This window comes from Mesorhizobium sp. M0276 (assembly GCF_040321755.1).
In the GTDB taxonomy this organism is placed as follows: domain Bacteria; phylum Pseudomonadota; class Alphaproteobacteria; order Rhizobiales; family Rhizobiaceae; genus Mesorhizobium.
This window is the reverse complement of the sequence record NZ_JAMYSC010000052.1, coordinates 1-42,140: the sequence shown is the minus strand read 5'-3', so window position 1 is coordinate 42,140 and position 42,140 is coordinate 1. Positions and strand designations below refer to the sequence as shown.

Below are 42,140 nucleotides of genomic sequence, written 5' to 3'. Positions count from 1 at the left end.
GACCTATGCCCGATTATCAGCAGCCGTCGCCTGAGCGGCCCCGATCCACCCTCCCGCCAACAGCCAAGGAACCAGCGCCGAACCACACCAACCCGCTCCAAGCGGCCGACATCCCTTGCCCGCAGCTCAAGCGCCTGCAAAATCGCTGCCGCCAGCCTCGCGCCGAAAGACTGTGTGAGATATCCGGGCTAACCCGAAACCACAGGCAGAACGCTGGCTGCTACGGAATGTTCCATAACCCGGCTCGCTCAATGCCACGAACGCAAGCGAAGCGCCGCAGCGCCGATCATGCAAGACCGGGGATCGCTCTGGTCTTGCCGCTCATGTGGGCGCCCAGTGTCAGCGCTTGCGGGAAACTGCGGACAGCCGCACCCATCAATGCTGCGCCGCCGGGACAGAGGGCCGTTCGGGCAATGGCTGCAGCTGCGTAGACCCGTGTCGAAAACAGTTTCCTCCAGGCCGCTTGATAGCGTCTGCCTGCAGCTTCGCGGCCCGCCTGGCCGCTTGACGCGCCGGCGAGTTCGGCGGCCAGCAGCCAGCTGGACTGAAGTGCCATCGAGATGCCTTCGGCGATGATCGGATGAGACTCGCCTGCGGCATTGCCGACGCGAAAGATATCCTTTTCATAGCAGGCGCGGATGCCAGGCCGGATCGGGCCGGCTGCAAGCCACGGACCGTCGAGGCACGCCCGGTCAAGAGCATCGCTCACACCTCGGCAAGAAGCCATGAGATGGCGAAAGACCGCCTCAGCCGCCGACGGATGGCCGTCCTGCCGGGGCCTATCAGGTTCGGAGACATGGTTCATGCGCAGCCGCGCGAGCATGTCACGCCTTATGCAGCAAGAGATCGACATGCGGCCATGATCGGCAAGGACCATGCCGCCATAGCCGCCGGGAAATATCAGCAGAGGCATCAGATCAGACGCGAGCGACGCCCCGGTGAAATGCGCCTTGAAGCCGAGCAGGTCCGACGCGTGGCTGGCCTTGTCGAGCTGGCTTGGCAGCGGTCCCGGTTCCCAGGAACCATGCGCGGCGACGACCACCTGGGCCCGCAAGATTGTCGTTCCGTCCCCGGAATTCCGGTCCTTTGCCTGAATTCGCACGGCTTGCATCTCGCCATCCTGATCAATGGCGACGGGGCGAAAAGGCTGAAAGATTTCAGCGCCCGCCGATCGCGCCGCTTGCAACAGCAGATCGTCCAGCATGTCCCGGCCGAGCGCCCGGCCGAAGGCGCCTTTTGCAGGATGCCCATATTTTGCACCCGGCATCGGCGCCTCGATGTAAGTCGCGCCGGAAAAGAAGCCGACGCGGCGGATTTCGGGGCCGGCATTGGCGCGCCAGGCATCGCCGACCTCCAGTCGGTCGAGAAGCGCCAGATTGCTTGCCGAGATGTATTCGCCACACACCTTGCGGCGCGGGAACATTTTCTTTTCCACGATCGCGACGGACCACCCGCGCCGGGCGAGCAGCAAAGCCAGCGAAGTGCCTGCCGGGCCGGCCCCGATGACAATCGCATCGTGGGTGGATGGTCGCCTCATGATCATCTCGATCGTGCACTGGCGCCGGCGAAGACGTGCGAGAACGGACCGGCACGCCGCTCCTCGAGTGGCCTGCCGCCGGCCGCAAGCCAGAGGTCGGAAAGCTCCTTACCACGAAAGCCGGCACGCACGCTCTGAGCCGCGTCATGTCGCGTGACGTCGTTGGCGCCGATCGCCGGGAGAAGGCGGGTCGCGGCCAGAGGGAACCTTGCCCTCAGCGGTTCCGTCGCCAGGAGCAGCGGGGCTTTCCACGCCAGCAGTAAAAACAGACGCACGAGCTCGACGTCATCGAAATGATGCAGGAAGAGATTGACGGTGATCGCGTCGAACCATTCGCCCCCGTTCCCTTCGGCCCAGTCGAAGACGTCGGCGGTGACGACTTCAGCGCTCCATCCCAACCTGTTGAATTCGGCGAGGAGTCCGGGACCAGCGAGACTGACGCGGTCGAGCAGCGTCAGCTCTACCTCGGGCCAGTGCCGTGCCATTCGCTGCGCGAGCTTGAGCATGAAGGTGCCGTCGCCGGCGCCGATCTCCAATATGCGGCGCGGTGGTCGTGGCACGAATTTCCTGAGCAAAGACGCCATGATCGGCGCTTGAAACATCAACGCATTGATCCAACGGAGGTCGCGGCGCGAGGCCAGCGCCCGCGGGTCGCCGGCCGCAAGTCCGTCGAGGATTTCCGGGACGAGGCTGCGGTGACTGAGCGCGTTCATGACACGGTTCGAAAAAGCATGGTTTCGGCCGTCAGTCCGGGCCCGAACGACATTCCGCAGCCGAGCAGTCCGGATGGAGCCTTCAGCATTTCTTCCATCACGAACATCACCGTCGCCGACGACATGTTGCCATATCGGCGCAGCACCTCGCGCGACGGCGTCAGCGCGGCGGGCTCGAGTTTCAGCGCCCTCTCGACGGCATCGAGAACCGAACGTCCGCCCGGGTGCACGGCCCAGAGGTCGATCGCGTCCGGTGGCCGGCCGCCGAGAAAGGCATCATGATTGCTCCGCAACACCTCTTGGATCGCCGTCGGAACTTGGCCGGAAAGAACCATGTCAAAGCCATGGTCGCGAATATCCCATCTCATCAGGTCGCGCCGCTCATCCGCTACCATGCAATGAAAGCTGTCGAGTTCAAGGCCGGGCGGCTCGCCGGTGACAAGAGTTGCCGCGCAGCCATCGCCCCAGAGGCAGAAGGACAACAGCTTTTCCAGTTCTGGGCTTTCCCTGAGATGCAAGGTACAGAGCTCGATGTTGACCAGCAGGACCCTGGCCCGCGGATCTGACCTGACGATGTGGCGCGCAAGCTTGAGGCCGTTGATCGCCGCGTAACAGCCCATGAACCCGATTATCGTGCGTTCGATGCCATCCGGGAGGCCGCAGCGTTTGACCAGATCCAAGTCGATGCCGGGCGCGGAGAATCCGGTGCAGGTGGTGACGATGAGTTGGGTGATACGCGACGCGTCGTCGCCAAGGTGCAGCCCGTCGACGGCTTTTTGCGCCAGCACAGGAGCGGCTTCGCCAAACATCGCCATTCTCATGGCAGTTCCCGGGAACGCGCCGCGAACGAAGGTTCCGCCAAGGTCGGCGGATGGCCCTTCCGGGTCGAGAGCAGGTGCAAAGCAGGAATAGCGGCTCTCGATGCCGGCAAGGCCGGCCATCCGTTCGAAAATTCTCCGGTGACGGACGGCGATCATGGAGGCCGCGAACCGCAGATAGAACCTGTGAACCTCATATTCGGGAACCGCTGTCGCAATTCGGTTGATATAGGCGTTAGCGGGCATTTCCGTCTCCCAGGGCGCCGCACGCTGCATGGCGCGGATGCCCGAGTGATCTTTGCTGAATGGCGCCAGTTAGGGCGCATGGTTTGAGCGTTGTTCCATGAACGCTTCATAGAGCCGATTTCATCCCGGGCGGCCGCACTGCCACGGGACATCATATTGGTCTCGCAATCGGAAACGCGCGCTTCCATGTCGGTGTCGCGGCTGGCGACCGCTACTGCGGCCGCGTATCGCCAGCGTCCGCCATCTCGTCCTTGAAGTTAACTTTCGTGCCCGTCTGCACCATGGCGGCGAGGTCTTCGGCATCCCAGTTGGTCAGCCGGATACAGCCATGCGAGAAGGTCGTGCCGATCTTGCCGGGTTCGGGCGTGCCGTGAATGCCGTAGCTTTCGATTGAGAGATCGATCCAGACCGATCCCACCGGATTGTTGGGCCCCGCAGCGATGGTAAAGGGCCGCTTGCTCCTCACTCCCTTGAAGGCGAAGTCCGGATCGTAGTGATAGGTGGGGTGATGCACCACGCGTTTGACTTCCGCCGCGCCGCTCGGCGCCGGCTTTTCGTCGCTGCCGATCGAGGCGGGATAGACTGCGAGCCGTTTGCCGGACGGATCGAGCACACGCACCAAGCGGGCGCCCTTGTCGACCTCGATAGCGGCAACGGCGTCAGGACGATCGCCCCGGCCAACATCCGGTACCGCCAACGTCGCGCCTGCTCTCTTGAAGCCGACACCCGGATTGAGCCCTCTGAGCAATTGTTCGCTGATATGGAAGCGCTCCGCCAGCTTCTCCACCGCGTTGCGATAGCCGAGCCGCCGCAAGTGGGCCATCTTCTCCATGCGAGCCGGAATGCGCTTGGTGAAGGGCCCGTGTATGTCCTTGGACGTTACCTCATAGGTTACCAGGACGGGACCGGCGGAATTCGCCACGAGCTTGTCCCAGGTCTCCTGAGTGAGCTTGCCGTCGGCCCGGAATCCGTTCGCCGTCTGAAAGGCGCTAATGGCCTTGGCGAAATTCTCTGATAGCCGGCCGTCGATCAGGCCCGGCGAGAAACGGGCGCGATCCAGGAGAATCTGCGCCTTCAGAACTGTCGGATCGATGCCCGTCGGCTCGCCGGCGGCGAACTGGGCCTGATTGACAGCGGATGGGTCCAGCTTGGCCGCCTCCGTCCCGCCGCATGTGAGGACGAGCGCCGCCGCAGCGACAAGAAGGAGCCTGATCATCGATGTCACTCCTGGACTGCAACAGAAACTCTGCTTCTATGACGCGGCACGCCCCATCTGGTTCCCTTTGCGGACAGACGCATGACGGCAGGGCTTGCTGCCAAAGGATCTCGTGGGAAAGCACGGCAAGGCTAGTCTCAAGGTGAGCAGAAACCAGCATGTTCGCCTTAAGTTGCGGACCCAACCTGCATTACCGCATGGCTATGGCGCGCGATGACACTTTCCTCGTCAGTCGCAAGCACACGCACTTCCACCTTGCTGTCCGGACGACTGACGATCTCGTCGTGGGCGTCATTGGCCGGCTCGTCGAGCGCCACGCCGAGCCAGGTCAATCTTTCGGATATCGCCTTGCGGATGGACGATGACCGTTCGCCGATGCCGGCGGTGAACACGAGGCATTCGAGACCACCCATCGTGCCTGCGAGCGCTGCTGCTTCCCTCGCGGCGCGAAAGGCGAAGAGCTCGATCGCCTCGCGGGCACGAGGGTCGCTGCTTGCCTCCAACGTGCGCATGTCGCCCGAAACGCCGGACACGCCGAGCAGTCCGGATTTCTCATAAAGCATTGTCTGCAGCTCGTCCGCTGCCATGCCCCTCTCCAGCAGGAAGTACAACAGCACGCCGGGATCGATGGCGCCGCAACGCGTACCCATGACGAGACCATCCAGTGCCGAAAAGCCCATCGTCGTATCGACGCTTTTGCCGTCGTGCAGAGCGCAAAGGCTTGCCCCATTGCCGAGATGAGCAACGATTGTCCGTTTTGCCGCGAGCGCGGGCGATATCTCGCTCAGCCGCCTAGCAATATATTCGTAGGAGAGGCCATGAAATCCGTAGCGTCGCAGTCCCTCCCCTTCATATTTTTGCGGCAGGGCAAAGCGCTGCACGAGCGGATCGATCGTCTGGTGGAACGCGGTATCGAAACATCCGACCTGTGGCAGATCCGGCTGCAATACGGCTATCGCGCGAACTGGCGCGAGACTGCGAGGCTGATGCAAAGGCGCGAGTGCGGTCAGCCTGTCCAGGGCCTCAATGGTAGCGGGCGTCAGACGGACTGGTTTGCTGAACTCGTTACCGCCATGCACGATGCGATGACCGACACAGATCAGTTTTCTTCCACCAAGTTCGCCCTGCACCAGGGTCAGTAGTTCGCCAATCCCCGCGCCATGAGGATCGTCCGCGTTAAACTCCCTATCACACTGCACTGTCCCATCGGCCGCCTTTGCGGTGAGTCTGGGCGTGTCGCCCAGATCCAGAGTGCCGCGCGAAACGAGCTGCTGGCCGTCCGACGAGCCAAGATCGTATAGCGCGAACTTGACGCTGGACGAACCGGCATTCAGCGCCAGGATCGACTGACTCATCGACTGGCCTTTGCCCCGTTCGCAGCCGGCCAGCTCCATTTCTGGATCTCGGGCATGTCTTCGCCGTGCTCGCGGACATAGGCCTTGTGCTTGGCCAGTCGATCGTGAAGTTCGCCGGCGAGCCTTTCCGCTCTTTCGGCCAAGCCCGGCACGCGTGCGATCGCGGCAAGTGCAAGGTGGTAGCGGTCGAGTTCGTTGAGCACCACCATGTCGAATGGCGTTGTCGTCGTGCCCTCCTCGCGAAAGCCGTGCACATGCATGTTGTCATGATTGGCACGACGGTAGGTCAGGCGATGGATGAGATAGGGATAACCGTGATAAGCAAAAATCACCGGCCTTGTCTTCGTGAACAGCGCATCGAAAGCCCGGTCGGTGAGGCCGTGCGGATGCTCGGTGTTCGACTGCAACGTCATCAGGTCGACAACGTTGACGACGCGGATTCTCAGATCGGGGATTGCAGAGCGAAGAATGTCCGTCGCGGCCAGCGTCTCCAGCGTCGGCACATCGCCGGCACAGGCGAGGACCACATCCGGTTCCTCGCCTTCTGAAATCGTGCCGGCCCATTCCCAGATGCCCGCGCCGGCCTTGCAGTGCGCTTCAGCGTCTTCGATAGACAGCCACTGCGGCGTCGGCTGCTTGCCGGCGGTGATGACGTTGATGCGGTTGTAGGTTCTCAGGCAATGGTCGGTGATCCACAGCAGCGTGTTGGCATCCGGCGGGAAATAGAGCCTGACCGTGTCGGCCTTCTTGTTGGCGACAAGGTCGGCGAAGCCCGGATCCTGATGACTGAAGCCGTTGTGATCCTGGCGCCAGACATGAGAGGTCAGCAGGTAATTGAGCGAGGCGATCGGCTTGCGCCAGGCAAGCTCGCCAGAGGTCTTCAACCATTTCGCATGCTGGTTGACCATGGAGTCGACGATGTGAATGAACGCCTCGTAGCACGAGAACAAACCGTGGCGGCCTGTAAGCAGATAACCTTCCAGCCAGCCCTGGCAGAGATGCTCGCTGAGCACTTCCATCACCCGGCCGTCGCGGGAAAGATGGACGTCGTAGGGTTCGATGCGCTCCATCCAGATCCGATCCGTGACCTCGAATACATCGTCAAGACGATTGGAAGACGTCTCGTCCGGTCCCATCAGCCGAAAATTTCGCGCTTTGGCGTTAAGGCGAAAGACTTCACGAAGATAGCCCCCACAAATCCGTGTCGCCTCGGCAATGACGCCTCCGGGCCGAGGCACTTCGAGCGCCAGGCTCTTCCAGTCCGGCAGCGCCAGGTCGCGCTTCAACAACCCGCCATTCGCGTACGGAGTTGCGCCCATGCGCTTTGTTCCTGTCGGGGCAAGGGCCGCGAGTTCCGGCAGCAGATGTCCATCTTTATCGAACAGCTTTTCCGGTTCGTAGCTTCGCATCCAGGTTTCGAGGATCTTGCGGTGCTCGTCATTGCCGCGGGCGTTCGATACCGGCACTTGATGCGAACGCCAGAAACCCTCGACTTTTTCGCCATCGACCTCTTTCGGTCCAGTCCAGCCCTTGGGGCTGCGCAGGACGATCATCGGCCACTGGGGACGTTCGCCACGCCGTCCCGGACCTCGTGCCTGTTCCTGAATGGAATGGATCCGATCGAGCACACTGTCGAGCGTCCTGGCCATCGCTTGGTGCATGGCGACCGGCTCGTGGCCTTCGACAAAGAACGGTTCGTAGCCGTAGCCGGTGAACTGGTTGCGCAACTCCTGGTCATCCATGCGGCCGAGGATCGTCGGGTTGGCGATCTTGTAGCCATTGAGATGAAGGATTGGCAGCACCGCGCCGTCCAAGGCTGGGTTCAGGAATTTGTTGGAATGCCATGCCGCCGCGAGCGGACCGGTTTCGGCCTCGCCGTCGCCAACGACGCAGGCAACCACCAGATCCGGATTGTCGAAGGCCGCGCCGAAAGCATGGACCAGGGCATATCCGAGTTCGCCGCCCTCATGAATGGAGCCGGGCGTTTCGGGCGCCACATGGCTTGGCACCCCGCCTGGAAAGGAAAATTGCCGGAATAGTTTTCTCAGGCCGTCTTCGCCCTGGCCGATATCGGGGTAGATCTCGCTATAGGTGCCCTCGAGCCAGGTATTGGCAACCATTGCCGGACCGCCATGTCCTGGACCGCAGATAAACAGCACATCAAGATCACGCTCACGGATAATTCGGTTGAGATGCACGTAGAGGAAATTGAGGCCCGGCGTTGTACCCCAATGGCCGAGCAGCCGCGGCTTGACATGCTCGGCTTTCAAGGGTTGGCGCAGCAGCGGATTGTCGAGCAGATAAATCTGGCCAACCGAGATGTAATTCGCGGCGCTCCAGTAGCGGTTCATGAGATCGATCCGTTCGAGGCTGATCGCCTGCGTCATCGCGGCAGCCTTGTCGTTCATCGCCCAGTCTCCAGCATCGGTTTTTCAGCATCGGTTCGCTGGAGATAACTGGAGCGACTTCGCGCCTGAGCAAGCCCAAATTGGCGATGGCGTTCGAAGCAATGTCCAGGCGACGCTTGGGAAGCAAGAAACCGTCGGCGTCTCCAGCCGGGTCAGTGGACTTGTCCTGCAACACACCTGCAACAAAGAAGGAACTTTGAGGCCCTCCAACGGTTAGAGGCATGAGCCGGGAGAGCCAGGCAGAGGAAGTGGCCCACCCGCTAATGTCGAAGGATATCCTTGAACAATTGCGGACAAGCGGCCGCCAAGGGAGCTGAAAATGCTCGATCTTCCCAGTGCTCGCGACCGGATGGTCAATGTGCATATCGCCCGGCGTGGCATCCGCAATCGCGAGATCCTGCAGGCCATGCGGGAAGTTCCGCGCGAGGCTTTCGTTGATCCCGGCTTCGAAGAATTCGCTTATGAAGACGGACCACTGCCCATCGCTGACGGGCAGACCATTTCGCAACCCTACATCGTCGCGCTCATGACCGAACTGGCGGACGTCAAGGCTGGCGACCATGTACTGGAGATTGGCACCGGCTCGGGCTATGCGGCGGCCGTGATGAGCCGGATCGTCGAACAGGTCTACACGATCGAGCGCCATCCCGGATTGGCTGAAACCGCGAGGCGTCGGTTTGAGAGACTTGGCTACGAGAACATCGAGGTCAGGACCGGCGACGGCACCAAGGGCTGGCCGGAAGCAGCGCCCTACGACGCCATCGTGGTGACGGCCAGCGGACCCGGCGCGCCGCTCGCCCTGCAGGAACAACTCGATGTCGGCGGCAGGCTTGTCATTCCGGTAGGTGACGATCTGGATTCGCAACGCCTGCTCAAGGTCACCCGAACGGGCGCTGCAAGCTACAGCGAGGAGGATTTTGGCGGCGTGCGGTTCGTCCCTCTCATCGGCGAGCAAGGCTGGCCCGAAGGTGGCGAGATCGCCGAGATCCGTCGTCCGCTCCGACATCCGCATCCCGCCAGTCTGCCCGATATGATCGCAATGGCCGCCGAACCACTTCCGGATTTCGACGACCCCGCCTTCGGCGAAGTGTTCGATCGGTTCGCCGACCGGCGCGTCGTTCTGCTTGGCGAAGCAAGCCATGGCACGTCGGAGTTTTACAAGGCGCGCGCGGCGATCACCCGCCGGCTCGTCGACAAGCACGGTTTCACGATCGTTGCGGTCGAAGCCGATTGGCCCGATGCCGCGGCCATCGACCGCTATGTTCGTCATCGCGAGCCACGAGCCGGTGTCAGCGCGCCATTCCAGCGGTTCCCGACCTGGATGTGGCGCAACACCGACGTCGCGGCCTTCACCGGCTGGATGCGCGACCACAACGAGAAGCTCGAGCCATCCAGGCAAGCGGGATTCTACGGTCTCGACATCTACAACATGAGCGGGTCCATAGCTGCGGTTCTCGAATATCTCGACCGGGTTGATCCGCAGGCAGCAAAGATCGCGCGCGAGCGCTATGGCTGCCTGACCCCATGGCAAAATGAACCGTCCACCTACGGCCGTGCGGCGCTGACCTCGGGCTACCGGGCATGCGAGCAGGCGGTTCTCGAGCAATGTCGAGACCTGCTCGCCAGGCAACTGGACTATGCCCGACGGGACGGCAGCGACTTTCTCGATGCCGCTCAGAACGCCCGGTTGATTGCCTCCGCCGAACGATATTACCGGATCATGTACTATGGCGGCGCGGAATCCTGGAACCTGCGCGATACGCATATGTTCGAAACGCTGGAACACCTGCTGGACGCCAACGGACCGAATTCCAAGGCGGTTGTTTGGGCGCACAATTCGCATATCGGCGATGCTCGCTATACCGAAATGGGCGTTGTCCGGGACGAACTGAATATCGGCCAGCTTTGCCGGCAACGGTTCGGCGACAGGGCAGCCCTGATCGGTCTGGGCACGCATTCCGGCACCGTGGCCGCCGCTTCCGATTGGGACGGCGAGATGAAGGTGAAGCAGGTGCGGCCCTCACACGCAGACAGCTACGAGCGGCTTTGCCATGACTGCCGCATTCCGCATTTTCTGCTCGACCTGAAGCGCGACGAGGCGCTGCGCGAGCGGCTCCTGGAACGCAGGCTGGAGCGCTTCATCGGGGTGATCTATCGGCCGGAAACCGAACTGCGAAGCCACTATGCGGATGTTTCGCTGCCCCAGCAATTCGACGCCTTCGTGTGGTTCGACAAAACCACCGCGGTAACTCCACTTGGCCCGGAGCATGCAAGAGCTGGTGTTCCCGACACCTATCCGTTCGGACTTTAGCCGCCGGCGAACGGCGAATGGCCCGGAACATTTCGGCCGGCCTCGGGTTTTGAAACCGAACCCCTCGAAGGAGTTGTCTCATGAGCACGAGCAGACATCCAAAGTGGAAAAAGCCGAGCGATGCCGACCTGGTGAACAATCCGGGCATCGGAACCTCCAAGGGCACGATCAAGGAAGGCGATGACCTCGACCTTGAAGGCGAAAACACGATCGAAGGCGACGTCGAGAATGACACGACGGCCGCCGGCGGGATCAATCCAAGGCAGAAAATGCGGACGAACAAGTAGCGTGTCGAATTGCACGAGAAAGGAGGCTATCGATGGCCGGAAACAAAACCCACGAGCAAAGCCTTCGCGTAATCGAAAAGCGCGAGAATACGAAGAATGCCGGCAAGGACTTCGACGCGAAGACGGAGCTGAGAAAGTCCGACGCTGAGCGAGCAGCCTCGCGGCAGGACAACCTCAGGCCCAAACTGAGGGATATTGCCGACCCCGATGATCGGAACATCATCCGCGGAGAGAACCAGGAAAGCTCTCACAACAAGCATCGGGGAGGTCGTTGAGGTCGGCCCCATACACCGATATCCGCGCAGCAACTGTCTTCCGCAGGAGCAAGTCATGCCACTCACGCTCAGCAGTTCCGCCTTTGCCGAAGGCGCAAAAATCCCTGAAAGATACACGCGGGACGGCAAGAACGTGTCTCCGCCGCTGAAGTGGTCGGGGGTACCTGACGATACGAGGAGCCTTGTTCTCGTCGTCCAGGATCCGGATGCACCAAGCGGAACGTTCGGCCATTGGGCGGTGTTCAACATATCCCCCGATACCCGGGAACTTCCCGAGGCGGCAAGCGGCAAGCCGGGTCCGCAGGCCCTCAGGCAGGCGACGAACGATTTCGGCAACGCCTATTATGACGGCCCTGAACCGCCGGTCGGACACGGCGTCCATCATTATCATTTCCGGCTGGCCGCACTCGACACGCCAAACCTTGCTATTCCGGCAAGCGCCGGCGTCCAGCGTATCTGGCAGGAAGCACAAAAACATCTGATCGAGCAGGCAGAACTCGTCGGAACATACGAACGGATTTGATGGGTTGCTTGCAGCCGGCGGAAGGAACCCGGATCGCGTGGCTGATGTCGGCGTGAACGGAACAGTTCGTCTCCTTAACGGTTGTTCGGGAAAGGAGACGCGTCATGTTTGAAAGCGTCATGTGGTTGATTGTCGTGGCCGGCGGGCCACTGTTGCTGATCATACTGATGGCCTATGTCTTGGTGACACGCCGCCGCCCTGGTCCCGCCGAACGCAAAGAGCGTGACCGCGCAACCAACCGGCTGTATCGCCAGGACAGGCGATGATGGGAAGGTGGGCGGGCGGGAATCGCACGGCTACGGCACGCGACGATTCCCAACCCTGATCAGTGCATGATCCTTTGCCTCAACCAAGCGAGAAACCTGTTGCCGCCGATCGTTGCGCGGACCCGCGCTGCCGCCCACCGCGCCTTCATGGAAGCGCCTACGTGACAGTCGCAGACGATGTCATGCAGTTGCCAGTCATTCAGCTCGAAGAAGCGCTTGGCTTCGCCATAGGTGTCATTCCTTAGGCCCGACGCGCGCAGCACCGAGTCTTCGAACGCGACGGCAATTGCCGAACCCTCGCCACGCACCGTGGCACGTGCTTCCGGGTGCAGATGCTCGGTGCCGGAAAACGCTGCGAGGAGCCGCTCGGGATTCTGCTCGAGAAGTTCAGCCCAGCGCTCGATGCGCTGGTTTCGTGTCATTGCCGAATATGCAGCCGAGGACTCGATGGCGGCGACGGCATGCAGTTGGTCGAGTGTCTGATGTTTCATGGTCGGCTCCTGTTTCAAAGGGAGATGCACCCACGCCTTCAGAGGAATTATCGCGCAGCGATGCTGCGACAAGAGCAAAAGCCCGACAGAATTCGTCACCGCCAAGTTCAACCGGCTGGATCGTAAACGCGCCGGACGCGTTCATCGAAGAGATGGGGTTATCACTGCCCGCGGTTTGCCCATGCTCGTCCAGCCGATCGACTATTTTCTTGTTGCCTGGTTCATTCTTGCTGCTGCCTCGACGGTCTATGTCGGGATCGATCAGCACCGCAACAATCCCGGACCGGTGGTGATGAAATGGGGGTTCATCCTGGTCACCCTCTATATGGGGCCCGTCGGCCCGCTGCTCTATGTTTTGGCCGACAAGGAGCCGCGACCGGGCGAGCACGAGGACTTCACCAAGCCGCTGTGGAAGCAGGGCATCGGCTCGACCATTCACTGCGTTGCCGGAGATGCTACAGGCATCATCCTCGCCGCCGTCATCACGGCGACGCTCGGCCTTCCCATGTGGCTCGACCTCATCGTCGAATATGTTTCCGGCTTCGCCTTCGGTCTGTTCATCTTCCGGTCGCTGTTCATGAAGTCGATGATGGGCGGCAGCTATTGGGAAAACGTGCGCAAAAGCTTCCTGCCCGAATTCATTTCGATGAGGTCCAGGCCGACCACGACTATGTGATCGAGCTCCAGGAATGCTGGTACGCGATGGCCTGACCTACCCGGCGATGCCGATGGAAGGCGGCATGCCGAACTTCTTCACCATCAACGGCAAAGCGTATCCTTCAACCGATACGATCCATATGAAGGTCGGCGAAACGCTGAAGGTGCGTTTCATCGGCACCAACAATGGCTTTATCCATCCGATGCATATCCATGGCGGACCGTTCGAGGTCGCCGCCCGTGACGGCGAGACACTTGCCCCTTCGGCACGCTTCCTGGCCGACACGATCAATGTTGGGCCGGGGCAGCGCTATGACGTCGTCTGGAAAGCACAGCGGCCCGGCAAATGGCTGATCCACTGCCACATTCCGCATCACACGACGAACAACAATGTCGAGGAAAAGGGCGGTGGCGGACTGATGGTCATCATCGATGTCAGCTAGCCGGCACCGAGGCCATGGCCGAACAGGTGCGCTCGGCCGACAGAGGAGCGATCCCATACAGACATTGCAACCTCCCGCAGCCGTTCGGACGTTGCAATTGTCGCGTCCTACTTCTTGATAATGTTCCCGTCGCGCAAGTCGAATGCTTCGATGCCGCGAGCCTGGCGATAGAAATCGTCCTGCAATTCACCCCATTCGCCGAGGAAGGCACCGCAATTGCTGCAATAGATTGGCGTCGACTCCTTGGGGTTGTCGGGAATGTCCATCTGGATCGTCCCGCAAGCCTTGCAATCAAGTTTGTCGTCCAATCGGCGTCCCATTTCGCAATGATTGCGCATTTTCACTCAGGAGCCAATTGTCGGTTTCGTACGAAGTGGCGCAGACCGCCCTGTGAGTTCATCGATAGCTGGCGCAGACTTGCTCCCGCAGAGAGAAGGAAGTCGTAGAGAATTCAGCTATGGGCGTGAAATTGTCGGCCCTATTCGCGGGAATCAAAAAGGACGGCCAACCCCAACTTCCGCGTCAGGTCGACGATCTCCTCCATCAATTCGTTATCCGTATCCCGCATGTAAGGCGCGTCCCTGCGAATTGCCTCGATCACCGCTTTGACCGAGACGATATCGCCGTATCGCGCGCTTCCAAGCTCCAACGCCAGAAATTCCCTCGCGGTACCGACGGGCCTTATTGCTCCCCTAGCCATACTCATGCGGCTCCTCCCCATGGCCACGTTAGCTTTCATTTTGAGCCTGTCCGAGATGGAGATCAATTGATGGTATGATTCGTACAAAACCCGCTGAGCCGATATGCGACAACAATTGAAATTGGCCCAATGCGGCCGACCCACGGAACCATCATTCGGCATAAAGGTTGTGTCTCCAATCGTCCTGCGGAGAATGCAAGGGAACGACCATGCGAATGTTGACGATAGTTGCCGCGCTTTCGGGAGCGGTCATCATGCAGCCTCTCTATGGGCAAACCATCGACCCGCCGGGTCCACAGATGACACCGATGGAACCCCAGCCCGAGCCGATACCGCCCCGGCAAGGGGCTCCTGGTGAGAATTTCACTGATGTCGCCATCGTCGCCGTCGAGGATCTACCTGCGGAAATCAAGGCACAGGCAGAAGCCGTGATTACCCAGACCAGTGCGGAAGATCTGCTGCGTCTGCAGAACTCCATCGATGCATCGCCTCAGGCAACATTGGCGCTGAGGGCCAACGGGCTCAACTCTTCACAGGTCGTGGCCGCCAACATCGATGGTGATGGCACGTTGACGCTGATCATCCAAACGACAACTTGATCGGCCGTCCGAACATTCGGCTCCGCCGTGATGCAACGAAACGCAGATGTCGCGGAGAGCCGCCATGGCCGAAGCCGCTGTTCGCAACTTCACCATCAATTTCGGACCGCAGCATCCGTCGGCCCACGGGGTCCTGCGGTTGGTGCTGGAACTGGATGGTGAGATCGTCGACCGAGCCGATCCGCATATCGGCCTGCTCCATCGCGGCACCGAAAAACTCATAGAGTACAAGAACTATCTGCAGGCCCTGCCCTATTTCGACCGGCTAGACTATGTCGCACCGATGAATCAGGAGCATGCCTTCTGCCTCGCCGCCGAGAAATTGCTGGAAATATCGGTGCCAAGGCGTGGGCAACTTATCCGTGTCCTTTTCTGCGAAATCGGCCGGCTTCTGTCGCATCTCCTCAATGTCACGACCCAGGCCATGGACATCGGCGCACTGACCCCGCCGCTTTGGGGTTTCGCAGAGCGTGAGAAGTTGATGGTCTTCTACGAGCGCGCCTCGGGCGCCCGCATGCATGCGAATTATTTCAGGATCGGCGGCGTGCACCAGGACCTGCCTTCCGAGCTTCTCGATGATATCTGGAATTTCTGTGACCCGTTCCTGAAGGTCTGCGACAATCTCGACGACCTGCTCACCAACAGCCGCATTTTCAAGCAACGCAATGTCGATGTCGGCGCGATTGGGCTCGATGACGCCTGGGCGTGGGGCTTCTCCGGCGTGATGGTACGCGGATCGGGAGCGGCATGGGACCTGCGCAAGGCACAGCCATACGAATGTTATCCCGAGATGGATTTCGACATACCGGTCGGAAAAAATGGAGACTGTTATGATCGGTACCTGGTTCGGATGGAGGAAATGCGCCAGTCGGTCCGGATCATGAGGCAATGCCTGGAAAAGTTGCGCTCGCCGCAAGGCCGGGGGCCGGTAGCGATTCCCAACCACAAGATCACGCCGCCGCCGCGTGCCAAGATGAAACGTTCGATGGAAGCAACCATCCAGCATTTCAAACTCTACACGGAAGGGCATCGTGTGCCCGCCGGCGAGGTCTATGCGGCGGTCGAGGCTCCGAAGGGCGAGTTCGGCGTCTATCTGGTTTCGAACGGAAGCAACGTTCCCTATCGATGCAAGATACGCGCGCCTTCCTTCGCCCATCTGCAGGCGATGGATTTCCTATCCCGAGGGCATATGATCGCCGATGTCGCTGCAATCATCGGCTCACTCGATATCGTGTTCGGCGAGATCGACCGCTGACCGGTGCGCAGATCACATGCCGCAGATCACATGCCATTGTCGAAATCGGTGGCCTCATCGGCGTGACGCATCATGCGGCGAAAGCTCATCGAGATGTGGGCGCGCCTGATGTGGCCGATCGATTCCCAGTCTCCGATCTCCGCAGCGGCAAGGACTTCCTCCATCTCCCGGCGGAAGGCGGTGAATTCTTCGACAAGGCCCAATTGCGGCATCATCTTCAGGACGACCCGCGCGACTTGGAAATACAGGCGCTCGCTGATCTCGCGCAGCGGCTGGTTGCCGGTCATCGCGGTGAGTTCATGGAAGAAATCCATGTTAAGGCGCAAGAAAGCGCGCTGGTCGGGGTTGAGGATATCGGAGTCACAGCGCGCGATAAGCGCTCTTATCCGATCGAGGTCCTCCGCCGTGCGCGGGATCGGCGAAAGCTTGCCGACCAGGAGCGCCAGCTCCAGCCTCAGATGATAGACCTGTTGGAGTTCCTCGATGTCGACGTCCGTGACGATCGTGCCGACGCCGTGGACGGATTGAACAAGACCTTCGGATTCGAGGCGCGCCAGCACGCGCCGAACCGGTGTCCGGCTGATCTCGAACTCCTGGGCGAGTTCTTCCTCGGAGAGATGGCTTCCCGGAGCATAGTCCAGCAGGCAGATGCGGTCGCGCAAGATCCGGTAGATGCGCTCGAACCGCTCCCGGGCCGAGAGCGGGCGCGGGGTCACGGCTGTGGGCGCTGCACCCGTTTCAAGCGTCATCCAGCCTCCAGGACAGCATGCAGAAACTGCCGTGTCCGCTCATTTTTGGGCGCCCCGAACAGTTCGTTTGCCGGCCCCTGCTCACAAATCTTGCCTTGGTAGAAGAAGCAAACGCGATCGGAAAACTCCTTGGCGAAGCCCATCTGATGGGTCACCATCAGCATGGTCAGATCATGCTCGCGCCCGATCTGCCTTATCACCTGCAGCACTTCGCCGACAAGCTCCGGGTCGAGCGCCGACGTCACCTCGTCGAACAGCATGATCTTGGGTCGCATGGCCAGTGCCCTGGCGATAGCGACGCGTTGCTGCTGGCCACCGGACAGCTGCGACGGGTAATGATCCTTCTTCTGAGCCAGCCCCACCAGTTCCAGCAATTCGGCTGCTCGCGCCTCTGCATCCGCGCGTTTCATGCCAAGCACCGTCATCGGCGCCTCGATGCAGTTCGCCATCGCCGTCATGTGCGGGAACAGGTTGAAGGATTGGAACACCATGCCGATCTTCGCCCTGATGCGGCGAATATGCGCAAGGTCGGCGGGAACGAGCATGCCGTTCTTCTTCATATGGGTCAGCGGCTCGCCTTCGACCCATATGACGCCGTCATTGATTGTTTCCAGCGTCATCAGCATGCGCAGCACCGTCGTCTTGCCAGAGCCGGAAGGGCCGATGATGGAGACTTTTTCACCGCGCGCGATTTCGAGATTGAGCCCATCGAGGACGGTCAGCGCGCCATAGCGTTTCGACACATTGTCAAAACGGACCATCGGTTGTTCCGTCATCGCATGGTCCTCTGATTGAGCAAGCGTTCGAGAGTCCGGATCAGCGCGGCCGAAACCAGGCTCATGGCAAGGAAGAACAGGCCGACCAGCGTGATCGGCTCGGTGTAGCGAAATGTTTCCGAGCCGATGATCTTGGCCGTCTGCATCAGCTCCATCACGGCGATCGCGGAAAGCAAGGGCGTCTCCTTGAACAAGGCGACGAGATAGTTGCCGAGTGCCGGAACGATCGGTGGAACCGCCTGCGGGATGATGATGTCGCGAAACGTCGTCCAGGCCGACAGATTGAGCGCGATCGAGGCTTCCCATTGACCGCGATGGATGTTGTCGAAACCGGCGCGATAGACCTCGGAACAATAGGCTGCGTAGTGGATGCCGATGGCAAGCACGCCGGCGGTGAAGGCGTCGAGCACGAGGCCAAATTTCGGGAAGACGAAGTAGATAAAAAATATCTGGATGAGCAGTGGGGTCGAGCGGATCAGCTCAACCAGAACCGAGATCGTCCAGCCCGTCCGCGGTACGGCGATGCGCACGACCGCCAGCACCAGGCCGAGCGTGGCGGCAAGCACGAAGCCGATCAGCGTCGCCTCGATCGAGACGATTGCCGCGTGCGCCAGCACCGGCAGGATTTCGAGGGTGAAATTCCAGTCCCAGATCATGCTGCCTTCCCCCGCGCCAGACCAGCCGACGCCCGCCTTTCGAGCAGCCGCATGCCGATGGTGAGGACCAGCGACATGACGAGATACATGAGCAGGACGAGGGTGAAGATCGGAATGGTCTTGAACGTATTCTGGTTCATCTGCTGCGCCTTGAAGGCGAGATCCGAGAGCGTGATCAGCGAGACCAGCGACGTCGATTTGAGAAGCTCGATGAACAGATTGCCCCAGGGTGGGATCATGGCGACAAAGGCTTGCGGCAGGATCACTCGCCGCAGCATCTGGGCTCGGCTCATATTCAACGCAGTGCATCCCTCCCACTGGCCGCGGGCGACAGACAGGATCGCGCCGCGTACGACCTCCGATCCGTAGGCGCCGACGTTCAGCCCGAGCGCCAGGACGGCGACCGGGAATGGGTCGAGCGAAACGCCGAATTGCGGCAGCACGAAAAACAGCCAGAACAGTTGCACCAGCGCCGAGGTGCCGCGGAATATCTCGACATAGACCGTTGCCAGCCATCTGAGCGGCGCCGGACCATAGAGCCGGGCGAGCGCGGCAAGCACGCCCATGATGATCGCGAGCAGGCTGCCAAGGATGGCGATCTCGATCGTCAAGACCGCGCCCTGCAGCAAACCGGGTAGAAACAGGCTGTAGGCCTGCTGTGTCGCCAGGATGCCGATGACCGCGAGTGCAATCGCCAGCATCGCTACAAGCGTGCCAATTCCCATCTGCCTCTCCGAAAAAGAGGCGGCGCCTTCGCGCCGCCCAGCAGTTGGGACCTTATTTGCCGGCGCAGAGCTCGGCGGTGGTCTTGTTCGGCAGGTAGTCCTTGCCGAAGCCGAGCGGCTCGACGAGTGCGATATGCTCCGGCGAGCCAAGGAATTTCTTCAGCTCGGCGTTGAACGCCTGTTGCAGATCGGTGTCTTCCTTGCGGAAGCCGAAGCCACCGTGGCCCTTCACCGACTTGCCGGCAACTTCGCCGAATGGTTTCGTCGATTCCACGCCGTCGGCCTTCTTGGCCATGTCGGCGATAGACAGGGCGGTTAGCGCAGCGGCGTCGGCACGGCCCGACTGGACGGCGGCGACGAGGCTGGACTGGTCAGGCAGGGAAACGATCTGCCCTGCCGCGACACCGGCATCCTTGGCAAAGCCGCCCTCGACCGCGCCGGCCATCACGGCGAGCTTGAGATCGGGATTGTCCTTGAAGCTCGAAAAGTCCTTCACAGCCTTCGGATTGCCCTTTGCCACCAGCAAGGCCTCGCCGATGCCGTAAGAAGGCTCGGAGTAGTTGATCTCGGCGCAGCGCTTGGGAGTGATGAACATGCCGGCGGCGATGATGTCGAAGCGCCCGGCCTTGAGACCAGGAATGAGCGAGCCGAACTCGGTCAGCACGCCGTCGACCTGCTTGATGCCCATCTTGGCGAGCACCGCCTTGGCGACTTCGGGCGCCTCGCCAGTCAGCTTACCATCTGGCGTGGCATAGCCGAACGGCGCCTCATTGGCGAAGCCGACGCGGATATAGCCGTCCTTCTTGGCCCGCTCCAGGGTGGTTTCCGCGTGAGCGGGCAGCGACGTCAGTGACGTGGCGGCGAGAGCAAGACAGGCCGCCGCCTTCACGACGATACGGCGCGAGATCGATGATTTGAACATGCTTTTCTCCCATTGAACAACTGATGATGGTTCCCAGCGTCGCGGCCTTCTTCGAGGTTGAAACGCGCTTGACCAGACGTATACAACTGCCCTAGACATTGTGCAAGCCAAGACGCAGAAACCTTTGAAAATTAGACAGCAGAACGACACGTAGCCATCCAGTTGTGCACAATTTAAGCGATTTTCCCGTCCAAGGGCGGATCATATCCAGAAGGCTGGACATCCAGGTGACGAGCGCGAACCATTTCGGGGCATTTACGCAGGCGGAATATGCGCAGCGCCTGGCTGGCGTGAAGGCACGCATGGAACAGGCCGGCTTCGACCTCATCGTCTGTCAGGATCCCGCCAACATGTGCTGGCTGACCGGCTATGACGGATGGTCGTTTTATGTTCCGCAGTGCGTGCTCGTCCATCTGGAGGAGGACCGGCCGATCTGGTTCGGCAGGGCCCAAGATGCCCGCAGCGCGCGCCTGACCACTGGCCTACCGGAGAAAAACATCGTGCCGTTCTCGGAACGGCTGGTGCAGCAGCCCGTCGAACATCCCTATGACGAGCTCGCCCAGCTGATCCACTCGCGCGGCTGGGGAACCGCTCGCATCGGTGTCGAGATGGACGCGCATTACTACACCGCGCGCTGCCACGCCCATCTCACCCAGGGGTTGCCCGACGCGCACTTCGCCAACAACCTTGATCTCGTGAACTGGGCACGGCTGGTCAAATCCGAAGCGGAGCTGGCGCTGATCCGCGAGGCGGGCGCGATCTGCACGCATGCCATGAACCGCGCCATCGACAAGATGCGGCCCGGCGTGCCCCAGAACCACGTCATCGCCGAAATCTATCATGCGCAGATCATGGGCGTGCCCGGAGCGGGCGGCGACTATGCCGCGATCTGTCCGCTGATGCCCGTTGGCGAGGGCACCAGCACCCCGCATCTAACCTGGTCCGACGCGCCGCTGCCGGACGATGGGCTTGCGATCCTGGAGATTGCCGGCGTGCGCCGCCGCTATCACGCGGCGCTAACGCGCACCGTGCATTTCGGCAAGCCGCCGGCGGCTATCATCGATATCGCCAGGGCAATCGTCGAGGGCGTCGACGCCGGTCTCGAAAAGGCCCGGCCCGGCAACACCGCCGAGGAAGTGGAAGCGGCGTGGCAGGCTGTCTTGCGCAAGAACGGGCTGAAGAAGGAAAGCCGCGTCGGCTATCCGGTCGGGCTGGCATACCCGCCGGATTGGGGCGAACGCACCGCAAGCCTTCGTCCTGGCGACACCACCGAAATGCAATCCGGAATGTGCTTCCATTTCATGGCCGGCGTTTGGCTCGACGATTTCGGCATCGCCATCTCGGAATCCTTCGTCGTCGCGGATCGCGGCGGGGAACGCCTTTGCGACGTGGCGCGCGAACTTATCGTCATCGACTGACAACCGGCGCAAGAACTGGCAATTCGAGGATATCCAATGGACCGCAATCCCTTTTCCGAAGCCGAAATCGCCGGCCGCCTTGCAAGGATCCGCACGGCACTGGCCGAGCGCGAACTCGACGCGGCCGTCTTCGCGTCGCCGGAGAACGTCTTCTATCTCACCGGCCTCGATCACTGGGGCTATTTTGCCCCTCACCTGCTGATCGTTCCGCTCGAAGGAAAACCCGTCCTGGTTACCCGTTCGATGGAAAGGGTGACCATCGAAAAACAGGTGGCGGCAGCGGATTTCCGCGGCCATTCCGACAGCGAAACGGCGGCCGACCTTGCGGCGCGGGTGCTGGCGGAACTCGGTCTGTCCCGCAAGCGGATCGGTCTCGAATACTGGACCGCAGGCCTCAGCCACGGGCTTGCCGTGGCGCTGCAGACGCAGGTGGATGCCAGATGGAGCGACGTCTCCGGTCTGGTCGACAGGATGCGGCGGGTGAAGAGCGCCGAGGAACAGGCACTGATGCGGCAGGCCGCAAAGGTGACCGACGCCGCCGCCGGCGCGGCGATCGCGGCGATCTCGGATGGCGCCACCGAGCAGGAGGTCGCCGCCCAATGTGTTTCGGCGATGATCCGCGCCGGTGGCCATGCGCCGGGCTTCGGCCCGTTTATCCGCCCGGCCGCGCGGCTTGGCGAGGAGCATACGACCTGGGGCAACGGGATCTATCGCAAGGGCGAGCCGGTCTTCGTCGAATTGTCCGGCTGCATCTCGCGCTACCACGCCCCGCTCGGCCGGCTCGTTCGCATCGGCCACATCAGCGACGAAGACGCCGCAATGGCTGAAGTGACCGCCAAGGCATTCGACGCGGTGGTCAGAGCGCTGCGCCCCGCGGCCAAGGCGCGCGATGTCTACGCCGCCTGGCAGGCCGTCGCCGACGAGGCCGGCCTTGCCCACTATCGCCGCCATCACTGCGGCTATCTTGTCGGCGCCGGTCAACCGCCATCATGGACCGGCGGCAATTCGGTGACCGGGCTCCGGCATGATTCCGATCTCGAGATCGAGACCGGGATGAGCTTCCACATCCTGTCGTGGCTGATGGGCACCGGTCGTGGCGATGACTTCGTCTCCAATACCGTGCTGTTGACCGATGAGGGTGCCGAAGTGCTGACCCGCACGCCGACTGGCCCGATTGTTCGATAGGCCCGCACGCATGGCGCACTACTCGGCATTCTCGATTTTCCGCAATGCGCTGTCTGGCCAGAAGAACTGGCAGCGCGCCTGGCGGGCAGCGGAGCCCAAATCGTCTTACGATGTGATCGTCATCGGCGGCGGCGGCCACGGCCTCGCCACCGCATTCTACCTCGCCGAGAACCACGGTATTCGCAATGTTGCCGTGCTTGAGAAAGGCTACATCGGCGGTGGCAATGTCGGCCGCAACACCACCGTCATCCGCTCCAACTACCTGCTCGACGGCAACACCCAGTTCTACGAATTCTCGATGAAGCTCTGGGAAGGCATGTCGCGGGCACTGAACTTCAACGTCATGTTTTCGCAGCGCGGCCAGATCGTCACCGCGCATTCGGCCGATCAGCTCGACGGCTTCGGCCACCGCGCCAACATCATGCGGCTGAACGGCATCGACGCCGACATCCTCGATCGTGAGGACGTACGCCGCCTGGTGCCTTATCTCGATTTCTCCGACACGGCCCGCTTTCCGATCCATGGCGCCATCTTCCAGGGCCGTGCGGGCACGGCGCGGCACGACGCCGTCGCCTGGGGCTATGCGCGCGCCGCCGATGGCCATGGCGTAGACATCATCCAGAACTGCGAGGTGACGGGCTTCATTCGCGATGGCGAACGGATCGTCGGCGTCGAAACGACGAAAGGCCGGATCGGCGCCGCCAAGGTCGGGCTTGCCGTCGCCGGTCATACTTCCGTGCTCGGCGCCGAGGCCGGCCTTGAACTGCCGATCGAAAGCCATGTCTTGCAGGCCTTCGTCACCGAACCGCTGAAGCCGCTGGTCGACCATGTCGTCGCCTACGGCGCCGATCATTTCTATGTCAGCCAGTCGGATAAGGGCGGGCTGGTCTTTGGCGGCAATCTCGACGGCTACAATTCCTACGCCCAGCGCGGCAATCTCGGCGTCGTGCGCGAAGTGGCGGAGGCGGCGATCGCCTTGATGCCGTGCATCTCGCGCATCCGTCTGCTCCGGCATTGGGGCGGCGTGATGGACATGACGCCGGACGCCAGTCCGATCATCTGCCCGACGCCGATCGACGGCCTCTATCTCAACGGTGGCTGGTGCTATGGCGGCTTCAAGGCGACGCCGGCTTCCGGCTGGTGCTTCGCCCACACGATCGCCACCGGCAAGCCGCATCCGTTGATCGCGGCCTACGGACTCGACCGTTTCCGGACCGGCCATACGCTGGACGAAGCCGGCGTCGGCCCCTCCGCCTGGCTGCAATAGAAGGCGGGAAGAAAATGCTGCGCATCGAATGCCCCTGCTGCGGTCCGCGTGACCATGACGAGTTCCGCTATGGCGGCGATGCTTCCGTCAGGCGTCCGCCCCATGATGACCCCGATCCGGAGGCCTGGTACGCCTATGTCTATGTCCGGAAAAACTCTGCAGGGCTCCACCGCGAGTTCTGGCAGCACGTGATCGGCTGCCGCCAGTGGCTGGTGGTCGAGCGCGACACGCGCAATCACGTCGTTTCTTCGGTCACCTTCGCCAGGACATCGCAAGCATGAACGTCCAGAACGAGCGGCTAGCGGGCGGCGGTCGCATCGACCGCTCTTATCCCGTCGAATTCAGCTTCGACGGCCGAAAGATGACCGGATATCGTGGTGACACCCTCGCATCCGCGCTGCTCGCCAACGGCGTCACCCTGGTCGGACGCAGCTTCAAATATCATCGTCCGCGCGGCATTCTTTCCGCCGGACCGGAGGAGCCGAACGCACTGGTCACGCTCGGGACAGCTGGCCGGCGCGAGCCGAACCTGCCGGCGACGACGCTGGAACTTGACGACGGCATGGTCGCCGAAAGCCAGAACCGCTGGCCGTCGCTCGCGTTCGACGTGCAAAGCGTCAATGGCTTGTTCGCGCCGTTTCTTTCTGCCGGCTTCTATTACAAGACCTTCATGGGTCCGACGCGGCGCGCCTGGAAGGTCTACGAGCACTTCATCCGCAAGGCTGCCGGCCTCGGCAGAGCCGGCACCGAGCCGGATCCCGATCGCTACGTCGTCCGTCATGCCTTTGCCGATGTCGCAATTGTCGGTGGCGGTCCGGCTGGGTTGTCGGCGGCGCGGGCTGCCGCCGCCGCCGGCGCGCGAGTGGCGCTGATCGAACAGGATTTCCTGCTCGGCGGCCAGCTCCTGGCGGAACGGTCGGACGGCACGGCGGCCTCATGGTTGAGCCATGTCGAATCCGAACTGAACAGCTTCAAAACCGTCACGCTGATGAAGCGGACCAGCGCTTTCGGCGTCTATGACGGCAATGTCATAGGCCTGGTCGAACAACGCGACCAAGTCGACCCGCCGCGAACCGGCAAAGCTCGGCAAACAATCACTTTGCTTCGCGCCCGCTCGATCATTTTCGCAACCGGCGCCATGGAGCGTCCAATGGTGTTTGCGAACAACGACCGGCCCGGCGTGATGCTTGCCTCGGCCGCCCGGACCTACCTCAACCGCTTCGCCGTTCTGCCGGGCAGGAAAGTCATCGTCACTGCTGTCAATGACAGCGCCTGGCGCACCGCCTTCGACTACGCAGCAGCCGGCGCAGAGGTAACGGTGGCCGATCTGCGCGCCGTACCGCCAACGGCGCTTGTAGCGGAAGCCGCACGCATCGGCGTCACAGTGCGGGCCGCAACGCGCATTGTCGACCTGCATGGCGGCCGTGCCGTCAGGGGCGCGACACTCGCCGGACCGGACGGCCAATCCGAGGCCGCCTGCGATCTGGTCTGCGTGTCCGGCGGCTGGTCGCCGACCGTGCACCTCACTTCGCATCTGGGCGTCAAGCCTCGATATCGCGAGGACATCGACGGCTTCGTGCCAGGCACCTTTCCAGCCGACCGTTTCGGCGCCGGCGCAATGATGGGAAACTATGCGACCGCCGATGCCATCGAGGACGGTCATCGTGCCGGCGTTGAAGCTGCATCCTTCTGTGGCAAGTCGGCGCCTGTATCAGCTCCTTCAAAGCTCGACCTGGGCGAGACCATTACGACCATGCTTCGCGAAATCCCGTCCGCCCAAGGCGGAAAAGCCTTTGTCGATTTCCAGATGGACGTGACGACAAAGGACATCGAACTCGCCCATCGCGAAGGCTATGAGGCGGTTGAGCACCTGAAACGCTACACAACGCTCGGCATGGGCACCGACCAGGGCAAGACCAGCAATTTCCCGGCCCTTTCGGCCATGGCCGCCCTGCGTGGCACAACGGTTCCCGAGACCGGCACCACGACCTTCCGCCCGCCCTTCACGCCGGTCGCCATCGGTGCCCTTGCAGGCCGCGCCACCGGCCATCATTTCAAGCCATTCCGCCGCACGCCGATGCACGACTGGCATCTGGCGAACGGGGCCGACATGCTGGAAGTCGGCCTCTGGATGCGGCCCTGGTTTTACAGGCAGTCCGGAGCCAATGTGAATGAAGCCTACGTCGCCGAAATGCGAAATGTGCGACAGGCCGCTGGCCTGATGGACATCTCCACCCTCGGCAAGATCGACGTCCAAGGTCCGGACGCCGCCATGTTCCTCGACCGGGTCTACGCCAACGGCTTCGCCAAGCTGCAAGTCGGCCGTGCCCGCTACGGCGTCATGCTGCGCGACGACGGCATCGTCTTCGACGACGGCACCACGACGCGGCTTGCGGAATGCCGGTTCTTCATGACCACGTCGACGGCCAAGGCCGCCGACGTGCTGTCGCGGCTGGAATTCCTGCTCGATACGGCATGGCCGGAACTGCGCGTCGCCGTCACCTCGGTGAGCGATGAATGGGCTGCGATGTCGGTCGCCGGACCGAAGAGCCGTGCGATCCTGGCGGCGGCATTTCCGTCGCTCGACGTTTCCAACGAAGCGCTGCCGCATATGGGGTTGCACGAAAGCCAATGGGAAGGCCGCGCGCTGCGCATCCTGCGCCTCAGCTATTCCGGCGAGCGGGCCTATGAAATCTATGTCGGCGCAACTGCCGGTGAACGGCTCTGGAGCCGCTTGCTCGAAGCCGGCAGGCCGTTCGACCTGAAGCCCTACGGCGTCGAGGCGCTTGGTGCGCTGCGTGTCGAGAAAGGCCATGTCGCAGGGCCTGAAATCGATGGGCGCACGACGCTCGACGATCTCGGCCTTGGCCGTATCGTCGGCAAGCGCAGCAGCTTTGTCGGCGATGCGCTGCGGCGGCGCCCTGCCCTGCTGGCGCCTGACCGGCAACGCCTGGTCAGTCTGGAATGCATCGAGGACGGAAAGCGCCTGCGCGGTGGCGCCATCCTGTTCCTGCCAGGCGAGAAAGCTCACGGCCACGGACGCGGGCGCATCACCTCCGTCACCTTCAGCCCCGAACGCGGCCACTATGTCGGGCTGGCACTGCTTGCCGGCGATGTCGCGACGGAGGGAAGCGAGGTCGTGGCCGTCTATCCCATGAAAGCCGAAACGGTGCGTGCCCGCATCGTCTCGCCGGTATTCCTCGATCCGCAAGGAGAACGGCTGCATGGCTAGCCCGAATCTCAGCCTGTCCGTGGCCGATTGCCCGCTCATCCAGGTCGAAGCATGGGACGGAACGCTGAGGCAATTCGAATCAAGCCTCTCGGCGTCGCTCGGCACGAGATTTCCCGCCTCGGTCGGAGAGACGGTTCGTCACAAGAACCTTCTTGTCATTCGCATTGCACCGCGCCGTCTCTGGCTGGCGCTCGACGACGGGACGCAAGCGCCGTCCCTTGCCATCGATCCGGATCTCGGCTGTTCGGTTTGCCTTGGCGAAGGCCGCGTGCGTTTCAGCCTAGCGGGGGCCGACATCGCGAGCGTTCTCTCAACCTGCATAGCCGTCGACTGGCACGCGCCGACCACCGCTCCGGGCCGGGCCGTGCAGACTTCCTTCCACCATGTGCCGGTACTCCTGATTCGCACCAGTGAGACCTCGTGCGATCTCGTCGCGCCGCGAAGCTTCGCCCGCAGCCTCCAAGATTGGCTCGCCGACGGCTAGCCTGAATACCGCCCCAGAATCCCGCCCCAGAATCCCAGTGTGCGAATCCGACGCCGCCGCGCCGTTTGGTCACGCGAATTTCACGCGTCACAGAGCGATTCATGGCGGCTGCTGATCGGCCGCTACGGTACCTCAACAGCACGATCAATTAGTCGTCGCTCACGGAACAAGGGGTCTCGGTGAACGTTAGAAAGACGGGTTCGCCGTTTGCGAAGCAGTGAAAGGCGGATCTCCCCTTCCAGGAATAGGAGAAGACGATGAGAAGTCATCTGATTCCTGCCGCCACCGGGCTTATTCTGCTCGCCGGCATCGGCGTGGCCACCGCGGACGAGGTGATTGTCACGCCCGAACAGCAGACGGTCATCCGCGAATATGTGCACAAGCATCCGCTGGCATCGATCAATCTTCTTGGGGTGGAACTCAGTGTCGGTTCCGCTTTGCCCGACACGGTCGAACTTCGGTCGATCGATGTTCCCGATGTCAAATACAAATATGTCGTCGTCGGCAATCACACAGTGCTGGTCGACCCGGGCACACGCAAGATTGTGAAGGTTATTGACTGACGGCAAGCCCGCCGTTCCTCGCGACAGCAGGCGTGCCGTCCGATAGGAAAGGAGCCAGTTCAATGTTGCCGCATGTTGAGACGTGCGATGTGGCCGCCGCTGTCGACGAACTGCTGAACGAGCGATGCAACGCGTTGCTATCGATGAAGGCAGCAATCGCCGCGCTGCGAGAACGCACGGGGACGGAGCGGTCGGACGCGGACCTGGAAGGACTGATCACCAAGAAGGCGGCGCTCTTCGGCGTCGCGGTGCTGTCCGACAGGGACTGAAGGCGAAAGCGCTCCCAGCATGATAGAGAGGCCTTTACCTCGACACCCGCTCATCGGCGAGCTTTCGACCTCGCTTGCCTGGCTGCCGCCGGCTTAATGCGGATTCGCAACGATCCACCTTCGGGATGGTCAATCTCGAAAGAATTCGTTTTCCGCACGAGATCACTTAGTTTCCGGAACCCAAAGGTCCGCGGATCAAAGTCCGACGCCAGGTTGGCGAGTTGAGTGCCGACAGCACCGAGTGGGACCCAACCGTCCTCGCTCTCCATCTGCGCGATGACTTTCGAAATGATTGGCGTGGCGGCGCTGGGAGACTGAAGCGGGTTTGTGGCCCGGCTTGTGTCCTCACTATTTGTCTGCGTCGTTGCAAGCAGGTTCTCCGTGTAGACGAATTTGCGGCAAGCCTGGCGAAAACTCTCCGGGGTCTTCTGTTCGCCGAAGCCAAATACATCGATCCCCTGCTCGCGGATACGTGCCGCGAGACGAGTGAAATCGCTGTCCGACGAAACCAGGCAGAAACCGTCGAAGCGGCCGCTGTGAAGCAGGTCCATTGCATCGATCACCAGGGTGATGTCCGACGCATTCTTCCCCGTCGTGTAGGCAAACTGTTGTTGTGGGATGATGGCATGCTTCGAGAGGATGTCGGCCCAGCCTTTGGAGCGGACGCCGGAGAAGTCGCCGTAAATGCGGCGGACACTTGCCTCGCCGAGCTTGGCGATCTCTTCGAACAGGCCATCAGCGATCTTGGACGACGCGTTGTCGGCATCAATAAGAACAGCGAGACGAGGAGAACGGATCTCAGGCATTGAATTTCCCCTTGGAAGAATCAGCCGAGCTTTGAAGCGTCACCACGGCTGCGTGCCTGGTCTTGCTTCTTTTCGGGCTCCTAGACGCCGAGTACGAGACGAACGCGGTTGTCGTCAATTGTCCGCTTGCTTCGACTTGCGGTCTCGCGCTTGCGAACAGATGTCGCCTGGACTGGAGGCTCTTCATTCTCGTCCGGATTGGGCAGCGGAGTTTCGTCCGGCAGCCCTTCGGGTTCAGGCTCCTCGATCGGCTCAGGCTTCCACGTCGGAGCCGGCATGGGTACATCGCGATTTGGATCGGGTTCTCTTGGCTGGGGCATCGAGGTCATCTCCGTTCAGCCTGGACAACTCATCCACCACGCCATGGTTCCTGGCTAAACCCCTTACCGCTCTGATCATTGCGCAGTGGAATCGCACATGCTGGTGGTCGCGACGAGGCCTTGGCCTTCGGGTTTTGCATATCTTTCGGAACCGGTCCGATTCTCAAGCCGTTGTCTTGGAAAGACAGCGAGGAGAACCGCCATGAAGGACAAGGCAGCAGATTTCGAAAACACCTTGCCGCAGGTTGCCATCGACGATCTCCAGGTGCGGCAGCTTGCCGTCGCAACCGATTTGCCCTCCAAGCAAGCCCGCGAACTGGTGCGTCGCCACGGCAACGACCCCAAGAAGCTGGAAGAGCTGGCGAAGTCGATCAACGCAGCGAATTGAACCAGGTCGATTGAACCTGGTCAGGCTACATGCCGACGCGCATCAGATGTCGAGCAAGGCATAGGGGCGGCCGCTCGGCTTGGCCACATGCATGGCGACGTTGTAGACCTTGGCTCCGCCAGGCGTTTGACCTTTGTACGAGCCGCGATGCGCATGGCCATGCACGACGGCGCTGACCTGGAACCGATCGATCGTCTCCGCTAGACGTGAAGAGCCCAGAAACGGGAATATCTCCGGCGGCTCTCCTGCAACGGTCTCCACGACCGGCGCGTAGTGAAGGACCACGATCGTGCGTTTCGCGCGGACCTGCCGCATCGCATTTTCGAGCCGCATTGCTTCGCTGACGCTTTCCGCGACCATCGCTTTGATCGCCGGTTCGCCGAAGGAGCCAAGCATGCGCGACCCGAAACCGCCTACGAACCCCTTCACACCGACAAAGCCGACCTCCCCAATTTCGATCGCCTGCCCGTCGAGGAGGTGAACATCCGCCTGGCGCAGGATCTTGGTGACATCTTCCGCCGCATCGGACTCGTAGTCATGATTGCCGAGCACGGCCACCACCGGGATCGAGCAATTGCGCAGATCCTCGGCGAGGAGCTCCGCCTCGCTAGGCTTACCGAGATTGGTGAGATCGCCCGCGAGTACGAGTACATCGGCTTCGCGCGATATCTCGCCGAAAAGGTCGCGATAAGAGGCATGGCCATCTTCCCTGACATGCAGGTCGCCTAGCGCGGCAATCTTGAGCATGCGTTTGCCGTCCGCCGGCGTGGCCTTCCTGGTGCGTTCAGCCATCGCGAAATTCTCCCGCGCCGCCGACGCCGGCAAAGCCCCATTCCTTGACATCGATTTCGTAGTCGACTTGCGAAAGCAGGCGCCCGCGACAGATCTTCATTCTAGGAGACGGCAATTGTCGCTGCTTGGCGAGGCGGTCCAGCAGTTCATCGAGCAGCCAAGCCGGAACATGATCGCGCTCGCTCGGATAGATCCACCTGAAATTGAGCAGGTGCATCAGCAGCACCTCCCAATGAACCTCCAGATAGGAAAGCAGCCTGTGCCAGTCGATCTGGTCATGCGCCTTGAGAATCGTATGAGCGATATCGGCTCCGTCGTGACGCCCCCTGTCCTGGATGAAGCATTTGGACCAGACGAGCTCGGTCGGCCCGATAATTCTCACCCGGTTGCCCAGCAGCTCGGTCTGCCGGGCGTGTTCCAGCCACAGATCGCCAACAGGCATCATGCCATTGGCGGAGCCGAAAATGACATCGAAGAAATGCGTGCCCTTGAACACTTTTCCAAGCCACCGATCGTCTTCGATTTCGACCGCATATCCAAGCTGTTTGAAATGGGCGAGGATGCGCGCATAGTCGCCCGCCTTACAGAAGATATCGAGATCCTTGGTCTGGCGGGTGACGCCCGTGTAGGCGCTTAAGGCGTATGTTCCAGCGACAAGAAAAGGAATGTCCGTGCCGGTGAGTTCGCGGATCGCCTCCGAATAGAACACCTCGGCCTCGGTGTTGTTGAGTGTCGGCGCGGCCTTTGCATCAATCGTGGGAAGCGTAACCAGAACGTTTTCAGGTGAACGACCATTGGTCATGATATGATGACTCCAATCCGACGGCCAACGACCGCCCGCTGGAGTAACAACGTGAACCGCACCCGGTTCCGCCGGCGGGGGGCAGTCGAGTGGATTCGTTCTCGTCCTGTCGGCACTGACCGCCGCGCGCCTTCTCCTCAATGTGACCGGGTTCCTTCGCAGCCTTCGCCGGTGCGTTGGCTGACGGAGCATCAAACGAAAAACCCGCCTGTAAGGCGGGTCACTGGCGCGAATCAGCACCATAGGCAAACTTGTACCATAGCTGAGGTCACGGAATCAAGAAAAAATTCCTATCGGTGAAAAGCTGCCGGCGCAAAAGCTGCCAACACCGCCGAACTGGGGCTGTCGTCAGGCATTGGGCACCGCCGGTGTGGCTGGATCTGCCGGCACGTCACAGCAGCCGTATCTGATAGCTCAGCACGCGCTTCCCACCGGGCGCGATCCGCATCAGTCCCGGCTTGTCGACAAAATCGCCGTCGAAGTCCACCGGGCTTGCTATGCCGTGCCAGGGTTCGATGCACAGGAACGGCGCGCCACTCGGCTTTGACCAGATGCCCAACTCCTGAACCCCTTGCCACGACATCTCTATCGCCGGACCACGCTCGGAGGCGTAGCGCACGCTGGTGCTGGCAGGTCGATCGAGAATGACCGCGTCCTCATCGAACAGCCGTTCGGAGAGCTTGAGGATATTGCCCTCGACAGGCGTCGGCTGCGGCGTCGGCAACAGCAAACCGTCCTTCAGCCGGCGGATCGGCGCACCCTCGTCCTCGGCAAAGGCCAGCTGGTAATCCGTCTTGGCCAGCTCCGGCAGCAATGGCCAATTGAATGCCGGGTGCGCCCCGATCGACGCTGGCAGCGGCTCGTCGCCAGTGTTGGTGATGTCGAAGGTCACGCCGAGCTGCCGGCGGTCCAACGTGTAGGTCACCGCCAGGCGAAAGGCGAATGGGTAGTGTGCGCGGGTATCGGCGTCGTCGGTGAGAACCAGCGTGCAGGACCCTGGCCGCCTCTGCGCCCAGGCAAACGGCTTGTCGCGCGCGAACCCATGCTGCGTCATCGGATAGGTTCGGCCGCGATGGCGCAACTGGTCGCCCTTGAGCCGCCCGACGATCGGGAACAGCACCGGCGAGTGACGCCGCCATTCCGGGCCGGCCTGCCATAGAAACTCTGTGCCGTCGGCATCGCGCAGAGAGACCAGTTCGGCGCCCTGCCCGACGACAGTCGCCGAGATGCCGTCGCCGTGAAGCGTCTGGCTATCCTGTTCCATATGTCCTCGCGGTTTGCTGGCGGGACAGTCAGGTTAGCAAAAGCCTTCGCGGACTCAAGGGCGAGCGTGTTGGCGCCTTCGTCCTGGTGCTTGCCGGATCAGATGGCGGTCAAGGGCAAGCCAGGCAGCACCTTGTCAAGGGTGATCGGAAATTCGCGCACCCTGACGCCGGTGGCGTTGTAGACGGCGTTGGCGGCAGCAGCCCCCGCCCCGCAGACGCCAAGTTCGCCTAATCCCTTGGCGCCGAGTGGATTGGCCTTGTCATCGTGTTCCTCGAGGAAGACGACCTCCATCGCGCCGATATCGGCATTGACCGGGACGTGATACTCGGCAAGGTCGTGGTTGACGAAGTGGCCGTGGCGCCGATCGAGCACCGTCTCCTCCATCAGCGCGGCGCCGATGCCCCAGCTCATGCCGCCGATGATTTGTGAGCGCGCGGTTTTCGGGTTGAGGATGCGGCCGGCGCCAATCACTGCCAGAAAGCGACGCATCCGGATTTCGCCGGTATCGCAATCGACCGCGACCTCGGCGAAATGGGCGCCGTGTGAGTGCTGGGAATAAGCCTTGTAGGTTTCGGTGGCATTGGCGGCGGCAACTGAGCCTTCGGCCTCGAACCCGTCCGGGGCAATATTGCGAATGAGATCGCTCAGCCTTGCCGAACGCTCGCCGATCCTGACTTCGCCGTGGGCGAAGTTCGCCTCGCTGACATTGACGCCACGGAACGGCGAAGCTTCGCTCGACCGCGCCACTTCCAGGATCCGCTGCTTGAGGATGCTGCACGCCTGATGCAGCGCGGAACCCGAACTCGTCGCACCCCAGGAGCCGCCGGAGCCGGCGGTGCGCGGGAAAAGGCTGTCGCCAAGCTCCACCTTGACAGATGAGAGCGGCAAGCCAAGGTTTTGCGCGACGATCTGAGTCAAGATCGTATAGGTGCCGGTGCCGATATCTGTCATGTCGAGCCGTGCCGTGACCTGGCCGTCCCGGTCGATCGCGACCCGCGCCGTCGTCGCGCCTATATAGTTCGGACGGATCGCCGCCGCCATGCCGTAGCCAATGAGCTTGCGGCCCTCCCGGGTACGGCCGGGCACCGGATCCCGCCCCTGCCAGCCGAAGCGACGCGCACCCTCCTCCATGCAGGCCACGAGGTTGCGGGTCGAAAACGGCACACTGCGCTCCGGATCCTGTGTCGGCTCGTTGCGAATCCTGAGTTCGATCGGATCCAGCCCGAGACGTTCGGCAAGTTCGTCCATGGCGCATTCGAAGGCTAGCATGCCCGGCGCTTCGCCAGGCGAGCGCATCCATTCGCCGCGGTTGATATCGAGTCGAACCAAGCGATGGCGGGTGAGGCGGTTCGGCGCCGCGTAGAGCGAGCGGGCAAAGGCTGCCGTCTGCTCGCAATACTCCTCGAAGCTCGACGTCGCCGACCAGACGTCATGCGAGATCCCGGTGAGCCGTCCGTCACTATCCGCACCGAAACGCAGCTGGTGGATCATCTCGGCGCGATGGCCGGTGTTAGCGAACATCTGCTGGCGCGTAAGCGCGATCTTTACCGGACGCTGCAAGACCCGCGCTGCAAGCGCTGCCAGCACCGTGTCGGCATGGATAATCAACTTGGAACCGAAGCCTCCGCCGACGAAGGGGCTGACGATGCGCACGCGCTCCGGCGGCATGCCGAGCGTGGTGGCAATGCCTGCCCTGTAATTCGCAAGCGTTTGCGCCGATGTATGGATCGTCAACTCGTCTCCTGACCAGACGGCGATCGTCGCATGCGGTTCCATTGGGTTATGGTGCTCGAAGGGCGTCCGATACGTGGCATCGACCTTGACCGGAGCTTGTGCGAAGGCGCTCTCGAAGTCGCCGACAACGCTGTCCGTCGCCAGGCCAGCATTTGTTCGCCTGGGTGCATAGGCATCGCTGAGATGCGCTTGTAGATCGTAGGTGCCCACCTCCTCTTCGTAGCGCACCTTGATGAGTCCCGCGGCGGCGCGCGCCGCCTCGAACGTCTCCGCGACGACCAGCGCCACCGGCTCGTCATAGTAGCGTACGCGGTCACTGTTGAGCGCCGGTCGGGCGCGCGTGAAAACCTCTGGCACGGTCGGTGTCACCGCCGGGCCAAAATCCGGTTGTGGCGGAGCATTCCGGTGCGTCATGACGCCGACTACGCCCGGTGCTCTTTCGGCGTCCGAGATATCGATCTCCATGATGCGACCCTTGGCGATGGCGGCGCCGAGGACATAGCCATAAGCTACGCCGTCGATTGCATGCTCATAGGCGTAAGTCGCGCGGCCCGTCACCTTGAACGGCCCGTCGATCCGGTCGACCGGACGACCGATGAATTCGACATGAGGGGAAGATTTCACCGTTGAACGGGAAACAAAGCCGGTCGAATCGGCGGACTGTCCGCGAAGCGTCGTGGTCTTGTGCATAGGCTCACCTGGAATGTTTAGTTCTCGGAAACTCACATAGCCGCAGCATGGCTCTTCGTGATCGCCGCGCAGCTGCTGTTCACGTAGCAATATCGCCGAAATACTCTCGAAACTCGATCAGCCGCCCCGTCGGGCCGGCCCGCATGAAAAGCGCATGCAGGCCCATATAGGGCCCGCCGCCGATCGTCCCACTCCCGCGATCGCAAATGATGATCCAATCGGAGGCGAAGAGCTTAAGATCAACGATCGATTCCGTGATCCTGTTACCCTGCGCTTTATGTGCGGCGGTCCACGCTGCGAGCGCGCGCTTGCCGTTCGGCGGTTCGTGTCTACCCCGTTGCTCACCAACCGGAAATTGGAAGGTCATCGTCTCGTCGCAACGATCGAGGAAGGCCGACCAGTCGCCGGAAGCCCAGCCGGCGAAGAAGGCTTCCACGGCCGCTTCAAGTTCGCGACGAAGCTCAGTATCTGACGTGGCGCCCCAAGCGGCGGCAGGGGAGACGAGAAGGCCGCCACCGGCGACTGTAACGGCACGTCGTGTGAGTTTCATGTCTATCTCCTTGCCACCGGCCCGTCGACTGCGGGACAAACATCTAGGAACGGCCGTTCGGAGCCATCGTCTCTGCTTGACCTTACGCGCGCTCGACCGCGGCTGCGGCAAGCGTGTGCCGCACCGTCCGTTTCGCCAGCGGGATCTTGAAATCATTGTCGCCATGCCCGACTGCCTCGGCCAGCGCGGCTTCGGCGGCTTCGGTAAAAGCGCTATCGGACGCCACCGAGCCGGCGAGCGTTTGTTCAGCCGCGGTCGCGCGCCAGGGCTTGGCCGCGACGCCGCCCATGGCGATGCGGGCGCTGCGTATGCGATCGCCACTTTTCTCGACGACCGCCGCCACCGACACCAGCGCGAAAGCATAGGAGGCGCGGTCGCGCACCTTGCGGTAGAGTTGCCGACCGGGCGGAGGAGGCGGCAAGGTGACCGCGGTGATCATCTCCCCATGACCGAGCGTGGTCTCCACGTCGGGCGTTGTCCCGGGCAGGCGATGGAGATCGCCGATCGGAATGGTGCGAGCTTCGCCAACTGGCGACAAGGTCTCGATCCTGGCGTCGAGCCCGGCCATGGCAACCGCCATGTCAGAGGGATGAACCGCAATGCAGGCGTCGCTTGCACCGAGGATTGCATGCACGCGGTTGAAACCTTGCAGCGCGGCACAACCGGAACCCGGCTCGCGCTTGTTGCACGGCATGTTGCGGTCGTAGAAATAGAAGCAGCGCGTGCGCTGCAGGAGATTGCCGGCCGTCGAGGCCTTGTTGCGGATCTGACCGGAAGCCCCCGCCAGCAGCGCTTGCGAGAGCATCGGGTATTGCGACCTCACCCGCGGCTCGGCGGCAAGATCGCTGTTGCGGACCTGCGCGCCGATGCGCAGGCCGCCCTCCTCTGTTTCCTCGATCCGGTCGAGCGGCAGGCGGCTGACGTCGACGAGATGCGCCGGCTGCTCGATATCGAGCTTCATCAGGTCGAGGAGATTGGTGCCGCCGCTGATGAATTTGGCATCCGGCCGATTGGCAACCGCGGCGGCCGCCTCTTCCGCACTCCCGGCGCGTTCATAAGTGAAAGCCCGCATCGCTCACGCCTCCCCTGCCGCGTCGCGGATGGCGGCGACGATGTTCGGATAGGCAGCACAACGGCAGATGTTGCCGCTCATCCGTTCGCGGATCTCGGCATCGTCGAGCGCGACCGAGGCTGCCGCCACTTCGTCGCTGGCATGGCTCGGCCAACCCTCCCTGGCCTCGCCCAGCATGCCAACTGCGGAGCAGATCTGGCCGGGCGTGCAATATCCGCACTGGAAGCCGTCGCGTGCAATGAAGGCGGCCTGAACGGGATGAAGCCGGTCGCCGTCGGCGAGCCCTTCGACAGTGGTGATCTCGTCGCCCTCATGCATGACAGCGAGCGTCAGGCAAGAATTGATCCGACGCCCGTTGACGAGGACGGTGCAGGCGCCGCACTGGCCGTGATCACAGCCTTTTTTCGAACCGGTAAGGCCGAGATGATTGCGGAACGTGTCGAGCAGCGTTGTCCGCGGATCGAGCTCGACGGCAAAGTCCCTGGCGTTGATGCGCAGCGACACCGGCATCGTTGGTCCCGGCGTGGTGGATGCGGCTGCGACGGCGGGCTCCATTTGCTGGGCTTCAACCGGTAGCCCGGTTGCCAGCAGCAGACCGGTCGCGGCCCCTCCCTCCAGCACCGCTCGACGTGTCGGTCCGTTCCTGTTGTCCGTCTCAGCCATGCGTGATCTCCCGGGCGCAGTGATAAGGGGTCGACAGCGACCCCGGCCCGACAGCGGGCGCGTCGGGTGCGCTCATTGACGCTTATGGACGTGGTCGGGCAGGCTCGGCATTTCTTTCAGGAAATCGGCGGAACTATCAGGATTCCGGAGAAAACTGCACCCGGTAGGCCCGCGGAGTCAGGCCTCTGAGGCGCCGGAACGTCGCGGTGAAGTGGCTCTGGCTCGAGAAGCCGAAGCGAAAGGCAATGGTGCTGATGGATGACCCGGTTTCACGCAGAACGACCTCCGCCCGCCGGACCCGCTCCTCGATCACATAGGCGTAGGGTGCGAGACCGGTCGTCGCCTTGAAGCGGCGCGCAAACGTGTCGACTCCCATCTCTGCGACAGCCGCCAGCTCGCGTAGTGAAATGTCGGAGTTGATGCGTGCCTCGATGTATTCCCGGATGCGGGCAAACGTGCGGCGGCTGAGACGGCCGTAACGCGGAGCCGGGAGTTGCTTGCCGGCCAGCATCGCCACGCGCATGCTGACGAGCGCTGCCAGATGCTCGACATAGCCGGTGTCCGGCCGGTGACCGAGCGCCATCTCGACCCGGAGCGAACTCAAAAGCGTTGCGATGACGTTGTCGCTCCTGTTCACCAGGATCGGCGTATCCGCAAGCCTTTCGCTTCCTGGAAATTCGGGATCGATCCACAGGGCCGAATAGGAAAGATTGACATCCCGGTAGATGCCGAGCCGCTCCGCGCCGGCGGGGACGAAGGTGAGGTCTCCCGGACGATCCATCCCGTCGTAGACGGACTTTTCCCCGGAGCGGATCGATGTATGCGACGTCCCGCCTTCCTCAGTCAGTACGATCAGATGGTCGGGAGCTGTCCAGCGGAGCTCTGCGTCCCGGCACACCCAGCGCCGATTGTCGAAAACGACCGAAGAGTCGACCCAGGCTGCCGTTTGCAGGGCTTCCGACTTCTCCTCCCGGCTCCGAATCCGTCCGTGACCAAGCAAGGGTCTGAATGACATCGCGATATTTTACTGATCCACTTTTGAGCAACAGAACGCTCGGTTTGGGATTATTCGCCTGGCCTCCGATGGGAAGATGATCAGCACGGAAGCCCAGGCCTGCCCGATCTGGCCGACCGGGCAGGCCCGTTGGAACGGGATTACTCGCGCTCGCCGGTGAAATTCAACAGCAGCTGGAAGATGTTGATGAAATTCAGATAGAGCGACAAGGCGCCGAAGACGGCCAGCTTCTGGCGCGATTCGCCGTCGAAATTCTCGGCATACTGCTCCTTGATCGTCTGGGTGTCCCAGGCGGTCAGGCCGATGAACACGGCAATGCCGATAACCGAGATGGCGAACTGCAGCGCGGTCGAGCCGAGGAAAATGTTGACGATGCTGGCAATCACCACGCCGATCAGGCCCATGATCAGGAACGACGAGAACTGGGTGAGGTCGCGCCTGGTCGTGTAGCCGTAGAGGCTGGTGGCGCCGAACATGGTGGCGGCGATGAAAAAAGTGCGCGCGATGCTGGTTCCGGTGAAGACCAGGAATACCGAGGCGAGCGACAGGCCCATGACCGCGCAGAAGGCCCAGAACATCGCCTGGGCGCTGGCCGCCGACATTGTCTGCATCTTGAACGAGAACAGCAAGACGAAGGCCAGCGGCGCCAGCATCACCACCCATTTCAGCGGGCTGGAGAAGATCGGCACATAGAGCGCCGGCGTCGACGAGATCATCAAGGCAACGAGGCCGGTGACCACCAGGCCGACGCCCATGTAGTTGTAGACGCGCAGCATATGCTGACGCAGCCCCTCGTCAAAAATGGCTCTGGTTTGGGCGCCGGTGCCGACGCGGTATCCCAGGTTGGGCGTGTTCATTTGCATTCTCCTTTCTAGATCGGTCGGTAAGGCGTGGATCGATCAGTAAAGCGTCTTGGCGAGCGTCTCGGCGGCGCGGTCGAGGTCGCGGACCCCGCTTTGTCCGACCACCGCATAGGCGACCTCGCCGATCTGGAAGTAGGCCGACGAGATATCGCCCAAGGGCGCGATGGTCGGCTTGACGACGTCGAAGGTTCCAGGCCGGATCGCGAACAGCGACACCAGCCCCATGTCTTTCGTCTCGACCGCCATCTCGACGCTCGGCCCAAAGCGCGACGGGTAGATCTGCACGTCGCGGACTTTCCAGTCCGTTGGCAGCGACGGCATGACGATGGCGGTCGCGGCACGGATCTCGCCGGCGTCGTAATCGGGCGCTTCCGGCTGCGACGGCATGCTTTCGCGCACCAGCGTCGTTCTATGGGCCCGCACCGCCTCATCGACATAGGCAGGCGGCTGTGGCGAGGCGACGACCTTGGTCACCGACATCGGCCCGATGATGCCATTCGCCAGCCAGCCGGCGGCGACGAAGACGGCAACCACCGCCGCGCGCTGCAACACACCGAAGATGCGGCCGCGGGCAAGCCCCCTCTCCAGCCGCCGCGCGGCATCGGCGGTCGCTGGCCGCGCCATGCCCTTGGGGCCGGCAAGCGCCACGCGCAGTTCATCGCGGGTGCGGAGATCGGACATCACGCGCGCCGCTGCTTCCGGCCGGGCCGACAGAAATGCCTCGACCTCGATGCGGCGGGTGACATCGATCTGGTCGTCGACATAGGCGTCGAGGTCGATATCGGTCACGGGATCGACAGCTGCTGTCATGGCGGGCCTCCAACGATCCTAAGGTGGTTCTTCGTCTTCGCGGGCGCCGCCGCCTCCATCTCGCGCAATGCGGCGCGCGCCCTGCCGATGCGTGACATCAACGTTCCCAGCGGCACGCTGCTGGCATCGGCCGCCTGCTGGTAGGACAGCCCCTCGATGGCGACGAGGTGCAGCGCCGAGCGCTGTTCTTCCGGCAGGCTGAAAAAGGCTTCGCGCACTTGAGCCAGGCGCACCGAATGTTCCTGCGGCGCCGGCGTGCTGCCATCGGCAAGATAACCGGCCAGTTGGAGGCGCGCGGCTTCCGACTCGCGGGACCGCATTCTGTCGATGAAGGTGTTGTGGACGATCGACAGCAGCCAGGCGCGCAGGTTTCCACCGGAGCGGAAGGTGCCGCGCCGTTCATACGCACGCACCAGCGCGTCGTGGACGAGATCCTCGGCATCCGTGCTGTCGCGCGTCAGCGAGCGCGCGTAGCGGCGCAGCGAACCCAGCTGTCCTAAGACGTCAAAGCGTGGCATCGACGGTTTCATGTCCTGTTTACGAAGCATGTGGGGATTTTAATCCCTGCCCCGCCAATTTTTTACCGGGTTGGCTTGAGGACATCGTTCGCCCCAGAAAGCTTGTGCAGCCTGAAGCGGCGGGAAAAGCGCTGGCGAAACGTAACCAATTTGCGTATCAATCCGCCGCCCATTGGAGCCGTATCGATGTTTGAAGCCCTGCAGCCCGCCCCCGCCGACAAGATCCTGGCCCTGATCGGCCTTTATCGCGCCGACCCGCGGCCCGACAAGGTCGACCTCGGTGTCGGCGTCTACAAGGATCGCGACGGCAAGACGCCGGTCATGCGGGCGGTGCGCGAAGCCGAAAAGCGGCTGCTGCAGGGGCAGGACACCAAGACCTATCTCGGCCTTGCCGGCGATATCGGTTTCAACACGGTAATGGCCAAGCTCGCCTTCGGCCCCGGCGCCGACATGACGCGCATCCGCGCGGCACAGGCGCCCGGCGGCTCCGGCGCGCTGCGGCTGGCGGCGGAATTGCTCAAGCGGACACGCTCGGACGCGACCATCTGGCTGTCGGACCCGACCTGGCCGAACCACATGCCGGTGATGCGTGCTGCCGGCCTGCAGATCCGTGAATACCCCTATTTCGACGCCGCCTCGGGCACAGTGCGCTTCGACGACATGCTGGCGGCGTTGCGAACGGCAAAAAAGGGTGACGAGGTGTTGCTGCACGGCTGCTGCCACAACCCGACCGGCGCCAATCTGGACGCGGCACAGTGGGCGGCCGTAACCGAGCTGGTCGTCGAGTGCGAGTTGCTGCCATTTGTCGACATCGCCTATCAGGGCTTTGGCGATGGCCTCGAGGCCGATGCCCTCGGGTTGCGCCTGCTGGCGGCGAAGGTTCCGGAAATGGTCGTCGCCTCGAGCTGCTCGAAGAATTTTGCCGTCTACCGCGACCGCGTCGGCGCGGCGATGATCCTGGCCAGGGACGGCGCACAGGCCGATGTGGCGATGAGCCAGATGCTGTCGGCGGCGCGCGCCATGTATTCGATGCCACCGGACCACGGTGCTGCCGCCGTGCGCATCGTGCTCGAAGACGCCGCTCTGCGTGCAGACTGGGAGGCCGAACTCGAAGAGATGCGCCTGCGCATGCTCAGACTCCGTGTCCAGTTCGCCGAGGCACTGCGGCGTCAGTCCAATTCCGACCGTTTCGATTTCGTCGCCAATCATCGCGGCATGTTCTCCCGCCTTGGCCTCACGGAAGCGCAGGTCGAACGACTGCGTTCCGAGCACGGCATCTACATGGTCGGCGACAGCCGCATCAATGTTGCCGGCCTGCCCGAGGATGGAATGGACGAACTCGCCAAGGCGATCGTCTCTGTCCTCGACTGAGGCGGCTCACTTGTGGACAAGGCTCCCGGGGGCGCGCGGCCGCGGGGTGGCCGACGGCCGCCGCGGGGCCGGTAGAGGTCGTGGGAACACCGTTCAGGGCCGCAAAGACAGCTGACACATTTGTAGTTATTAGT

At 62.2% G+C, this 42,140-nt stretch carries 44 protein-coding genes and 1 pseudogene; 18 read left to right on the top strand and 27 right to left on the bottom strand.

Translation table 11 applies throughout. The features are described 5' to 3' along the window. Positions 1-286 precede the first annotated feature (286 nt). The 6 genes from NKJ01_RS29265 to NKJ01_RS29240 form a co-directional block, all read right to left on the bottom strand. Entirely contained in the window at positions 287-1,537 is a 1,251-nt protein-coding gene (locus NKJ01_RS29265; protein WP_352733468.1) for an NAD(P)/FAD-dependent oxidoreductase, read from the bottom strand. Positions 1,538-1,539: 2 nt separating this feature from the next. Then, a complete protein-coding gene (locus NKJ01_RS29260; protein WP_352733465.1) occupies positions 1,540-2,250 on the bottom strand; it encodes a methyltransferase domain-containing protein in 711 nt (236 codons plus the stop codon). Beyond that, a complete protein-coding gene (locus tag NKJ01_RS29255; protein WP_352733462.1) occupies positions 2,247-3,314 on the bottom strand; it encodes a type III polyketide synthase in 1,068 nt (355 codons plus the stop codon). The genes NKJ01_RS29260 and NKJ01_RS29255 overlap by 4 nt, the downstream gene beginning before the upstream one ends. A gap of 211 nt (positions 3,315-3,525) precedes the next feature. Further along, positions 3,526-4,530, bottom strand: a complete 1,005-nt coding sequence (locus NKJ01_RS29250) for a L,D-transpeptidase family protein (RefSeq protein ID WP_352733459.1) — start codon at positions 4,528-4,530, stop codon at positions 3,526-3,528. A gap of 167 nt (positions 4,531-4,697) precedes the next feature. Continuing rightward, positions 4,698-5,885: an acetate/propionate family kinase gene (locus tag NKJ01_RS29245; protein ID WP_352733471.1), complete on the bottom strand. Its 1,188-nt coding sequence runs from the start codon at positions 5,883-5,885 to the stop codon at positions 4,698-4,700. Continuing rightward, on the bottom strand, positions 5,882-8,293 hold the full coding sequence (locus tag NKJ01_RS29240; RefSeq protein ID WP_352733457.1) for a phosphoketolase family protein: 2,412 nt from the start codon (positions 8,291-8,293) through the stop codon (positions 5,882-5,884). Before NKJ01_RS29240 ends, NKJ01_RS29245 begins: the two co-directional genes overlap by 4 nt. A gap of 319 nt (positions 8,294-8,612) precedes the next feature. Between NKJ01_RS29240 and NKJ01_RS29235 the strand changes: the two genes are divergently transcribed. The 5 genes from NKJ01_RS29235 to NKJ01_RS29215 all read left to right on the top strand — a co-directional run bounded on the left by NKJ01_RS29235 (position 8,613) and on the right by NKJ01_RS29215 (position 11,955). Continuing rightward, positions 8,613-10,604, top strand: coding sequence for a protein-L-isoaspartate(D-aspartate) O-methyltransferase (locus NKJ01_RS29235; RefSeq protein ID WP_352733455.1), 1,992 nt, complete (start codon positions 8,613-8,615; stop codon positions 10,602-10,604). An 80-nt stretch (positions 10,605-10,684) separates the two neighbouring features. After that, a complete protein-coding gene (locus NKJ01_RS29230; protein ID WP_023757876.1) occupies positions 10,685-10,891 on the top strand; it encodes a hypothetical protein in 207 nt (68 codons plus the stop codon). Positions 10,892-10,923: 32 nt separating this feature from the next. Next, entirely contained in the window at positions 10,924-11,166 is a 243-nt protein-coding gene (locus NKJ01_RS29225) for a hypothetical protein (protein ID WP_352733452.1), read from the top strand. Between the two features lie 55 nt (positions 11,167-11,221). After that, complete coding sequence (locus NKJ01_RS29220; RefSeq protein WP_023757878.1) at positions 11,222-11,689, top strand: YbhB/YbcL family Raf kinase inhibitor-like protein; 468 nt, start codon at positions 11,222-11,224, stop codon at positions 11,687-11,689. Between the two features lie 104 nt (positions 11,690-11,793). Next, positions 11,794-11,955, top strand: a complete 162-nt coding sequence (locus NKJ01_RS29215; RefSeq protein ID WP_352733449.1) for a hypothetical protein — start codon at positions 11,794-11,796, stop codon at positions 11,953-11,955. Between the two features lie 59 nt (positions 11,956-12,014). Here the strand turns inward: NKJ01_RS29215 and NKJ01_RS29210 are convergent, their stop codons facing one another. Further along, positions 12,015-12,446, bottom strand: coding sequence for a hypothetical protein (locus tag NKJ01_RS29210; protein WP_023757880.1), 432 nt, complete (start codon positions 12,444-12,446; stop codon positions 12,015-12,017). 181 nt (positions 12,447-12,627) lie between these two features. Between NKJ01_RS29210 and NKJ01_RS29205 the strand changes: the two are divergent. After that, positions 12,628-13,546: pseudogene (locus NKJ01_RS29205) on the top strand (multicopper oxidase domain-containing protein). Positions 13,547-13,653: 107 nt separating this feature from the next. On the opposite strand, the gene NKJ01_RS29200 reads toward NKJ01_RS29205, so the two are convergent. Together NKJ01_RS29200 and NKJ01_RS29195 are read right to left on the bottom strand one after the other, a co-directional pair. Beyond that, positions 13,654-13,854 (bottom strand): hypothetical protein, encoded by a 201-nt coding sequence (locus NKJ01_RS29200; RefSeq protein WP_352733446.1) that lies wholly within the window; start codon positions 13,852-13,854, stop codon positions 13,654-13,656. Positions 13,855-14,024: 170 nt separating this feature from the next. Continuing rightward, positions 14,025-14,285 carry a hypothetical protein gene (locus NKJ01_RS29195; protein WP_352733444.1) on the bottom strand — a complete coding sequence of 87 codons (261 nt, stop codon included), beginning with the start codon at positions 14,283-14,285 and terminating at the stop codon, positions 14,025-14,027. Between the two features lie 215 nt (positions 14,286-14,500). On the opposite strand from NKJ01_RS29195, the gene NKJ01_RS29190 reads away from it, so the two are divergent. Together NKJ01_RS29190 and NKJ01_RS29185 are read left to right on the top strand one after the other, a co-directional pair. Continuing rightward, positions 14,501-14,845, top strand: coding sequence for a hypothetical protein (locus NKJ01_RS29190; protein WP_352733441.1), 345 nt, complete (start codon positions 14,501-14,503; stop codon positions 14,843-14,845). 64 nt (positions 14,846-14,909) lie between these two features. Further along, complete coding sequence (locus NKJ01_RS29185; protein WP_352733438.1) at positions 14,910-16,100, top strand: NADH-quinone oxidoreductase subunit D; 1,191 nt, start codon at positions 14,910-14,912, stop codon at positions 16,098-16,100. Between the two features lie 26 nt (positions 16,101-16,126). On the opposite strand, the gene NKJ01_RS29180 is transcribed toward NKJ01_RS29185, so the two are convergent. From NKJ01_RS29180 to ehuB, 5 genes are read right to left on the bottom strand one after another with little or no spacing between them, the layout of a single operon-like run. Continuing rightward, positions 16,127-16,849, bottom strand: a complete 723-nt coding sequence (locus tag NKJ01_RS29180; protein WP_352733435.1) for a GntR family transcriptional regulator — start codon at positions 16,847-16,849, stop codon at positions 16,127-16,129. Further along, on the bottom strand, positions 16,846-17,625 hold the full coding sequence (ehuA, locus tag NKJ01_RS29175) for an ectoine/hydroxyectoine ABC transporter ATP-binding protein EhuA (protein ID WP_352733433.1): 780 nt from the start codon (positions 17,623-17,625) through the stop codon (positions 16,846-16,848). The genes NKJ01_RS29180 and ehuA overlap by 4 nt, the downstream gene beginning before the upstream one ends. Then, positions 17,622-18,281 carry an ectoine/hydroxyectoine ABC transporter permease subunit EhuD gene (ehuD, locus tag NKJ01_RS29170; RefSeq protein WP_352733430.1) on the bottom strand — a complete coding sequence of 220 codons (660 nt, stop codon included), beginning with the start codon at positions 18,279-18,281 and terminating at the stop codon, positions 17,622-17,624. The genes ehuA and ehuD overlap by 4 nt, the downstream gene beginning before the upstream one ends. Further along, positions 18,278-19,006: an ectoine/hydroxyectoine ABC transporter permease subunit EhuC gene (gene ehuC, locus NKJ01_RS29165; RefSeq protein WP_352733428.1), complete on the bottom strand. Its 729-nt coding sequence runs from the start codon at positions 19,004-19,006 to the stop codon at positions 18,278-18,280. The genes ehuD and ehuC overlap by 4 nt, the downstream gene beginning before the upstream one ends. A 52-nt stretch (positions 19,007-19,058) precedes the next feature. Continuing rightward, positions 19,059-19,928, bottom strand: a complete 870-nt coding sequence (ehuB, locus tag NKJ01_RS29160) for an ectoine/hydroxyectoine ABC transporter substrate-binding protein EhuB (RefSeq protein WP_352733425.1) — start codon at positions 19,926-19,928, stop codon at positions 19,059-19,061. A 227-nt stretch (positions 19,929-20,155) separates the two neighbouring features. Between ehuB and NKJ01_RS29155 the strand changes: the two genes are divergently transcribed. The 8 genes from NKJ01_RS29155 to NKJ01_RS29120 all read left to right on the top strand — a co-directional run bounded on the left by NKJ01_RS29155 (position 20,156) and on the right by NKJ01_RS29120 (position 28,346). Next, positions 20,156-21,346: a M24 family metallopeptidase gene (locus tag NKJ01_RS29155; protein ID WP_352733422.1), complete on the top strand. Its 1,191-nt coding sequence runs from the start codon at positions 20,156-20,158 to the stop codon at positions 21,344-21,346. A 36-nt stretch (positions 21,347-21,382) separates the two neighbouring features. Then, entirely contained in the window at positions 21,383-22,531 is a 1,149-nt protein-coding gene (locus NKJ01_RS29150) for a M24 family metallopeptidase (protein WP_352733419.1), read from the top strand. A gap of 10 nt (positions 22,532-22,541) precedes the next feature. Further along, positions 22,542-23,798: a sarcosine oxidase subunit beta family protein gene (locus tag NKJ01_RS29145; RefSeq protein ID WP_352733416.1), complete on the top strand. Its 1,257-nt coding sequence runs from the start codon at positions 22,542-22,544 to the stop codon at positions 23,796-23,798. A 14-nt stretch (positions 23,799-23,812) separates the two neighbouring features. Continuing rightward, positions 23,813-24,079: a sarcosine oxidase subunit delta gene (locus NKJ01_RS29140; RefSeq protein WP_352733413.1), complete on the top strand. Its 267-nt coding sequence runs from the start codon at positions 23,813-23,815 to the stop codon at positions 24,077-24,079. Then, positions 24,076-27,030: a sarcosine oxidase subunit alpha family protein gene (locus NKJ01_RS29135; RefSeq protein ID WP_352733410.1), complete on the top strand. Its 2,955-nt coding sequence runs from the start codon at positions 24,076-24,078 to the stop codon at positions 27,028-27,030. Before NKJ01_RS29140 ends, NKJ01_RS29135 begins: the two co-directional genes overlap by 4 nt. Further along, entirely contained in the window at positions 27,023-27,514 is a 492-nt protein-coding gene (locus NKJ01_RS29130; RefSeq protein WP_352733407.1) for a sarcosine oxidase subunit gamma family protein, read from the top strand. The genes NKJ01_RS29135 and NKJ01_RS29130 overlap by 8 nt, the downstream gene beginning before the upstream one ends. Before the next feature lie 257 nt (positions 27,515-27,771). After that, positions 27,772-28,077, top strand: a complete 306-nt coding sequence (locus tag NKJ01_RS29125) for a DUF1236 domain-containing protein (protein WP_023757897.1) — start codon at positions 27,772-27,774, stop codon at positions 28,075-28,077. Between the two features lie 62 nt (positions 28,078-28,139). Beyond that, a complete protein-coding gene (locus NKJ01_RS29120) occupies positions 28,140-28,346 on the top strand; it encodes a hypothetical protein (protein WP_023757898.1) in 207 nt (68 codons plus the stop codon). A 50-nt stretch (positions 28,347-28,396) separates the two neighbouring features. Here the strand turns inward: NKJ01_RS29120 and NKJ01_RS29115 are convergent, their stop codons facing one another. Beyond that, entirely contained in the window at positions 28,397-29,152 is a 756-nt protein-coding gene (locus NKJ01_RS29115; protein WP_023757899.1) for an NYN domain-containing protein, read from the bottom strand. Positions 29,153-29,232: 80 nt separating this feature from the next. Beyond that, positions 29,233-29,430 carry a hypothetical protein gene (locus tag NKJ01_RS29110; protein ID WP_352608307.1) on the bottom strand — a complete coding sequence of 66 codons (198 nt, stop codon included), beginning with the start codon at positions 29,428-29,430 and terminating at the stop codon, positions 29,233-29,235. A gap of 244 nt (positions 29,431-29,674) precedes the next feature. Between NKJ01_RS29110 and NKJ01_RS29105 the strand changes: the two genes are divergently transcribed. Beyond that, positions 29,675-29,860 carry a hypothetical protein gene (locus NKJ01_RS29105; RefSeq protein WP_023757900.1) on the top strand — a complete coding sequence of 62 codons (186 nt, stop codon included), beginning with the start codon at positions 29,675-29,677 and terminating at the stop codon, positions 29,858-29,860. Between the two features lie 42 nt (positions 29,861-29,902). Here NKJ01_RS29105 and NKJ01_RS29100 read toward each other — a convergent pair whose 3' ends face one another. From NKJ01_RS29100 to NKJ01_RS29050, 11 genes are all read right to left on the bottom strand, one after another. Continuing rightward, complete coding sequence (locus tag NKJ01_RS29100) at positions 29,903-30,652, bottom strand: metallophosphoesterase family protein (RefSeq protein ID WP_352733402.1); 750 nt, start codon at positions 30,650-30,652, stop codon at positions 29,903-29,905. Continuing rightward, the gene (locus NKJ01_RS29095) at positions 30,645-31,454 is read right to left on the bottom strand and encodes a nucleotidyltransferase family protein (protein ID WP_023757902.1); all 810 of its coding nucleotides are present in this window, start codon (positions 31,452-31,454) and stop codon (positions 30,645-30,647) included. The genes NKJ01_RS29100 and NKJ01_RS29095 overlap by 8 nt, the downstream gene beginning before the upstream one ends. 391 nt (positions 31,455-31,845) lie before the next feature. After that, positions 31,846-32,718 (bottom strand): aldose 1-epimerase family protein, encoded by an 873-nt coding sequence (locus NKJ01_RS29090; RefSeq protein WP_352608287.1) that lies wholly within the window; start codon positions 32,716-32,718, stop codon positions 31,846-31,848. A gap of 98 nt (positions 32,719-32,816) precedes the next feature. After that, the gene (locus tag NKJ01_RS29085) at positions 32,817-35,144 is read right to left on the bottom strand and encodes a xanthine dehydrogenase family protein molybdopterin-binding subunit (RefSeq protein WP_352733398.1); all 2,328 of its coding nucleotides are present in this window, start codon (positions 35,142-35,144) and stop codon (positions 32,817-32,819) included. A gap of 79 nt (positions 35,145-35,223) precedes the next feature. Next, on the bottom strand, positions 35,224-35,694 hold the full coding sequence (locus NKJ01_RS29080) for a nuclear transport factor 2 family protein (RefSeq protein WP_352733395.1): 471 nt from the start codon (positions 35,692-35,694) through the stop codon (positions 35,224-35,226). An 82-nt stretch (positions 35,695-35,776) separates the two neighbouring features. Continuing rightward, positions 35,777-36,766, bottom strand: coding sequence for an FAD binding domain-containing protein (locus NKJ01_RS29075; RefSeq protein WP_352733392.1), 990 nt, complete (start codon positions 36,764-36,766; stop codon positions 35,777-35,779). A 3-nt stretch (positions 36,767-36,769) separates the two neighbouring features. Then, complete coding sequence (locus NKJ01_RS29070) at positions 36,770-37,429, bottom strand: 2Fe-2S iron-sulfur cluster-binding protein (RefSeq protein ID WP_352733389.1); 660 nt, start codon at positions 37,427-37,429, stop codon at positions 36,770-36,772. Positions 37,430-37,565: 136 nt separating this feature from the next. After that, the gene (locus NKJ01_RS29065; protein WP_352733387.1) at positions 37,566-38,444 is read right to left on the bottom strand and encodes a helix-turn-helix domain-containing protein; all 879 of its coding nucleotides are present in this window, start codon (positions 38,442-38,444) and stop codon (positions 37,566-37,568) included. A 140-nt stretch (positions 38,445-38,584) separates the two neighbouring features. Further along, entirely contained in the window at positions 38,585-39,301 is a 717-nt protein-coding gene (locus NKJ01_RS29060) for a Bax inhibitor-1/YccA family protein (protein ID WP_023757909.1), read from the bottom strand. Positions 39,302-39,343: 42 nt separating this feature from the next. Next, complete coding sequence (locus NKJ01_RS29055; protein ID WP_352733384.1) at positions 39,344-40,117, bottom strand: anti-sigma factor family protein; 774 nt, start codon at positions 40,115-40,117, stop codon at positions 39,344-39,346. Beyond that, a complete protein-coding gene (locus NKJ01_RS29050) occupies positions 40,114-40,635 on the bottom strand; it encodes a sigma-70 family RNA polymerase sigma factor (RefSeq protein ID WP_352733381.1) in 522 nt (173 codons plus the stop codon). Before NKJ01_RS29050 ends, NKJ01_RS29055 begins: the two co-directional genes overlap by 4 nt. A 186-nt stretch (positions 40,636-40,821) precedes the next feature. On the opposite strand from NKJ01_RS29050, the gene NKJ01_RS29045 reads away from it, so the two are divergent. Further along, positions 40,822-42,006: an amino acid aminotransferase gene (locus tag NKJ01_RS29045; protein WP_352733378.1), complete on the top strand. Its 1,185-nt coding sequence runs from the start codon at positions 40,822-40,824 to the stop codon at positions 42,004-42,006. The last annotated feature ends 134 nt before the right edge of the window (positions 42,007-42,140 follow it).

What these genes read in the sequence shown, in the direction of transcription:
- NKJ01_RS29265 (WP_352733468.1), bottom strand. Translation starts at nt 1,537, where the DNA reads ATGAGGCGACCATCCACCCACGATGCGATTGTCATCGGGGCCGGCCCG.
- NKJ01_RS29260 (WP_352733465.1), bottom strand. Translation starts at nt 2,250, where the DNA reads ATGAACGCGCTCAGTCACCGCAGCCTCGTCCCGGAAATCCTCGACGGA.
- NKJ01_RS29255 (WP_352733462.1), bottom strand. Translation starts at nt 3,314, where the DNA reads ATGCCCGCTAACGCCTATATCAACCGAATTGCGACAGCGGTTCCCGAA.
- NKJ01_RS29250 (WP_352733459.1), bottom strand. Translation starts at nt 4,530, where the DNA reads ATGATCAGGCTCCTTCTTGTCGCTGCGGCGGCGCTCGTCCTCACATGC.
- NKJ01_RS29245 (WP_352733471.1), bottom strand. Translation starts at nt 5,885, where the DNA reads ATGAGTCAGTCGATCCTGGCGCTGAATGCCGGTTCGTCCAGCGTCAAG.
- NKJ01_RS29240 (WP_352733457.1), bottom strand. Translation starts at nt 8,293, where the DNA reads ATGAACGACAAGGCTGCCGCGATGACGCAGGCGATCAGCCTCGAACGG.
- NKJ01_RS29235 (WP_352733455.1), top strand. Translation starts at nt 8,613, where the DNA reads ATGCTCGATCTTCCCAGTGCTCGCGACCGGATGGTCAATGTGCATATC.
- NKJ01_RS29230 (WP_023757876.1), top strand. Translation starts at nt 10,685, where the DNA reads ATGAGCACGAGCAGACATCCAAAGTGGAAAAAGCCGAGCGATGCCGAC.
- NKJ01_RS29225 (WP_352733452.1), top strand. Translation starts at nt 10,924, where the DNA reads ATGGCCGGAAACAAAACCCACGAGCAAAGCCTTCGCGTAATCGAAAAG.
- NKJ01_RS29220 (WP_023757878.1), top strand. Translation starts at nt 11,222, where the DNA reads ATGCCACTCACGCTCAGCAGTTCCGCCTTTGCCGAAGGCGCAAAAATC.
- NKJ01_RS29215 (WP_352733449.1), top strand. Translation starts at nt 11,794, where the DNA reads ATGTTTGAAAGCGTCATGTGGTTGATTGTCGTGGCCGGCGGGCCACTG.
- NKJ01_RS29210 (WP_023757880.1), bottom strand. Translation starts at nt 12,446, where the DNA reads ATGAAACATCAGACACTCGACCAACTGCATGCCGTCGCCGCCATCGAG.
- NKJ01_RS29195 (WP_352733444.1), bottom strand. Translation starts at nt 14,285, where the DNA reads ATGAAAGCTAACGTGGCCATGGGGAGGAGCCGCATGAGTATGGCTAGG.
- NKJ01_RS29190 (WP_352733441.1), top strand. Translation starts at nt 14,501, where the DNA reads ATGCAGCCTCTCTATGGGCAAACCATCGACCCGCCGGGTCCACAGATG.
- NKJ01_RS29185 (WP_352733438.1), top strand. Translation starts at nt 14,910, where the DNA reads ATGGCCGAAGCCGCTGTTCGCAACTTCACCATCAATTTCGGACCGCAG.
- NKJ01_RS29180 (WP_352733435.1), bottom strand. Translation starts at nt 16,849, where the DNA reads ATGACGCTTGAAACGGGTGCAGCGCCCACAGCCGTGACCCCGCGCCCG.
- ehuA (WP_352733433.1), bottom strand. Translation starts at nt 17,625, where the DNA reads ATGACGGAACAACCGATGGTCCGTTTTGACAATGTGTCGAAACGCTAT.
- ehuD (WP_352733430.1), bottom strand. Translation starts at nt 18,281, where the DNA reads ATGATCTGGGACTGGAATTTCACCCTCGAAATCCTGCCGGTGCTGGCG.
- ehuC (WP_352733428.1), bottom strand. Translation starts at nt 19,006, where the DNA reads ATGGGAATTGGCACGCTTGTAGCGATGCTGGCGATTGCACTCGCGGTC.
- ehuB (WP_352733425.1), bottom strand. Translation starts at nt 19,928, where the DNA reads ATGTTCAAATCATCGATCTCGCGCCGTATCGTCGTGAAGGCGGCGGCC.
- NKJ01_RS29150 (WP_352733419.1), top strand. Translation starts at nt 21,383, where the DNA reads ATGGACCGCAATCCCTTTTCCGAAGCCGAAATCGCCGGCCGCCTTGCA.
- NKJ01_RS29145 (WP_352733416.1), top strand. Translation starts at nt 22,542, where the DNA reads ATGGCGCACTACTCGGCATTCTCGATTTTCCGCAATGCGCTGTCTGGC.
- NKJ01_RS29140 (WP_352733413.1), top strand. Translation starts at nt 23,813, where the DNA reads ATGCTGCGCATCGAATGCCCCTGCTGCGGTCCGCGTGACCATGACGAG.
- NKJ01_RS29135 (WP_352733410.1), top strand. Translation starts at nt 24,076, where the DNA reads ATGAACGTCCAGAACGAGCGGCTAGCGGGCGGCGGTCGCATCGACCGC.
- NKJ01_RS29130 (WP_352733407.1), top strand. Translation starts at nt 27,023, where the DNA reads ATGGCTAGCCCGAATCTCAGCCTGTCCGTGGCCGATTGCCCGCTCATC.
- NKJ01_RS29125 (WP_023757897.1), top strand. Translation starts at nt 27,772, where the DNA reads ATGAGAAGTCATCTGATTCCTGCCGCCACCGGGCTTATTCTGCTCGCC.
- NKJ01_RS29120 (WP_023757898.1), top strand. Translation starts at nt 28,140, where the DNA reads ATGTTGCCGCATGTTGAGACGTGCGATGTGGCCGCCGCTGTCGACGAA.
- NKJ01_RS29115 (WP_023757899.1), bottom strand. Translation starts at nt 29,152, where the DNA reads ATGCCTGAGATCCGTTCTCCTCGTCTCGCTGTTCTTATTGATGCCGAC.
- NKJ01_RS29110 (WP_352608307.1), bottom strand. Translation starts at nt 29,430, where the DNA reads ATGCCGGCTCCGACGTGGAAGCCTGAGCCGATCGAGGAGCCTGAACCC.
- NKJ01_RS29105 (WP_023757900.1), top strand. Translation starts at nt 29,675, where the DNA reads ATGAAGGACAAGGCAGCAGATTTCGAAAACACCTTGCCGCAGGTTGCC.
- NKJ01_RS29100 (WP_352733402.1), bottom strand. Translation starts at nt 30,652, where the DNA reads ATGGCTGAACGCACCAGGAAGGCCACGCCGGCGGACGGCAAACGCATG.
- NKJ01_RS29095 (WP_023757902.1), bottom strand. Translation starts at nt 31,454, where the DNA reads ATGACCAATGGTCGTTCACCTGAAAACGTTCTGGTTACGCTTCCCACG.
- NKJ01_RS29090 (WP_352608287.1), bottom strand. Translation starts at nt 32,718, where the DNA reads ATGGAACAGGATAGCCAGACGCTTCACGGCGACGGCATCTCGGCGACT.
- NKJ01_RS29085 (WP_352733398.1), bottom strand. Translation starts at nt 35,144, where the DNA reads ATGCACAAGACCACGACGCTTCGCGGACAGTCCGCCGATTCGACCGGC.
- NKJ01_RS29080 (WP_352733395.1), bottom strand. Translation starts at nt 35,694, where the DNA reads ATGAAACTCACACGACGTGCCGTTACAGTCGCCGGTGGCGGCCTTCTC.
- NKJ01_RS29075 (WP_352733392.1), bottom strand. Translation starts at nt 36,766, where the DNA reads ATGCGGGCTTTCACTTATGAACGCGCCGGGAGTGCGGAAGAGGCGGCC.
- NKJ01_RS29070 (WP_352733389.1), bottom strand. Translation starts at nt 37,429, where the DNA reads ATGGCTGAGACGGACAACAGGAACGGACCGACACGTCGAGCGGTGCTG.
- NKJ01_RS29065 (WP_352733387.1), bottom strand. Translation starts at nt 38,444, where the DNA reads ATGTCATTCAGACCCTTGCTTGGTCACGGACGGATTCGGAGCCGGGAG.
- NKJ01_RS29060 (WP_023757909.1), bottom strand. Translation starts at nt 39,301, where the DNA reads ATGAACACGCCCAACCTGGGATACCGCGTCGGCACCGGCGCCCAAACC.
- NKJ01_RS29055 (WP_352733384.1), bottom strand. Translation starts at nt 40,117, where the DNA reads ATGACAGCAGCTGTCGATCCCGTGACCGATATCGACCTCGACGCCTAT.
- NKJ01_RS29050 (WP_352733381.1), bottom strand. Translation starts at nt 40,635, where the DNA reads ATGCCACGCTTTGACGTCTTAGGACAGCTGGGTTCGCTGCGCCGCTAC.
- NKJ01_RS29045 (WP_352733378.1), top strand. Translation starts at nt 40,822, where the DNA reads ATGTTTGAAGCCCTGCAGCCCGCCCCCGCCGACAAGATCCTGGCCCTG.